This is a genomic window from Sphingobium sp. KKT206 (assembly GCF_055640555.1).
In genome coordinates, this window is record NZ_CM145764.1 from 1,191,995 (window position 1) to 1,247,873 (window position 55,879).

Annotated in this window: 50 protein-coding genes and 1 tRNA gene (2 of these 51 cut by a window edge); 29 read left to right on the top strand and 22 right to left on the bottom strand. The window is 64.2% G+C overall.

The genetic code is table 11. From position 1 onward, the window contains the following. Window positions 1–453 carry the 3' portion of a methylenetetrahydrofolate--tRNA-(uracil(54)-C(5))-methyltransferase (FADH(2)-oxidizing) TrmFO gene (gene trmFO / locus ACZ2HM_RS05525; RefSeq protein ID WP_470426446.1) on the top strand. Its footprint begins 891 nt before the window's first position, so 453 of the gene's 1,344 nt are visible here — the last part of the coding sequence; the start codon falls outside the window, past its left edge; it ends in the stop codon at window positions 451–453. Window positions 454–457: 4 nt separating this feature from the next. On the opposite strand, the gene ACZ2HM_RS05530 is transcribed toward trmFO, so the two are convergent. Then, a complete protein-coding gene (locus tag ACZ2HM_RS05530) occupies window positions 458–928 on the bottom strand; it encodes an Lrp/AsnC family transcriptional regulator (protein ID WP_037479272.1) in 471 nt (156 codons plus the stop codon). Window positions 929–1,022: 94 nt separating this feature from the next. On the opposite strand from ACZ2HM_RS05530, the gene phhA reads away from it, so the two are divergent. Both phhA and hppD read left to right on the top strand, forming a co-directional pair. Then, the gene (phhA, locus tag ACZ2HM_RS05535; RefSeq protein WP_037477603.1) at window positions 1,023–1,895 is read left to right on the top strand and encodes a phenylalanine 4-monooxygenase; all 873 of its coding nucleotides are present in this window, start codon (window positions 1,023–1,025) and stop codon (window positions 1,893–1,895) included. Beyond that, on the top strand, window positions 1,892–2,935 hold the full coding sequence (gene hppD, locus ACZ2HM_RS05540) for a 4-hydroxyphenylpyruvate dioxygenase (RefSeq protein WP_037477604.1): 1,044 nt from the start codon (window positions 1,892–1,894) through the stop codon (window positions 2,933–2,935). The genes phhA and hppD overlap by 4 nt, the downstream gene beginning before the upstream one ends. Window positions 2,936–3,106: 171 nt before the next feature. Here the strand turns inward: hppD and ACZ2HM_RS05545 are convergent, their stop codons facing one another. The 4 genes from ACZ2HM_RS05545 to ACZ2HM_RS05560 all read right to left on the bottom strand — a co-directional run bounded on the left by ACZ2HM_RS05545 (window position 3,107) and on the right by ACZ2HM_RS05560 (window position 9,146). Continuing rightward, window positions 3,107–6,319 carry an efflux RND transporter permease subunit gene (locus ACZ2HM_RS05545; protein ID WP_470426447.1) on the bottom strand — a complete coding sequence of 1,071 codons (3,213 nt, stop codon included), beginning with the start codon at window positions 6,317–6,319 and terminating at the stop codon, window positions 3,107–3,109. A gap of 3 nt (window positions 6,320–6,322) precedes the next feature. Further along, entirely contained in the window at window positions 6,323–7,492 is a 1,170-nt protein-coding gene (locus tag ACZ2HM_RS05550) for an efflux RND transporter periplasmic adaptor subunit (protein ID WP_470426448.1), read from the bottom strand. Window positions 7,493–7,496: 4 nt separating this feature from the next. After that, on the bottom strand, window positions 7,497–8,741 hold the full coding sequence (locus tag ACZ2HM_RS05555; RefSeq protein ID WP_470426449.1) for a TolC family protein: 1,245 nt from the start codon (window positions 8,739–8,741) through the stop codon (window positions 7,497–7,499). Window positions 8,742–8,810: 69 nt separating this feature from the next. After that, entirely contained in the window at window positions 8,811–9,146 is a 336-nt protein-coding gene (locus ACZ2HM_RS05560; protein ID WP_037472335.1) for a hypothetical protein, read from the bottom strand. Between the two features lie 121 nt (window positions 9,147–9,267). On the opposite strand from ACZ2HM_RS05560, the gene ACZ2HM_RS05565 reads away from it, so the two are divergent. Together ACZ2HM_RS05565 and ACZ2HM_RS05570 are read left to right on the top strand one after the other, a co-directional pair. Next, window positions 9,268–10,536 (top strand): ammonium transporter, encoded by a 1,269-nt coding sequence (locus ACZ2HM_RS05565; protein ID WP_470426450.1) that lies wholly within the window; start codon window positions 9,268–9,270, stop codon window positions 10,534–10,536. Window positions 10,537–10,541: 5 nt separating this feature from the next. Then, entirely contained in the window at window positions 10,542–11,384 is an 843-nt protein-coding gene (locus tag ACZ2HM_RS05570; RefSeq protein WP_470426451.1) for a glycosyltransferase, read from the top strand. 25 nt (window positions 11,385–11,409) lie between these two features. Here ACZ2HM_RS05570 and ACZ2HM_RS05575 read toward each other — a convergent pair whose 3' ends face one another. Continuing rightward, window positions 11,410–12,762: an MFS transporter gene (locus tag ACZ2HM_RS05575; RefSeq protein WP_096062927.1), complete on the bottom strand. Its 1,353-nt coding sequence runs from the start codon at window positions 12,760–12,762 to the stop codon at window positions 11,410–11,412. Between the two features lie 165 nt (window positions 12,763–12,927). Here ACZ2HM_RS05575 and cyoA point away from each other — a divergent pair, with 165 nt between their 5' ends. The 10 genes from cyoA to ACZ2HM_RS05625 all read left to right on the top strand — a co-directional run bounded on the left by cyoA (window position 12,928) and on the right by ACZ2HM_RS05625 (window position 21,546). Beyond that, the gene (cyoA, locus tag ACZ2HM_RS05580; protein WP_470426452.1) at window positions 12,928–14,067 is read left to right on the top strand and encodes a ubiquinol oxidase subunit II; all 1,140 of its coding nucleotides are present in this window, start codon (window positions 12,928–12,930) and stop codon (window positions 14,065–14,067) included. A 186-nt stretch (window positions 14,068–14,253) separates the two neighbouring features. After that, window positions 14,254–16,272, top strand: coding sequence for a cytochrome o ubiquinol oxidase subunit I (gene cyoB, locus ACZ2HM_RS05585; protein WP_037472343.1), 2,019 nt, complete (start codon window positions 14,254–14,256; stop codon window positions 16,270–16,272). Between the two features lie 4 nt (window positions 16,273–16,276). Continuing rightward, window positions 16,277–16,921 (top strand): cytochrome o ubiquinol oxidase subunit III, encoded by a 645-nt coding sequence (gene cyoC / locus ACZ2HM_RS05590; RefSeq protein ID WP_096062897.1) that lies wholly within the window; start codon window positions 16,277–16,279, stop codon window positions 16,919–16,921. Beyond that, window positions 16,918–17,289 (top strand): cytochrome o ubiquinol oxidase subunit IV, encoded by a 372-nt coding sequence (gene cyoD / locus ACZ2HM_RS05595; protein WP_069066604.1) that lies wholly within the window; start codon window positions 16,918–16,920, stop codon window positions 17,287–17,289. The genes cyoC and cyoD overlap by 4 nt, the downstream gene beginning before the upstream one ends. Window positions 17,290–17,491: 202 nt before the next feature. Beyond that, a complete protein-coding gene (locus ACZ2HM_RS05600) occupies window positions 17,492–18,193 on the top strand; it encodes an SURF1 family protein (protein ID WP_470426453.1) in 702 nt (233 codons plus the stop codon). After that, window positions 18,190–19,515 carry an ATP-binding protein gene (locus ACZ2HM_RS05605; RefSeq protein WP_470426454.1) on the top strand — a complete coding sequence of 442 codons (1,326 nt, stop codon included), beginning with the start codon at window positions 18,190–18,192 and terminating at the stop codon, window positions 19,513–19,515. Before ACZ2HM_RS05600 ends, ACZ2HM_RS05605 begins: the two co-directional genes overlap by 4 nt. Next, the gene (locus ACZ2HM_RS05610) at window positions 19,505–20,038 is read left to right on the top strand and encodes a response regulator transcription factor (protein WP_310223721.1); all 534 of its coding nucleotides are present in this window, start codon (window positions 19,505–19,507) and stop codon (window positions 20,036–20,038) included. Before ACZ2HM_RS05605 ends, ACZ2HM_RS05610 begins: the two co-directional genes overlap by 11 nt. 35 nt (window positions 20,039–20,073) lie before the next feature. After that, window positions 20,074–20,147, top strand: a tRNA-Gly gene (locus ACZ2HM_RS05615). A gap of 221 nt (window positions 20,148–20,368) precedes the next feature. Further along, window positions 20,369–20,554 carry a DUF6538 domain-containing protein gene (locus ACZ2HM_RS05620; protein WP_470426802.1) on the top strand — a complete coding sequence of 62 codons (186 nt, stop codon included), beginning with the start codon at window positions 20,369–20,371 and terminating at the stop codon, window positions 20,552–20,554. A gap of 44 nt (window positions 20,555–20,598) precedes the next feature. Further along, window positions 20,599–21,546, top strand: a complete 948-nt coding sequence (locus ACZ2HM_RS05625; protein WP_470426455.1) for a type IIL restriction-modification enzyme MmeI — start codon at window positions 20,599–20,601, stop codon at window positions 21,544–21,546. 208 nt (window positions 21,547–21,754) lie between these two features. Here ACZ2HM_RS05625 and ACZ2HM_RS05630 read toward each other — a convergent pair whose 3' ends face one another. Then, window positions 21,755–22,663 (bottom strand): sugar kinase, encoded by a 909-nt coding sequence (locus ACZ2HM_RS05630; protein WP_470426456.1) that lies wholly within the window; start codon window positions 22,661–22,663, stop codon window positions 21,755–21,757. Window positions 22,664–22,849: 186 nt separating this feature from the next. On the opposite strand from ACZ2HM_RS05630, the gene ACZ2HM_RS05635 reads away from it, so the two are divergent. Both ACZ2HM_RS05635 and ACZ2HM_RS05640 read left to right on the top strand, forming a co-directional pair. Further along, window positions 22,850–24,814, top strand: a complete 1,965-nt coding sequence (locus ACZ2HM_RS05635) for a hybrid sensor histidine kinase/response regulator (RefSeq protein WP_470426457.1) — start codon at window positions 22,850–22,852, stop codon at window positions 24,812–24,814. 147 nt (window positions 24,815–24,961) lie between these two features. Beyond that, entirely contained in the window at window positions 24,962–25,840 is an 879-nt protein-coding gene (locus ACZ2HM_RS05640; protein WP_037479776.1) for an alpha/beta fold hydrolase, read from the top strand. Here the strand turns inward: ACZ2HM_RS05640 and ACZ2HM_RS05645 are convergent. Next, entirely contained in the window at window positions 25,835–26,767 is a 933-nt protein-coding gene (locus ACZ2HM_RS05645; RefSeq protein ID WP_470426458.1) for an NAD(P)H-dependent flavin oxidoreductase, read from the bottom strand. The genes ACZ2HM_RS05640 and ACZ2HM_RS05645 overlap by 6 nt on opposite strands. Window positions 26,768–26,905: 138 nt before the next feature. Here ACZ2HM_RS05645 and ACZ2HM_RS05650 point away from each other — a divergent pair, with 138 nt between their 5' ends. Further along, complete coding sequence (locus tag ACZ2HM_RS05650) at window positions 26,906–27,949, top strand: hypothetical protein (RefSeq protein WP_470426459.1); 1,044 nt, start codon at window positions 26,906–26,908, stop codon at window positions 27,947–27,949. A gap of 84 nt (window positions 27,950–28,033) precedes the next feature. On the opposite strand, the gene ACZ2HM_RS05655 is transcribed toward ACZ2HM_RS05650, so the two are convergent. Together ACZ2HM_RS05655 and epsC are read right to left on the bottom strand one after the other, a co-directional pair. Continuing rightward, window positions 28,034–28,384 carry a DUF2794 domain-containing protein gene (locus ACZ2HM_RS05655; RefSeq protein WP_470426460.1) on the bottom strand — a complete coding sequence of 117 codons (351 nt, stop codon included), beginning with the start codon at window positions 28,382–28,384 and terminating at the stop codon, window positions 28,034–28,036. Continuing rightward, window positions 28,384–29,097 carry a serine O-acetyltransferase EpsC gene (gene epsC / locus ACZ2HM_RS05660; RefSeq protein ID WP_069066594.1) on the bottom strand — a complete coding sequence of 238 codons (714 nt, stop codon included), beginning with the start codon at window positions 29,095–29,097 and terminating at the stop codon, window positions 28,384–28,386. The genes ACZ2HM_RS05655 and epsC overlap by 1 nt, the downstream gene beginning before the upstream one ends. 170 nt (window positions 29,098–29,267) lie before the next feature. Here epsC and ACZ2HM_RS05665 point away from each other — a divergent pair, with 170 nt between their 5' ends. After that, on the top strand, window positions 29,268–30,041 hold the full coding sequence (locus tag ACZ2HM_RS05665; protein WP_037476605.1) for a sulfite exporter TauE/SafE family protein: 774 nt from the start codon (window positions 29,268–29,270) through the stop codon (window positions 30,039–30,041). Between the two features lie 39 nt (window positions 30,042–30,080). Further along, window positions 30,081–31,010, top strand: coding sequence for a hydrogen peroxide-inducible genes activator (locus tag ACZ2HM_RS05670; protein WP_037476606.1), 930 nt, complete (start codon window positions 30,081–30,083; stop codon window positions 31,008–31,010). 2 nt (window positions 31,011–31,012) lie between these two features. On the opposite strand, the gene ACZ2HM_RS05675 is transcribed toward ACZ2HM_RS05670, so the two are convergent. Genes ACZ2HM_RS05675 through pgsA form a run of 3 tightly spaced genes read right to left on the bottom strand, consistent with a single transcriptional unit; the run spans window position 31,013 to window position 32,281 of the window. Further along, window positions 31,013–31,456 (bottom strand): molybdenum cofactor biosynthesis protein MoaE, encoded by a 444-nt coding sequence (locus ACZ2HM_RS05675; protein WP_069066592.1) that lies wholly within the window; start codon window positions 31,454–31,456, stop codon window positions 31,013–31,015. Further along, the gene (moaD, locus tag ACZ2HM_RS05680) at window positions 31,453–31,707 is read right to left on the bottom strand and encodes a molybdopterin converting factor subunit 1 (RefSeq protein ID WP_037478769.1); all 255 of its coding nucleotides are present in this window, start codon (window positions 31,705–31,707) and stop codon (window positions 31,453–31,455) included. Before moaD ends, ACZ2HM_RS05675 begins: the two co-directional genes overlap by 4 nt. A gap of 10 nt (window positions 31,708–31,717) precedes the next feature. Further along, window positions 31,718–32,281: a CDP-diacylglycerol--glycerol-3-phosphate 3-phosphatidyltransferase gene (gene pgsA, locus ACZ2HM_RS05685; protein WP_037476608.1), complete on the bottom strand. Its 564-nt coding sequence runs from the start codon at window positions 32,279–32,281 to the stop codon at window positions 31,718–31,720. A 138-nt stretch (window positions 32,282–32,419) separates the two neighbouring features. On the opposite strand from pgsA, the gene ACZ2HM_RS05690 reads away from it, so the two are divergent. Next, window positions 32,420–33,730, top strand: a complete 1,311-nt coding sequence (locus tag ACZ2HM_RS05690) for an MFS transporter (protein ID WP_037476609.1) — start codon at window positions 32,420–32,422, stop codon at window positions 33,728–33,730. A gap of 56 nt (window positions 33,731–33,786) precedes the next feature. On the opposite strand, the gene ACZ2HM_RS05695 is transcribed toward ACZ2HM_RS05690, so the two are convergent. Then, window positions 33,787–33,984 carry a hypothetical protein gene (locus ACZ2HM_RS05695; RefSeq protein ID WP_037476610.1) on the bottom strand — a complete coding sequence of 66 codons (198 nt, stop codon included), beginning with the start codon at window positions 33,982–33,984 and terminating at the stop codon, window positions 33,787–33,789. 108 nt (window positions 33,985–34,092) lie between these two features. On the opposite strand from ACZ2HM_RS05695, the gene ACZ2HM_RS05700 reads away from it, so the two are divergent. Continuing rightward, entirely contained in the window at window positions 34,093–36,144 is a 2,052-nt protein-coding gene (locus ACZ2HM_RS05700; protein ID WP_470426461.1) for a transglycosylase domain-containing protein, read from the top strand. A gap of 9 nt (window positions 36,145–36,153) precedes the next feature. Here ACZ2HM_RS05700 and ACZ2HM_RS05705 read toward each other — a convergent pair whose 3' ends face one another. Beyond that, window positions 36,154–37,491 (bottom strand): aromatic ring-hydroxylating oxygenase subunit alpha, encoded by a 1,338-nt coding sequence (locus ACZ2HM_RS05705; protein WP_470426462.1) that lies wholly within the window; start codon window positions 37,489–37,491, stop codon window positions 36,154–36,156. 164 nt (window positions 37,492–37,655) lie between these two features. On the opposite strand from ACZ2HM_RS05705, the gene ACZ2HM_RS05710 reads away from it, so the two are divergent. Continuing rightward, complete coding sequence (locus tag ACZ2HM_RS05710) at window positions 37,656–38,126, top strand: nuclear transport factor 2 family protein (protein ID WP_470426463.1); 471 nt, start codon at window positions 37,656–37,658, stop codon at window positions 38,124–38,126. A gap of 4 nt (window positions 38,127–38,130) precedes the next feature. Here ACZ2HM_RS05710 and putA read toward each other — a convergent pair whose 3' ends face one another. Beyond that, complete coding sequence (putA, locus tag ACZ2HM_RS05715) at window positions 38,131–41,730, bottom strand: trifunctional transcriptional regulator/proline dehydrogenase/L-glutamate gamma-semialdehyde dehydrogenase (protein ID WP_470426464.1); 3,600 nt, start codon at window positions 41,728–41,730, stop codon at window positions 38,131–38,133. Between the two features lie 99 nt (window positions 41,731–41,829). Here putA and ACZ2HM_RS05720 point away from each other — a divergent pair, with 99 nt between their 5' ends. After that, window positions 41,830–42,309: an Lrp/AsnC family transcriptional regulator gene (locus ACZ2HM_RS05720; protein ID WP_037478016.1), complete on the top strand. Its 480-nt coding sequence runs from the start codon at window positions 41,830–41,832 to the stop codon at window positions 42,307–42,309. 10 nt (window positions 42,310–42,319) lie between these two features. Here ACZ2HM_RS05720 and ACZ2HM_RS05725 read toward each other — a convergent pair whose 3' ends face one another. The 4 genes from ACZ2HM_RS05725 to ACZ2HM_RS05740 form a co-directional block, all read right to left on the bottom strand. Continuing rightward, window positions 42,320–43,588, bottom strand: a complete 1,269-nt coding sequence (locus tag ACZ2HM_RS05725) for an SGNH/GDSL hydrolase family protein (protein ID WP_470426465.1) — start codon at window positions 43,586–43,588, stop codon at window positions 42,320–42,322. Continuing rightward, entirely contained in the window at window positions 43,585–44,865 is a 1,281-nt protein-coding gene (locus tag ACZ2HM_RS05730; RefSeq protein WP_470426466.1) for an MFS transporter, read from the bottom strand. Before ACZ2HM_RS05730 ends, ACZ2HM_RS05725 begins: the two co-directional genes overlap by 4 nt. Window positions 44,866–44,983: 118 nt before the next feature. Beyond that, window positions 44,984–46,195 carry a D-mannonate dehydratase ManD gene (gene manD, locus ACZ2HM_RS05735; protein ID WP_470426467.1) on the bottom strand — a complete coding sequence of 404 codons (1,212 nt, stop codon included), beginning with the start codon at window positions 46,193–46,195 and terminating at the stop codon, window positions 44,984–44,986. A gap of 14 nt (window positions 46,196–46,209) precedes the next feature. Further along, window positions 46,210–48,585 carry a glycoside hydrolase family 3 N-terminal domain-containing protein gene (locus tag ACZ2HM_RS05740; RefSeq protein ID WP_470426468.1) on the bottom strand — a complete coding sequence of 792 codons (2,376 nt, stop codon included), beginning with the start codon at window positions 48,583–48,585 and terminating at the stop codon, window positions 46,210–46,212. 199 nt (window positions 48,586–48,784) lie between these two features. On the opposite strand from ACZ2HM_RS05740, the gene ACZ2HM_RS05745 reads away from it, so the two are divergent. Beyond that, window positions 48,785–50,929, top strand: a complete 2,145-nt coding sequence (locus ACZ2HM_RS05745) for an alpha-glucuronidase family glycosyl hydrolase (RefSeq protein WP_470426469.1) — start codon at window positions 48,785–48,787, stop codon at window positions 50,927–50,929. A gap of 75 nt (window positions 50,930–51,004) precedes the next feature. Next, window positions 51,005–52,075, top strand: a complete 1,071-nt coding sequence (locus tag ACZ2HM_RS05750; protein ID WP_069066580.1) for a LacI family DNA-binding transcriptional regulator — start codon at window positions 51,005–51,007, stop codon at window positions 52,073–52,075. Window positions 52,076–52,127: 52 nt separating this feature from the next. Here the strand turns inward: ACZ2HM_RS05750 and purB are convergent, their stop codons facing one another. Then, complete coding sequence (purB, locus tag ACZ2HM_RS05755; protein ID WP_096061395.1) at window positions 52,128–53,444, bottom strand: adenylosuccinate lyase; 1,317 nt, start codon at window positions 53,442–53,444, stop codon at window positions 52,128–52,130. Window positions 53,445–53,720: 276 nt separating this feature from the next. Between purB and ACZ2HM_RS05760 the strand changes: the two genes are divergently transcribed. Next, the gene (locus ACZ2HM_RS05760) at window positions 53,721–54,167 is read left to right on the top strand and encodes an EF-hand domain-containing protein (RefSeq protein WP_470426470.1); all 447 of its coding nucleotides are present in this window, start codon (window positions 53,721–53,723) and stop codon (window positions 54,165–54,167) included. A 106-nt stretch (window positions 54,168–54,273) separates the two neighbouring features. On the opposite strand, the gene ACZ2HM_RS05765 is transcribed toward ACZ2HM_RS05760, so the two are convergent. Beyond that, entirely contained in the window at window positions 54,274–54,477 is a 204-nt protein-coding gene (locus ACZ2HM_RS05765; RefSeq protein WP_470426471.1) for a hypothetical protein, read from the bottom strand. Window positions 54,478–54,685: 208 nt separating this feature from the next. On the opposite strand from ACZ2HM_RS05765, the gene ACZ2HM_RS05770 reads away from it, so the two are divergent. Then, on the top strand, window positions 54,686–55,831 hold the full coding sequence (locus ACZ2HM_RS05770) for a fumarylacetoacetate hydrolase family protein (protein WP_470426472.1): 1,146 nt from the start codon (window positions 54,686–54,688) through the stop codon (window positions 55,829–55,831). Beyond that, window positions 55,828–55,879, top strand: the beginning of a protein-coding gene (locus tag ACZ2HM_RS05775; protein ID WP_096061392.1) for an SDR family NAD(P)-dependent oxidoreductase. Its footprint extends 707 nt past the window's final position; 52 of the gene's 759 nt are visible here — the first part of the coding sequence; its start codon is at window positions 55,828–55,830; its stop codon lies beyond the right edge, outside the window. The genes ACZ2HM_RS05770 and ACZ2HM_RS05775 overlap by 4 nt, the downstream gene beginning before the upstream one ends.

Below are 55,879 nucleotides of genomic sequence, written 5' to 3' on the forward strand. Positions count from 1 at the left end.
GCGCAGGTCGAACTGTTCCGCACCATCCCCGGCCTGCGGAACGCCGAGTTCGCGCGGCTGGGCGGACTGCATCGCAACACCTTCATCCAGTCGCCAAAGCTGCTCGACGCGACGCTGCGTCTCAAAAGCGCCCCGCATATCCGCTTCGCCGGGCAGATGACGGGGTGCGAAGGCTATGTCGAAAGCGCAGCGATCGGCCTCATCGCCGGGCGCTTCGCCGCGGCCGAACTACTGGGCCATACGCTGACGCCCCCGCCCGCCGACACGGCGCTCGGCGCGCTGCTCGGCCATGTAACGGGCAATGTCGCGACGGCCGACTATCAGCCGATGAACGTCAATTTCGGCCTGTTTCCGACGCTCGACGATGTGAAGAAAAAGCAGCGCAAGGAAGCCTACACCTCCCGCGCCCGCGCCTCCTTCGGCGCGTGGATGGGCGAGATGGCGATCGCCTGATGTGTCACACCGGCAAGGCGGTGGTATATTTGGTGGTCGACAGCGCAAAATGCGACGCGGCCCCCGCCACCGTCGGCTGGGCCAACAAAGTGTGCATCAAAAACTGGTTATAATCGGCGACGTCCGCCACCACGACCCGCAACAGATAGTCCCACTCGCCGGACATGGAGAAGCATTCGACGATTTCCGGGCAGGCATCGACAAAGGCTTCGAAAGCGCTGCGCGGTTCGCGGGCGTGGCTGCGCATGCGGATATTGCACAGCACATTGACCCCGCGATCGACCTTGGCGGGATCGACCAGCCGCACCGCACGGGTCAACACCCCCGCCGCCTCCAGCGCCTTGATCCGGCGCCAGCAGGACGCGGTCGATGCGCCGACCTGTTCGGCCAGTTGCGCATGGGGAATGGCGGCGTCGGCCTGCAATATGGCGATGATCCGCCGGTCGATCGCATCGATCTGATATTCCTGTTTCATATCTGGCCCATATATGATGAGATCATGTCCGATATTGCGCGGCAAAGCAGGATATTGAAACCCTTTTTCACTTGACCCATGCAATATTGTCGTCATGGCCCAAAACGACATAGAGCGCCCGCAAGGCACCGCCGAGGATTGGACGATCCCGCAGGATTGGGCCGCCTACACGCCGCAGGAACATGCGCTGTGGGACCGACTGTTCGCCCGTCAGGCGCAGATGCTCCCCGACCGCGCCGTGGCGGAGTTCATGGACGGTCTGGACGTGCTGCGGATGACTCGGCCGGGCATCCCCGATTTCGATGAGCTATCCGAACGGCTGATGAAGCTGACCGGCTGGCAGGTCGTCGCCGTCCCCGGCCTCGTCCCCGACCGGCTGTTCTTCGACCATCTCGCCAATCGCCGCTTCGTCGCCGGGCGCTTCCTGCGCACGCCCGACCAGATCGATTATCTGTCCGAACCCGACATTTTCCACGACGTCTTCGGCCACGTCCCCCTGCTCGCCAACCCCGCCTTCGCCGACTATATGCAGGCCTATGGCCAGGGCGGCCTGCGCGCTGATGGTCTGGGGGCGATCGACCGGCTGGCCCGGCTCTATTGGTACACCGTGGAGTTCGGCCTGCTCCGCCAGGGCGACGACCTCAAACTTTATGGCGCGGGCATCGTGTCGTCCCACGGCGAGTCCATCTACGCCCTGGACGATCCCTCCCCCAACCGGCTGGGCTTCGATCTCAAGCGGCTGATGCGCACCCGCTACCGCATCGACGATTATCAGCAGAGCTATTTCGTCATCGACAGTTTCGAGGATCTGCTGCGCCAGACGGTCGAGACCGACTTCGCCCCGCTCTACGCCCAATTGGACGGCCTGCCCGATCTCGACACCGACACCATCCTGCCGACCGACCGGGTCTTCACCCGCGGCACGCAGGCCTATGCCAAGATAAAAAAGGAAGAGGAGCCGCAATGACCGCGACGATCGACAATCCCCTGGGCCTCAACGGCTTTGAATTCGCCGAATTCACCTCGCCCGATCCGGCGGCGATGGCGGCGCAATTCGAGCAACTGGGCTTCGTGCCGACGCACCGTCATCCGACCAAGAATATCACCCGCTACAAGCAGGGCCGCATCAACCTGATGCTCAACCGCGACGATGCCGGACGCGTCGCTGCCTTTCGCGGGGTCCATGGTCCCTCCGCCAGCGCCATGGCCTTCCGCGTTGCCGATCCGCAGGCCGCGATGCGCTGGGCGCTCGACCATGGCGCGCAGGCGACCGAAGAGGATGACACGGTGATCCAGGGCATCGGCGGCTCCTATCTCTATTTCATGCCCGATGGCCAAGACCCCTATGCCGACTGGGCCGAATTCGCCGGCTGGCGGGAAGCGGAGGCGCAGAATAATGTCGGGCTCGACCTGCTCGACCATCTGACCCACAATGTCCGGCGCGGTCAGATGCAGGTGTGGAGCGAATTCTACCGCACCCTCTTTGGTTTCGAGGAGCAGAAATTCTTCGACATCAAGGGCAAGGCAACCGGCCTCACCAGCCAGGCGATGATCGCGCCCGACCGGGCGATCCGCATCCCGCTGAACGAGAGCCAGGACGATAACAGCCAGATCGAGGAGTTCATCCGCGACTATCATGGCGAGGGCATCCAGCATCTCGCCCTCACCACCGACAATATCTACGACACGGTCGAGAAATTGCGGGCGCGCGGCGTGCGGTTGCAGGATACGATCGAGACCTATTATGACCTGGTCGACAGCCGCGTCCCCGGCCATGGCGAGGATCTCGACCGGCTGCGCGCCAACCGCATCCTGATCGACGGCAGCGTAGAGACGGGAGAGGGCATCTTGCTACAGATCTTCACCGAAAATATGTTCGGCCCGATCTTCTTCGAAATCATCCAGCGCAAGGGCAATGACGGTTTCGGCAACGGTAATTTCCAGGCCTTGTTCGAAAGCATCGAACTCGACCAGATACGGCGCGGCGTCGTGTCGGTCGATGCCTGAACGCGACAGGGGGCGGCACCACCGCCCCCTGTTTTGGCATTAGCCGTTATGACTTGTAGATTACGCAAAGTCCGTTCGTGCTGAGTAGAGACTGAGCTTGTCGAAGGCTCGTATCGAAGCATCTGCGTCTGGCCCAATCCTTCGATACGTCATCTCGACTTCGCTCAATGACTACTCAGGACGAACGGGTTTGAACAATGTCGTCACACTCGAAGCCCGCCGCCCGCCAAAGCGCGCATAAAGCGTCGGCAGCACGAACAGGGTCAGCAGCGTCGCCGACACCAGCCCGCCGATCACCACCGTCGCCAGCGGCTTCTGCACCTCCGCCCCCGACCCGGTCGCCAGCGCCATCGGCACGAAGCCGAGCGATGCGACCAGCGCGGTCATCACCACCGGCCGCAGGCGACGCATCGCCCCCTGCTCGGCCGCCCGCGCCCGCTCCATGCCCTGCCCGATCAGCTCCTGGATAGCCGTGACCATCACCAGCCCGTTGAGCACCGCAATGCCCGACAGCGCGATGAAGCCCACCGCCGCCGATACGGAAAAGGGCATGCCCCGCAGGAACAGCGCCAGCACGCCCCCCACCAGCGCCAACGGCACGCCGGTAAAGACGATCATCGCGTCCCGCACATTGCCCAATGCTCCGTAGAGCAGCAGCAAAATCAGCACGAAACAGGCAGGCACCACCAGCAACAGCCGATCCCGCGCAGACGCCAGATTTTCGAACTGCCCACCCCATTCGAGATAGGCCCCCGCCGGCAAGCGCATATCGGATGCGATCTCCGCCTGTGCATCCGCCACCACGCTCGCGACGTCGCGCCCGCGCACATTGGCCTGCACGACGATGCGGCGCTTGCCATTTTCGCGGCTGATCTGGTTGGGACCAGTCGTCACCGCGATCTCCGCCACGCTTGCCAGCGGCACGAAGGCGCCATCAGGCGTCGGCACGGGAATCTGCCCCACCGCCTCGATATCGGCCCGCTGCGTATCGTCGAGCCGGATCGTCACCGCAAAGCGCCGATCCCCCTCGAAGATCATGCCCGCATCGCGCCCGCCGATCGCAGCAGCCACCACATCCTGCACCGCCTTGGCCGACAGGCCCATCGCCGCCAGCGCCTCACGCCGAGGCCGGATGTCCAGCATCGGCAGCCCCTCGGTCTGCTCGACCCGCACATCCACCGCGCCTTCCGTCCGCCGCAGGATCGTCGCGACCTGATTGGCGGTGCGGGCCATCGCGTCGGCATCGTCGCCAAACACTTTGACCGCCACGTCACCGCGCACGCCCGCAATCAGTTCGTTGAACCGCATCTGGATCGGCTGGCTGATTTCAAAGGCATTGCCGGGCAGCACCGCCAGCTTCTTCTCGACCGCTTCGACCAGTTCCGCCTTGGGCAATTTCGGGTCGGGCCATTCCGCACGCGGCTTCATGATGATGAACGTGTCCGAGATATTGGGCGGCATCGGGTCTGATGCCAGTTCCGCCGTCCCCGTCTTAGAAAAGACGAAGAGGACCTGCGGCAATGTGGCGATCGCCTTTTCGACATCGAACTGCATCGCCTGGCTTTGTTCGACCGACGTGCCCGGTATCCGCAGCAATTGCGCGGTCATGTCGCCCTCGTCCAGTTGCGGCAGAAACTCCTGCCCCAGCGTCAGGAACGCGCCGATCGCCAGGACGAATGCCGCCACCGCGACGCCCATGGTCCGCGTCGGCCGCTGCATCGCCTTGTCGAGGCCGGGTTCATAGCGGGTCTTGAGCCAGCCCATGATCCGCCCCTCCTTCTCCTCCACCGGCTTCGACAACAGCACCGCGAGCAGGGCCGGCACGAAAGTCAGCGACAGAATGAAGGCGCAGACCAGCGCCAGGATGACCGTCAGCGCCATCGGCGTGAAGGTCTTGCCCTCGATCCCCGTCAGCGTCAGCAGCGGCACATAAACGAGGATGATGATCGCCTGGCCATAGACCGACGGCCGGATCATCTCCCGCGCTGCGCCCACGACCACGGCCAGCCGCTCGTCCAGCGTCAGCACCCGGCCTTCGCGATGTTGCCCTTCGGCGATCCGCCGCAACGCATGTTCGACAATGATGACCGCGCCATCGACGATCAGGCCGAAGTCGAGCGCGCCCAGGCTCATGAGGTTGGCCGACACGCCCCCCTGCAACATACCGAAACTGGTCATCAACATGGTGATCGGGATGACCAACGCCGCGATCAGCGCCGCACGGAAATTACCCAGCAGCACGAACAGGACGACGACGACCAGCAACGCGCCTTCGGCCAAATTCTTGGCTACCGTATTGATGGTCGAATGGACGAGCGCGGTGCGGTCCAGTACCGGCTGGACGATGACGTCGGTAGGCAGGGAGGCGTTGATTTCCTCCAGCCGCCGGGCGACCGCCGATGCCACGGTGCGGCTATTCTCGCCGACCCGCATGACCGCCGTGCCGACCACGACCTCGCGCCCGTCTTCGGAGGCCGACCCCATGCGGATCGCCTGTCCCGTCCTGACCGTGGCGACCTGGCTCAGCAGGATCGGCACGCCTTCGCGCGTCGCGATCACGGTGCGGGACAGATCCTCCGCCCCGGTCAGCCGCGCATCGGATCGCACCGCCAGCCCCTCGCCATTGCGATCGACCACGCCCGCACCGACCGCATTGTTGTTTTCCTCCAGCGCCCGCGCCAGATCGTCGATGCCGATCCGCAACGCCGCCAGCCGCGCCAGATCGGGCACGACCTGAAATTGCTTCACATAGCCGCCGATCGAATCGACCCCGGCCAGGCCCGGCGTGTTCTTGAGCAGCGGCGCGACGATCCAGTCCTGCGCGGTGCGCAGATAGGTCGCCTGATCCGCCTGGCTCACCAGCCGCTCGCCCTCCGGCGTGATATAGCTGCCATCGGGTTGCAGCCCCGGCTCGCCCGGATCATGCTGGTCATCCTTGCGATGGGCGAGGTGGACGGTCCACATATAGACCTCGCCCAGTCCCGTGGCGATCGGCCCCATTTCCGGCGTCACACCCGCAGGCAGGCTTTCGGCCAGCCCTGCCAGCCGCTCATTCACCTGCTGCCGGGCGAAATAGATGTCGGTGGAATCGGTGAAGACGGCGGTGATCTGGGCAAAGCCGTTGCGGCTCAGCGAGCGACTATATTCCAGCCCCTCAATCCCAGACAGCGCGGTTTCGATGGGAAAGGCGACCTGTTTCTCGACCAGTTCGGGCGAGAGCGACGGCGCGCGGACATTGACCTGCACCTGGTTGTTGGTGATGTCGGGCACTGCATCGATGGGCAGGCGCTGGAGCGCCCAGCCGCCGATAAGGCAGGCGATGAGGGTCAGCAACAGCACCAGCCAGCGCCGCGCGACCGCGAATGTGACGATCCGGTCAATCATCGATCAATGCCCATGTTCCGCTTCGCCCTTGCCGAGTTCGGCCTTGAGCGTGAAACTGCCGGTGGCGGCGATCCGCTCGCCGCCTTTCAGTCCCTTGGTGACGATGACACGATCGCCGCTGACTGGTCCGAGGTCGACCGGAACCGCCTGAAACCCGGTGCGGGTTCGCACGAACACGCTGCTCTTGCCTTCGACCGTCTGCACCGCGATCTGCGGCACGGCGATGGCGCGCCCGCCATCCCTGGACGGCAGGTCGACGGCGGCGGTGACATTCTCGCCCACGCGCCATTGCCCGTCGCGATTGTCGATCGTGGCGATGACCGGGACCAGCCGGGTCTGCGCGTCGAGAATGGGCGAGACGAAGCTGATGCGTGCCTGCGCCGTGCGCCCTGGCGCGGTCACCGTGACCATGCCGCCCGGTCGCAAGGTTGCGGCATCGGCCGCCGACAGCGACAAGGTGACTGAGAGCTTGCCAAGATTGGCGACGCGATACAGTTCGGTATCGGCCGCTACCACCTGCCCCAGTGTCGCGCTGCGGCTGACGACTTGCCCGCCGATTGGCGATGGCAGGCTGATGCGGTTGAGGCCACCGCCGGCGCGGCCCGTCGCGGCCAGTTGCTGCTGCGCCAGCCGCAGCGCGATCCCCGCCTCGGTCGCGGTCGTGCGCGCCGCGATCAGATCCTGTTCGGGCGATACTTTTTCGGCAAACAGCCTTTGCTCCCGCCCCAAATTGCTGCGCGACAGCGCCAGCCGGGCGCGGGCCGCCTCGATCTCGCCCTGCATCTGTGCCGCCTCGCGGCTTTCGATCACCGCCAGCGGATCGCCCCGCCGTACCGCCTCGCCCAGATTGCGATGCAGCGCGACGATCCGTCCGCCGACCGCCGCCGTCACCACCTGCATGCCTTGCGGATCGGCCTCGATCGTCGCGGGCAGGCTTGCCGCCCCGCCCGATCCCGCCATGCCGACGGGCACCAGCAATATGCCCGCGCTACGGATCTGCGCTTCGGACAGGGTGATTGCCCCCTCCTCTTCCGCATGATCCTCCTCGCCTTCCTCATCATGCTCTTCGGCGTGACCCGCCTCATCATGCGCTTCGTTCTGCGGTGCCGTCTCGCCACAGGCGGCCAGTAGCAGGAACAGCGGCAAGGCCGCCGATAATGTCCATTGTCTCATCGGATCAATCTTTCACGAACAAGGATGCCGGGGCGACCAGCCGGTCGCGGCGCGCCGAAGCATCATGATAGGTGGCCAGCGCATCGATCGCGGCCATGCGGGTGTCGAGCAAAGTGCGTTCGGCTTCGATCAGGTCGATCTGCCCGAACTTGCCCTCGCGATAGCCGATGCGCGCGATCCGCGCCGCTTCCTGCGCGGCGGCAAGCGCCGGGCCACTGGCGATGCGCGCCGCGGTTTCGGCATTGGCGACCTCCGCGTCTGCCGAAGCGATGGCCTGGTCGAGCTGGATTTCGGTCATCCGCCGGGTCGCATCGGCGCGTTGCCGCTCGGCCCGCGCCTGCGCCTGCGCCGCGCCGCCATTGTCGAAGATCTGCAACGGAATGTTGATGCCCATCAGCATCGCTGTGTCGTTGCTGCCCGACAGGCGGCGAGGGCCAGCGAACAGTTGCAGGTCAGGCACGCGTTGCGCGCCCGCCAGCCGCACTTGGGCATCGGCCGTCGCCACATCGAGCGCGGCAGCGCGTGCGGTCAGCATGTCGCGCATCGCCGCCCGGTCAACCGGCCCGGCAACCGCCAACGTCTCGAACCAGCGCAGGTCCAGCGCACCGGCCACCGGCGCACCGATCATCCGGCCCAGATTGGCGCGGGCGACATTGGCCAGCCGCTCGGCTTGTTCCTGCGTCGCCTGCGCATTGAGATGCGCCAGTTCGGCCCGCTGCGCCTCCAATGGCGACGCCCGTCCCGCACGAACGCGAACCTGCGCCGAGCGCAGCGCTTCCGCCGCGATCGCGACCTGCCGCTGCGCGACCGTCGCTCGCTCCGCTGCCGAAACGGCGGTGACATAGGCTTGCGTCACCGCCAGCCGCAGGTCGGCGGCGATCACCGCCTGCTCGATTTGCGCGCGGTCCTGCTGCGCATTGGCCAGCGCCACCCGCGCCGGGCGCTTGCCGCCCAGTTCCAGCGGCAGCGTCACCTGCGCCGTCGTCTCGGCGCTGCGAAAACCGCGATAGTCGCCACTGCCCGCGACATTTTCGGTCTGGATATTCAGTTCGCGATTGGGCCGCAGTCCGGCGACGCTACGCGCCGCCTGCGCGGCGAGCACACCCGCTGCCCCGCTTTCGATGGCGGGCGATGTCGCGCCCGCGCGTTCCAGCGCTTGCGCCAAGGTAAAAGATGGTTCGTCCGCCCGCGCCACGAAGGCGCTGGTGCAGCACGACACGGCCAGACAGGCCGCAAGGATGCGTTTCATGAAGATAATTCCTGAAATCAACGAGAAAGGAACCGCGACGCCGGGCGAGCGCGGTCTATTCGGTCGATGTCAGGCGATGGGTGGGCGCAATGTCCGGGCAGGTTCCACAGCGGACAGGCGCTGCACCGGGGGGATCGTCAGCCGATCGCGGGTGGCCGCTGTCCCGTCGAAAGCGACGCGCGATCCCGCCGTGCCGACATGATGGCCATGGCACCCGCCATGATGATGCGGCAGGCCATGATCCGCGTCGCCGGGCTGCAGGTCGCCATGCATGTCTGCCGCGCTGATTGACAGGCTGCTCTCTTCCTCGACGCAGCCCAAGGCCTCGGTCGCATGGGCGAGCGTTCCCATCCCCATGGAGAAGAGAATCATGACCGCCGCAAAGAAAGACAGCAAACCCCGCATGGCTTGCCCTTAACAGTCTTGCACGCGCCTGTCATCGTCCGCTGATAGAGGCGGCTGCTTATCGAAAACTTTACCCTGTCCGCGCTAGGACGGGTGCCTGTTTGGATTGCCGGGATTACCGATGCGCTTTGTTCTGACCCTGCCCCTGATCGCCGCGCTGGCCGCGCCGCAAGCCGCTTATGCCCAGATCGCCGTCGCCGACAGCGGCGACACCGGCTGGATGATGGTGTGTGCGCTGCTGATCCTGCTTGCGGCCTTGCCGGGATTGATGCTGCGCCATGCGGGCCAGGTCAATGTCCGCAACGCGCTCTCGATCATGGCGCAGGGCGCGGGCGTCATCGCGACCGTGTCGCTGGCCTGGGCGATCGTCGGCTACAGCCTCGCTTATGCACCGGGTAGCGCCTGGCTCGGCGGCGGCGCGAACCTGCTGCTCGCCAATCTCGCGCAATTGCGTGACGGCCTGACAGTCCCCGAATCCGCCTTCGTCCTGTTCCAGCTTGCCCTTGCCCTGCTTGCCGCCTGCCTGCTGGTCGGTGCCGTCGCCGAGCGCACGCGGATTGGCTGGTTCCTCGCCTTCGCGCCACTCTGGCTGCTGCTCGTCTATGCGCCGATCACCCATGCAGTGTGGGGCGGCTGGCTGGCGGATTTGGGCGTCATGGATTTTGCCGGCGGTCTGGTCGTCCATGGCGTTGCGGGCTTCTCCGCCCTTGCGCTAGCATTAATCGCCGGGCGCAGGCGCGATCCCGCCAGTGTCGGCCATGCGCCGGTGCTTAGCCTCGCGGGCGGAGCGCTGCTGTGGATCGGCCTGTCCGGCATGGTCGGCGGCTGGGCGCTCGGTGCGACCGACGATGCCGCGACCGCCTTGCTCAACCATCATTTCGCCGCCTGCGCCGCTGCGCTGACCTGGGCGTTGCTCGACCATGTGCTAGGCAAGCGCACAACCGCCACCGGCATCCTGTCGGGCGCCCTGGCCGGGATCGCCGCCATCGCCGCCTCGGCCGCGCTGGTCGGTACCGGAGGCGCGATGCTGATCGGCGTGATCGCCGCGTTCGTGTGCCGCCTCGCACAGCCCCTTGTCGCCCGCCATGTCGATGACAGCGCCAGCGTCTTCGTCATCCACGGCCTCGGCGGCGCGACAGGCATCCTGCTCCTGCCCATCTTCGCCCTGCCGCTGATGGGCGGGGTCGGCTTCGACATCGGCATCACGCTCACCGGCGCGCTGATCTCGCAAGCCATCGGCCTCGTCATCGTCGCGCTCTGGGCGATGGTCGGCAGCGCGATCGCCGCACTGATCGTCTCGATGCTGATCCCCATGCGCGCCACCGCGCAGGAGGAAGCGGACGGCCTAGACCTGGCCCAGCATGGCCAGCAGGGCTGGGACTTCCGCTAGACGCCATGGCCGTCGCCGTCGCCATTTTCGCCCATCAGGAGGAGCGCCGCATCGGTGCCTGCCTCGCCTCGCTCCCGCTCGACCGGCCCGACACCTACTTCCATGTGCTGGTCAACGGCACGACCGACGCCACCGTCGCCCGCGCCACGGCGGCGGGCGGACGCGCCAACGTCATCGTCCACGACATCAAGGCGGGCGGCAAATCGCGCACCTGGAACCATATGGTCCATGGCCTGCTCACCGGGACCGAAGACGCCGTCATCTTCATGGACGGCGACGCGCAGATCGTCGCGGGATCGATCGACGCGCTGGTCGCGGACCTTGCCGCGCACCCGCACGCCAATGCCAGCGCGGGCATGCCGATGAACGGCCGCATGGCCGATTTCTATCGCCGCAACCTCAAAATCGAAGGCGGCCTGTTCGGCGATCTCTATGCTTTGTCGGGACCGTTCATCGCGGCGATCCGCGCGCGCGGCCTCCGCTTGCCCGACGATCTGATCGGCGATGATGGCCTGGTCGCCGCCTGGGCGCATACCAATCTTGCCAGCGATGCCGACTGGCAGCATGGCCGCGTGCTGGCCTGCGACGCAGCGGGCTTCCTGTGCGAACAAGTCAGCCTCGCCCGCCCCTCGACCTGGGCGATGCAATATAAGCGGCTGATCAATTATTCGGTGCGCTTCTTTCAGAACCGCATCGTGTCGGACATCATGACGCGGGAGGGGCCGGACGGCCTGCCCCCGCGCCTCGCCAGCCTCTATCCCGACTGGCTTCCCCGCTTCCGCCCGCGCCCCGGCCTCACCGGCTGGTTCGACCGCAAGGCCCTGGCGCGGATGCGCCGATCTTCCTGAAAAAGCCGCGGATGCGCCGCGCGCTTTAGCGGTCGCGGCCCGCCAGTTCCTTGTTCACGAACAGGGCAAAGCCCGTCACGATCGCGCCGGACAGCAGATAAGCACCCGACGCCGCCAGCCCGAACTCGGTCGAGATCAGCAACGCCACCAGCGGCGCGAACCCTGCGCCCACCAGCCAGGCCAGATCCGACGTCAGCGCCGATCCGGTATAGCGCGTCGCGGAGCGGAAGTTGGATGCCACCACACCCGACGACTGCCCAAAGCTGAGGCCCAGCAGGATGAAACCGATCACCATGAACGCGACTTCGCCCAGATCGCCGCCATTGAGCAGCAGCGGCGCTGCTACAGCAAAAAAAGCCGTGCCCACCGCCGAATAGCCGAGCAGGCGACGCCGCCCGATCATGTCCGCCACGAAGCCCGACACGATGATGGCCAGCACACCTACGAACGCGCCGATGACTTCGATCATCAAAAAGCGTTCCAGCGGCTCATCGGTATAAAGCGCGATCCACGAAAGCGGAAACACCGTGACCATATGGAACAGCGCAAAGCTGGCCAGCGGCGCGAACGCCCCGATGACGATGTTGCGCCCTTCGCTGCGCACGGTTTCGATCACCGGCGAAGGTTGCAATTCGCGCGCTTCGTAGAGCCGCGCAAATTCCTCCGTCACCACGATCCGCAACCGCGCGAACAGCGCCACCACGTTGATCGCAAAGGCGACGAAGAAGGGATAGCGCCAGCCCCAACTGAGGAAATCGGCGGTGGACAGGGTAGACAGGAAGAAGGCGAACAGCCCCGCCGCCACGATCAGCGCCAGCGGCGCGCCCAGTTGCGGCATCATCGCATACCAGCCGCGCTTGGCCTGCGGCGCATTGAGCGACAGGAGCGAGGCCAGCCCGTCCCATGTCCCGCCAAGCGCCACGCCCTGCCCCGCGCGGAACAGCGCCAGCAGCACCGCCGACCAATGGCCGATCGTCTCATAGCCCGGCAGGAAGGCGATGGCCGCCGTCGATCCGCCCAGCAGGAACAGCGCGATCGTCAGCTTCACCCCGCGCCCGAACCGACGGTCCACTGCCATGAAGATCAGCGACCCGATCGGCCGCGTCACGAACGCCAGCGCGAAGATGGCGAAGGACCAGAGCGTCCCCTCCAGCGGCGACAGATAGGGAAAGACATGCGCCGGAAAGACGATGCACGAGGCGATCGCATAGACGAAGAAGTCGAAAAATTCCGACGTCCGGCCGATGATCACGCCGATGGCGATCTCGCCCGGCGCGATCTTCTTGCCGTCATGGGCGTGAAGGTTGCGCATGTCGCGTTCCGCCTGGGTGGAGTTGGTCTCCAGATCAGGGCCGGGCGTGGTCGTCGCGGAGGTCATGGCGTGAAACGGGCCTTCATGCTGCGGGAACGATTCGGGGCCGCACAAGGCTGCACGACGAATCATTCCGGTGGTCAAATATACCCATGCCTCATTTCGCCACTGCGCAGGGATAGGACAAAAGGTCCAATGTCACCCCGCAATTTTCCCGACTAGACGAGCCTCATGATCGCCCGCACGCCCGCCCCAAGCCGCGCATTTCTGCGCCGATTCGCTCCCCTCCTGCTGCTGCCGCTGGGCGCATGCGACTGGGTGGTCATGGCCCCGTCGGGCGATGTTGCAATGCAGCAACGCGACCTCATCCTGATATCGACCGCGCTGATGCTGCTGATCGTCCTGCCCGTCATGGGCACGATCGGCTGGTTCGCCTGGAAATACCGCGCCAAGGCGCAAGCCGAAGATTATGATCCTGACTGGGATCATTCCACCAGCCTGGAATTGCTGATCTGGTCGGCGCCGCTACTCATCATCATCGCGCTGGGCGCGGTGACCTGGACCAGCACCCATTTGCTCGACCCCTATCGTCCGATCGAACGCATTGATTCGGCGCGCAAGGTCGACCCTGCGGCCAAGCGCCTGCAGGTCGAAGTGGTGGCGATGGATTGGAAGTGGCTGTTCATCTACCCCGAACTCGGAATCGCGACGGTCAATGAGCTGGCTGCACCGGTCGATCGGCCGATCGAGTTCAAGATCACCTCCTCGACCATCATGAACAGCTTTTTCGTGCCCGCGCTGGCGGGTCAGATCTATGCCATGCCCGGCATGCAGACGACGCTTCATGCCGTCGCCAACAAGCCCGGCACGTTCGATGGCTTCTCCGCCAACTATTCCGGCGCAGGCTTCTCCAACATGCGCTTCAAGTTCCACGCCATGGATCAGGGCGGGTTCGACCAGTGGGTCGCCCGCGTGAAGGCCAGCGGGGCGACGCTCGACCGCGCGACCTATGTGAAGTTGGAACAGCCGAGCGAGAAGGTGAAGCCCCTATATTTCGCGCGCGTCGAGCCCCGCCTGTTCCACGCCGCGCTCAACATGTGCGCGCAACCAGGCAAGCGCTGCATGGACGAGATCATGATGACCGACATGCATGGCGGCGCTGGCAAGGAATCGGCCCACGATACCAAGGGCCTGCGCCATGACGGCACGATCGACGTCGGCGGCTACCACCCGGTCGAACCCGGCAAGAAGGGCGAGATCGCCCAACCCGCGGGCATGACCCCTGCTGCCAAGCGCACCCCTGCGGAGCAAGGCAACCAGGCACCGGGTCAGCAGGACCATGACGGGCACGGAGCGCATCATGGGAATTAAGGCTCTTCCTCCCCTCGCCCACGCCCTCCTCCCCTCGCAGGGGAGGTGGCAGCCCGAAGGGCTGACGGAGGGGTGTCACCCTCTCGATAGCGGGACACCCCTCCGTCTGGCTATGCCAGACACCTCCCCTTCCAGGGGAGGATCATTCCCTCTCCCCCTTCTCTCTACATCAAGGCCGTAACGCCCATGTCCCCGCATCCCGCCTCCGAAAATAGTGGCATCTGGAAGCTGATCTTCGGTCGTCTCGACTGGAGTTCGCTCCCCCTGCATGAGCCGATCGTCGTCGGCACCTTCCTGATGGTCGCGCTGGGGGGCGCGGTGGTGTTCGGGCTGGTTACCAAATATAAACTCTGGGGCACGCTCTGGAACGACTGGTTCACCACCGTCGATCACAAGCGCATCGGCATCATGTATATGATCCTGGGGCTCATCATGTTCCTGCGCGGCTTCGCTGACGCGATCATGATGCGGCTGCAGCAGGCGATGGCGTTCAACGGTTCCGAAGGTTATCTGAACGCCCATCATTACGACCAGATTTTCACGGCGCACGGCGTCATCATGATCTTCTTCGTCGCGATGCCGATGATCACCGGGATCATGAACTATATCGTCCCGCTCCAGATCGGCGCGCGCGACGTGTCCTTCCCCTTCCTCAACAATTTCAGCTTCTGGATGACCACGGCAGGCGCGATCATCGTCATGATGTCGCTGTTCGTGGGTGAGTTCGCGCGCACCGGCTGGCTGGCCTACCCACCGCTGTCGGGCATCGCCTATTCGCCGGGCGTGGGGGTCGATTATTATATCTGGGGCTTGCAGATAGCGGGCATCGGCACATTGCTATCGGGCGTCAACCTGATCGCGACCATCGTCAAGATGCGCGCGCCGGGCATGACGATGATGAAGATGCCCATCTTCACCTGGACGTCCCTGTGCGCCAACGTGCTGATCGTCGCCGCCTTCCCGGTGCTGACCGCAGTCTTGGCACTGCTCAGCCTCGACCGCTATATCGGCACAGCCTTCTTCACCAACGACATGGGCGGCAACCCCATGATGTATGTGAACCTGATCTGGATCTGGGGTCACCCGGAAGTCTATATCCTCATCCTGCCGCTGTTCGGCGTGTTCTCCGAAGTCACCTCGACCTTCTCGTCCAAGCGCCTCTTTGGCTATAGCTCGATGGTCTATGCGACGATCGTCATCGCGCTGCTCAGCTATCTCGTCTGGCTGCACCATTTCTTCACCATGGGGTCGGGCGCCAGCGTCAACAGCTTCTTTGGCATCACGACGATGGTCATCTCGATTCCCACGGGTGCCAAGCTCTTCAACTGGCTGTTCACCATGTATCGCGGCCGCATCCGCTATGAACTGCCGATGATGTGGACGGTCGCCTTCATGCTGACCTTCACCGTGGGCGGCATGACCGGCGTACTGCTCGCCGTGCCACCGGCCGACTTCGTGCTGCACAACTCGCTGTTCCTGATCGCGCATTTCCATAATGTGATCATCGGCGGCGTGCTGTTCGGTCTGTTCGCGGCGATCAATTACTGGTGGCCCAAGGCCTTCGGCTTCCGCCTGGAAACCACCTGGGGCAAGCGCAGCTTCTGGCTCTGGGTCGTCGGCTTCTGGACCGCCTTCATGCCGCTCTATGTGCTGGGCCTGATGGGCGTCACCCGCCGGATGCGCGTGTTCGACGATCCGAGCTTGCAAATCTGGTTCCAGATCGCGGCGCTGGGCGCAGTAATGATCGCGGCGGGCATCGCCTGCATGTTCATCCAGTTCGCGGTCAGCATCAAGAATCGCGATCAGTTGCGCGACACGACCGGCGATCCCTGGGACGGCCGCACGCTGGAATGGGCGACCAGTTCGCCCCCGCCAGACTATAATTTCGCCTTCACGCCCGTCATCCATGATGGCGACGCCTGGGCGGACATGAAGAAGCGCGGCTATCAGCGTCCATTGACCGGCTACAAGGCGATCCATATGCCGTCCAATACCGCAACCGGCCTGATCATCGCCGGCCTGTCCGTGGCCTTCTCGTTCGGCATGATCTGGTACATCTGGTGGCTGGCGGGCCTATCCTTCGTCGGCATCCTCGCCGTCGCGATCGGCCATACCTTCAACTATAAGCGCGACTTCTATATCCCGCAGGATGTGGTCGAGCGCACCGAGGGCGAGCGCAGCGCGCTGCTCGCAACACAGGGCTAACATCATGGCCACACGCTCCAAGATCGACCCCGCCTTCCTCGACCAGGACGGCAAGCCCCTCTTCCATTTGGGCGAGGAACCGCATCATCCCGAAGGTTCCAGCACGTCGTTGGGCTTCTGGATTTACCTGATGAGCGACTGCCTCATCTTCGCCTGCCTATTCGCCACCTATGCGGTGCTGAGCGGCAGCTATGCCGCGGGGCCAGGGCCGCGTGACCTGTTCGACCTGAACCTCGTCGCACTCAACACCGCGATGCTGCTCTTTTCGTCCATCACCTATGGCTTTGCCATGTTGTCGATGGAAAAGAACAAAGTCGCAGCGACCCAGGGCTGGCTGGCCATTACCGGCCTGTTCGGCCTCGCCTTCCTGGGCATCGAACTCTACGAATTTGCGCACCTCATCCATGAAGGCGCGACGCCGCAGCGGTCCGGCTTCCTGTCCGCCTTCTTCGCGTTGGTCGGCACCCACGGGCTGCACGTCACCTTCGGCATCATCTGGCTGGTGACGCTGATGGTACAGGTCGCCAAGAAGGGGCTGATCCCCGCCAACCAGCGCCGCCTGATGTGCCTAAGCATGTTCTGGCACTTCCTGGACGTCATCTGGATCGGCGTCTTCACCTTCGTCTATCTCATGGGGATGCTGCGATGAGCGCGCACGATCACGACACTCACGGCGAGGCGCATGGCGCGCACGGCACGATGGGCAGCTATATGATCGGCTTTGGCCTGTCGGTCCTGCTGACGGCCATCCCCTTCTGGCTGGTGATGACCGGCTATTTCGCCAATACACAGACCACCGCGCTCGTCATCATGGCCTTTGCGGTCGTGCAGATCGTTGTCCACATGATCTACTTCCTGCATATGAACACCCGTTCGGAAGGCGGCTGGTCGATGATGGCGCTGATGTTCACTTTGGTCCTGGTGGTCATCACCTTGTCCGGTTCGATGTGGGTCATGTATCATCTCAACACCAACATGATGCCCGCCATGACGCATGACATGAGCCAGATGCCGTGACATCTACATGCTTCTAGCAGACATCCAGAACCACAACGGTTTGGCATTGGCGATTGTGTAGTTCACAAACCTGGCAGCAAAATCCTCCCCTGGAAGGGGAGGGGGACCACGAAGTGGTGGAGGGGTGTCGCCCTATCGATGGTGCGACACCCCTCCGTCTGGCCTACGGCCCGACACCTCCCCTACTAGGGGAGGATGACCGATGACATCGGCACATAGAGCGATATTTCCGATCGGCCTGACACTGATCGCCGCCTTGCTGTTTACGACCCTATGTACGCTTGGCATTTGGCAGGTCGAACGGCTGGCGTGGAAACGCGATTTGATTGTCCGGGTCGCTGCCCGCATTCACGCCCCGCCGGTGCCAGCGCCCGCCATAGCGGCCAAATCCGACGAATATCGCCGCGTCGCCGCGACCGGCACTTTCCTCCACGACCGCGCCACTCTCGTACAGGCCTCGACCGTGCGCGGCCCCGGCTTCTGGGTGCTGACCCCGCTCCAGCGCGTGGACGGCTCGACGCTGCTGATCAATCGCGGCTTCGTGCCGCCCGACGCCCGCACCAGCTACACCCGCCCGGCAGGAGCAGTCCGCATTACCGGCCTGCTGCGCCTGACCGAACCGGGCGGCGGCTTCCTGCGCGATAATGACCCCGCCGCCGACCGCTGGTATTCGCGCGACGTCGCCGCCATCGCCGCCGCCCGCGCCCTGCCTGCGACGCTCCCTTATTTCATCGACGCCGATGCCGGGGCGCAGGCCGACGCCCTGCCCATCGGTGGCCTGACCGTCGTGCAATTCCCCAACAACCATCTTGTCTACGCCATCACCTGGTTCGCGCTGGCGGCGATGGTCGCGGGTGCCTATATCTTCGTCATGCGCCAGTCAGGAAAAGATCGCCGGGCATGAAGGGCAACACGCCCCTGCGCGCGCGCTGGCTCCCCAGCCAATGGTCCGCCGATGCGGCCGGGCGCAAGAATATGGCGCTGCTGGTGCAGTTGCGCTGGATCGCGATCGCAGGCCAGGTCGCGACCATCCTGATCGTCCATTATGCCATGGACATCCGCCTGCCCTTCCCGTCCATGCTGGTGGTCCCCTGCATCGCGGCGGCCATGAACCTTGGCAGCATGATGATCTTGCGGCGGCGCACCGACATCACCCATGCCGAACTCTTCCTGGCGCTGCTGTTCGACGTGCTGGCGCTGACCACGCAGCTGTATCTTAGCGGCGGCGCGACCAACCCGTTCATCTCGCTCTATCTGGTGCAGGTGGCGCTGGGCGCGGTGCTGCTTCACCGTTGGAGCGTCTGGGGCATCGTCGCCATATCCTCGCTCTGCGCGGCGATGCTCTCGCTCGTCTACCGCCCGCTCGATCTGAGCGAAGCGTTCGAAGGCCGCCTGTTCGACCTGCATATCATCGGCACCTGGATCTGCCTGACCATGATCGCGGTGCTGCTGGTCCTGTTCATGACTCGCATCACCCGCAACCTGCAACAGCGCGAAGCCTATCTCGCCCGGTTGCGCCAACAGGCGGCGGAGGAGGAACATATCGTTCGCATGGGCCTGCTCGCATCGGGCGCGGCGCATGAACTCGGCACGCCGCTCGCGCAACTCGCCGTCGTGCTGGGCGACTGGCGGCATATGCCCGAAATCACCGGCCATCCCGCTTTGGTCGAGGAAGTCGGCGAGATGGAAACCGCCATCAAACGCTGCAAGGCGATCCTGTCGGGCATCCTGATGTCGGCGGGCGAAGCGCGCGGCGAAGCGCCGCAAATCACCAATGTCCGCGACTTTGTCGATGCCATCGCCCGCGACTGGCGCAGCGCCAATCCCGGCATGCCGCTGCGCTGCGACTTTGGCCCGCACGACTATCCCCGCATCGTCGCCGATCCGGTGATCCGCCAGGCCGTCACCAACCTGCTCGACAATGCGCGCGAAGCGGGCGCGACCTATATCGACATGCTCATCAGCCGCGACAATCGCTGGCTCCATATCGCCGTGCGCGACAATGGCCCCGGCTTTAGCGAGGAGATGCTGGCCGATGTCGGCAAACCCTATCGGTCGAGCAAGGGCAAACAGGGCGGCGGCCTCGGCCTCTTCCTGGTGGTCAATGTCGTGCGCAAGCTGGGCGGAAGGGTCAATGCCAGCAACAGCGTGGAGGGCGGCGCGATGATCCTGCTGCGCCTGCCGCTCGCAACCCTGGCCTTGGAGGAGGGCAAGAATGACGTCTGAACGGCTGTTGCTGATCGTCGAGGATGACGAAGCTTTCGCCCGCACGCTCAAACGCTCGTTCGAGCGGCGCGGCTATAGCGTCCTGCTCGCCGACAGCCTGGAATCGGTCAACGCCCGCCTCGCCGACCACCGCCCCGGCTTTGCCGTCGTCGATCTCAAGCTCGGCCCCCAGTCCGGCCTCGCCTGCGTTCAGGCGCTGCACGCCCATGACCCCGCGATGCTCATCGTCGTGCTGACCGGTTTTGCGAGCATCGCGACCGCCGTGGACGCGATCAAGCTGGGCGCCACCCATTATCTCGCCAAACCGTCCAACACCGACGACATAGAGGCCGCCTTCGCCCGCTCCGGCGGCGATCCCGACACCCCGCTCGCCCCCCGCCCGACGTCGATCAAGACGCTGGAATGGGAGCATATCCACGAAGCGCTCAAAGACAGCGACTTCAACATCTCCGAAGCCGCCCGCCGTCTGGGCATGCATCGCCGCACCCTGGCGCGCAAACTGGCCAAGCGCCAGGTTGGTTGACGGCGCATTTCCGCCGTGGCAATGGGCAGTCGAACGCGGGTGTAGCTCAATGGTAGAGCAGCAGCTTCCCAAGCTGACGACGGGGGTTCGATTCCCCTCACCCGCTCCAGAAAATCCCAACGCCCTGAAAATCAACAAAAAACGGTCCAGAACCGGGTCACTTCGCGCGAATGTGACACAAAGGTGGGTCACAATGTTTCGTCAAATTCAGCGTCAACACCTTCAAAACAAACAGAATATTCGCCCCTACCGGGGGTCACAAAGGTGGGTCACAAACGATGGCCGCGCGGACTGTCGCTGCGAGGATCAATTTACCATTTTCGTGTCAGGGTGCCCGCTGATCTCAGAGGTGAATTTCCGTCCAGCCATGTGAAGCGATCGTTGCGGACGGACAGTCTTTCAATGGCGATGAGATTGGGACGGCAGGCGGCTGCGGAAATCGACGCAATGTTCGAGAAGAGACGTCGCGAAGCTGGGCTGCGATTTGACGAGCGCCTTATTGCCTCGAAGACATAAAAAGCGACCCGGTTGAGAGCCAGCATAGCGGAATTACCGCATATTTGTTCGATGCAAAAGGCGTCGCTAACCGTCATCTTGTTGTGCGTGAACGGTCAACGCCATTAGCTGACGTCCCTGCGATTGTGTATGGTAACAAGCCGGTTGACGGCGGCAATCTTATCTTTTCGTCGGCAGAAAAGGATGCCTTTTTAGCGATTGAACCGCTTGCGGCTCAGTACATTAAATTTTTGGTCAGTTCGCACGAATATCTGAACGGTGGGCAACGATGGTGCCTTTGGCTGATGGCGGCTAAACCCGATGAAATTAGGATGATGCCATCAGTGTTGGCCCGTATTGAGGCTGTTCGGCATTTTCGTGCGGCAAGTGTCAAAATCCCTACTCAAAAAGCAGCGAATTGGCCGAGCCTTTTTGCAGAAATTCGACAGCCTAATAGCAACTACATCTTGGTACCACGGCATTCTTCTGAAAATCGTCACTACATTCCTTTCGATTTTTTTCCACCCGAAAATATAGTTCATGACAGTTGCACCTGCATTCCGAACGGAAATATCTATAATTTTGGAATCATTTCATCACGAATGCATGTTTCTTGGCTTAGTCATGTTGGCGGACGAATTAAGAGCGATTTTCGTTATTCAAACACACTGGTGTACAACACCTTCCCATGGCCCGACGCCGCCCCCGCCCAGCGCGCGAAGATAGAGGGGCTGGCGCAGGCGGTGCTGGATGCCCGTGCCGCCTATCCGACGTCCAGCCTGGCCGATCTCTACGACCCGGACACCATGCCCGCCGATCTGCGCCGCGCCCATGCTGCGCTGGACCGCGCGGTCGACCGCCTCTACCGCCCCGCCGCGTTTGAAACCGACCGCGACCGGGTGGAACATCTGTTCGGCCGCTATGAGGCGCTGGTCAATCCGCTGGAACGGCTGGGTGCGGCAAAGAACCGCCGCGTGGCGCGCAAGGCCGGTCAGGATGGGGGCGAGGCTTAGGGCAAGAGCCCTTGACCGTGACCTGTATCACGCCTCCCCCTTGAGGGCCGATGATTTCAGGTCGTAATCCCGATCTCCGTTCGTTTCGAGCCCTTCGATTGCCCGGCTGTAGCAGGCGCTCAGGATAAACTACGTCGAGAAACCTGGGCGCGTAGGTTTCTCGACTTCGCTCGAAACGAACGGAGGTTGCTGTTTGACGCCGACATTCTCAATAAGGCGCATCCCCATCCCGCGCCGGGATCGCGCCACGGCGACCGATATTCCACCCGGCCAGCCGATGCCCGGCCAGCGCGGCGTCCACCGGGGTCGCGCCGCCCAGTCGCGCGTGGAGATAGCCGCCGTTGAAGGCATCGCCCGCGCCGCTCGAATCCACGACGTCCAGTGATCGGGGAATGGGCACGATCTGCCCTTCGACCAGGCAGCCATCGCCGCCCAGCTTGACGATGATCTCCCGCCCCTCGCCTGCGCCCCAGCGGGTCGCGGCATCCTGCGCATCATCCGCCTCGCCCATCTCGACCTCATCCGCCAGCGTCGGCAGGCCGATATCGGCGAGCGCGATCGCCCGGTCGCGCCAGTGCCGCGCAGTGGCCGCATCGTCCCACAGGCGCGCGCGGTAATTGCCGTCGAAGGCAACCTTGCCGCCCCGCGCCCGCACCGCCGCGCACAGGTCCAGCAACGCCTCCCGCCCTTCATCGGGCAGGATGGCAAGCGTGATCAGCGAGAAATAGAGCAGGTCCGATTGCGCCGCCGCCGCGACCATCGCCGCGCTGCCGGGCAGCACGAACATCCGCCGCGCCGCCGCTTCGCTGCGCCAATAATGGAAGCTGCGCTCGCCGCTCGCATCCGTCTCGATCGCATAGAGGCCCGGCAACCGATCGGCGGCGCGCAGCACGAGCGACGTATCCACGCCCTCGGCTTCCCATGCCGCACACAGCTCGGCGCTCATCGGGTCGTTGCCCATTGCGCTTGCCAGCCGGACCCTGTCGCCCGACCGGGCCAGATGCACGGCGGTATTGATGACATCGCCGCCATAGCGCAGGTTCCAGCTGTCGCCCGTCCCCCGGCTCAGTTCCAGCATGGCTTCGCCAATCACCGTGACCGTCACACCCTCGCCCATGCCCACATCCCGTCCAGCCAAACCCGTCTATGCCGGGGCGTGGTGGCGCAGAGCGGCCGTCAAAGTCAACCCATCCCACCGTTCGCATCTCCGCCTTCCTACCATGTGGAACGATCGGGCGGCTTTGGCGTTTGCCTGAAGGCAAGGGGATGACGTCATGATCATGGCGTCCTGATCGGGAATATAATGAACAAGGGTCTATCCGGTTATACGGGCAACCGCTTCGAACTGCTGGTTCAGAGCGTTACCGACTATGCCATCTACATGCTGGATGCCGACGGCGTGGTGGTCAGCTGGAATGCGGGTGCGGAGCGGTTCAAGGGCTATGCCGCCGACGAGATCATCGGCCAGCATTTCTCCCGCTTCTACACGCCGGAAGATCAAGCCACGGGCATTCCCGCGCTTGCTCTCTACACCGCCGACCATGACGGCCGGTTCGAAGCCGAAGGCTGGCGCGTCCGCAAGGACGGCACGCAATTTTGGGCCAATGTCGTCATCGACCCCATCCGCGATGCGCAGGACGGCCAATTGCTGGGCTTTGCCAAGGTCACGCGCGACCTGACCGAACGGCGCGCGGTGCAGGAAGCGCTCCGCTCCAGCGAAGAGCGGTTTCGCCTGCTCGTCGAAAGCGTCACCGACTATGCGATCTATATGCTCGATCCGGTGGGCACCATCACCAGCTGGAACATGGGGGCCGAACGCTTCAAAGGCTATAAGGCCGACGAAATCCTCGGTCAGAATTTCGCCCGTTTCTATTCGGAAGAGGATCGGATGGCGGGGCTGCCCTCGCGCGCGCTCCATACCGCCGAACGCGACGGCCGGTTCGAAGCCGAAGGCTGGCGCATCCGCAAGGATGGATCGCGTTTCTGGGCCAATGTCGTCATCGACTGCATTCGCGATTCCCAGGGCCAGTTGCTCGGCTTTGCCAAGGTCACCCGCGACCTGACCGAACGGCGCGAATCGCAACAGGCGCTCGACGCCGCGCGTGACGCCATCATCCAGACGCAGAAGATGGACGCGATCGGCAAGCTGACCGGCGGCGTCGCCCATGATTTCAACAATCTGCTCGCCGTCATCGTCGGCAGCCTCGACCTTGCCCGCCAACGCATGGCGAACGGCGCGGATATCAGCCGCTATCTCGACAATGCCATGGCCGCGGCCGAACGCGGCGCGACGCTGACGCAGCGGATGCTGGCCTTCGCCCGCAAACAGGAATTGAAACTGCAAAGCGTCGATCCCGTCGCGTTGGTGCTGGGCATGGCGGAACTGCTGCAGACAACGCTGGGCGGTGCGATCGCCATCGAAACCCGTTTCCCTATGTCGCTTGCCAATGTCCATGCCGACCCGGCGCAGTTGGAACTCGCCATCTTGAACCTGGCGGTCAATGCCCGCGATGCCATGCCCAATGGCGGCGATATCATCATCGCGGCGCAGGGCTGGACCATCGAACAGGGCGACCGGCCAGACCTGTCGCCCGGTGCCTATGTCGAACTGTCCGTGGCCGACAATGGCGAAGGCATGGACGCCGCCACGATCGAGCGCGCCCGCGAACCCTTTTTTACGACCAAGGGCGTCGGCAAAGGCACCGGCCTTGGCCTGTCGATGGTGCATGGCTTCGTCCAGCAATGCGGCGGATCGCTCACCATCACCAGCCAACCGGGCGAAGGCACGACCGTCTCGCTCTGGCTCCCCGTGTCGCAGGCCGGTCCCACCGCCGATATCATAGCGCCCGTCGATTACAGCAATAGCCCCAGCCTCCCCCTCGTCATCCTAGCGGTGGATGATGACGAACTGGTGCTGACCAACATGGCCGGCATGTTGGAGGATCTGGGCCATACCGTGTTCCGCGCGTCGAACGCCGCCGAAGCCCTGCGGATGCTGGAGCAAGGCGATGTCGATCTGGTGGTGACCGACCATGCCATGCCGGGTATGACCGGCGCGCAACTTGCCGACAGGATCGATCAGATGCGGCCGGGATTGCCGGTCGTCATCATCACCGGTTTCGCCGAATTGCCACCCCATGCCAGCCGCCGCCCGCGCCTCGACAAGCCGTTCCGGCAGGCCGAACTGGCACGGATCGTCGCCACCGCCGGACATGCCGCCGCCGCCGCGCGCACGGCCCATCTCCTGCCGCCGGTCGACGGCGAATAGCGGGGCAGCAAGGGATCGACCGACCGCTATCATCGCGCAAACATCGGAAAATTGCGCGATTTTGGTCGCTCCGCCCTTGCAAGCAGGGGCGAGTTCGCCAAAGGGAGTGACAAACACCCCACCTTCTCCTCCGGCCAGCAGGACTGCATGGACACGCCCACCGCCCTGACCCCGACCTCGCATTTCTTCACCTCGCTCCGCACCCGGCTCCACTATCTCGATTGGGGCAATAGCGCCGCACCGGTCTTGATCCTGGTCCATGGCGGCTTCGATCATGGGCGCAGCTGGGACTGGACGGCACGCGCGCTGGCGAAGGACTATCATGTCATCGCGCCGGACCTGCGCGGCCATGGCGACAGCGCCTGGTCGCCCGACGGCTCCTATATGATGGCCAATTATCTCTATGATCTGGCCCAGCTGGTCGACCTGCTCGACCGCCCGCCCGTCACCATCGTCGGCCACTCGCTCGGCGGATCGATCGCGCTGCGCTATGCGGGCCTGTTCCCGGACAAGGTCCAGCGCATCGTCGCCCTCGAAGGGCTTGGCCTGTCGCCTGATCGGTTGAAGGAAAAGGCCGAGGAAGCATCGCTCGACGTCTGGCGGCAATGGATCGACACGCGCCGCGCCAATGCCCGCCGCACGCCCAGACGCTATGCCACGATCGAGGCTGCGATCGGCCGCATGCGCGAACGCAACGAGCATCTTTCGGTCGAACAGGCCCTTCACCTCACCATCCACGGCGTCAACCGCAATGAGGATGGCAGCTTCAGCTGGAAGTTCGACCCTTATCTCAGCAGCGCCGCGCCGCAGGCTGGCTCAGACGCGGACCTGCCCGATTTCTGGTCGCGCATCACCTGCCCGACCCTGCTGTGCCTTGGGCAGGACAGTTGGGCGTCAAACCCGGCGAAAGACGGCCGCATGGCGCATTTCGCCGATGCGCGGCTGGTCGAATTTCCCGATGCTGGCCACTGGCTGCATCACGACCAGTTCGACCGCTTCATCGCCAAGTTGCGCGCCTTCCTATGAGGTGAAGCCGTCGATCGCCGACCGATATTGCGCCTTCAACTGCGCGATGAAGTCGGCGGCGGGCTGTACCTGATCGATCGCGCCGATCCCCTGGCCACATCCCCACACGTCGCGCCACGCCTTCTTGTCGCCCCCGGTCATGCTGGCAAAGTCCATTTCGGTCGCCTTGGGCAGATTGTCCGGATCCATGCCCGACGCGACGATGCTGGGGCGCAGATAATTGCCATGGACGCCGGTGAACACGTCGGAATAAACGATGTCGCCCGCGCTGCTGTCCACGATCATCTGCTTGTAGGCACCATCCGCATTGGCCTCGGTCGTGGCGATGAAGGGCGACCCCATATAGCCAAGGTCAGCCCCCATCATCCGTGCCGCAGCGATCGCGCGCCCCGTCGCGATCGACCCCGACAGCGCCAGCGGCCCATCGAACCAGGCACGGATTTCCTGCACCAGCGCGAAGGGCGACAACGTACCGGCGTGGCCCCCTGCCCCGGCCGCCACTGCGATCAGGCCATCGGCACCCTTTTCGATCGCTTTCTTGGCGAACCGGTCGTTGATCACGTCGTGCAACACGATGCCACCATAGCTATGCACCGCGTCATTCACCCGCTCCTGCGCGCCCAGCGACGTGATGATGATCGGCACCTGATATTTGACGCACAGATCCAGATCCTCGTCCAACCGGCTGTTGCTCTTGTGGACGATCAGATTGACCGCGAACGGCGCATCCGCGTCCGTCAATTCCGTGCCCAGTCGTTGCAGCCATTGTTCGAACATGCCCGACGGCCGGGCGTTGAGCGACGGAAAGGCACCGACAATCCCTGCACGACATTGGGCGATCACCAGTTCGGGCTGCGAAATGATGAACATCGGCGATCCGATCAGCGGCAGCGACAAGCGGCCTTCGAGCGCAGACGGCAGGGACATGGGCGGACTTTCCTCTCTCTTTTGCCCCACCGCGCTATCATCGCGCAGCGTCGCGAAAAAGAGCAAAAGGAACTGTGTTGATGACATAATACAGTTGTGGTAGCGTCGCTGGGTCGAAACCGACAGGAGAGCTGGACGATGTATAGCGAAGGCGACTTGCAGGATGCCGTTACGGCGGGCGTCCTGTCACCGCAGGCCGCACAGGCGCTGCGCGATCATGTCGCACAACTGCGCGCCAGCCCCGTGGTCGATGAAGAAAGTTTCCGCCTCCTGACCGGCTTCAACGACATATTCGTCGCCATCGCAGGCATCATCCTGCTCGTCGCGGTCGGCTGGCTCGGCAACAGCGTGCGACTCGGCGCGGCGGAACATCATCCCTCCTTCATGTCGGGCGCGCTGGTCGCGGCGGTCAGTTGGGGGTTGGCGGAATATTTCACCGGGCAACGGCGCATGGCGCTGCCCTCCATTCTGCTGCTCGCTGGCTTTGTCGGCGGTGTCGCCTTCGCGCTGGGCGCGTTGGCGGCACAGGTCTTTCCAGACGTTGGCGACCGGGCATCTTCGCTGATCATATCGGGCGTCGCGGCCGTCAGCGCGCTGGCCGCCTGGATGCACTGGCGGCGCTTCATGGTGCCGATCACGGTCGCGGCTGGCGCGGCCGCCGCCGCTGGCGTCGTCGGCGGCCTCGTCCTTGCCGCCTTCCCCGGCGATATAAGGCTGGCCTATCTGCTGCTGCTGGCCGGTGGCCTTGCCATTTTCGCGCTCGCCATGCGCTGGGACATGAGCGATCGAACCCGCACCACGCGCCGCGCCGATGTCGCCTTCTGGCTGCACCTGACCGCCGCGCCGATGATCGCCCATTCGCTGTTCAACCTGCTCGGTGTATTCAGGGGCGACGACATCAGCATCGGCAAGGCGGTCGTCGTGATCCTGCTCTACATCGCCTTCGGCCTGGTCGGCCTCGCGATCGACCGACGCGCGCTGCTGGTCTCCAGCCTCGCTTACGTGTTCTTCGCGCTCTACGCCTTATTCAAGCAGTCAGGTATCGTGGATCTCTCGGTTGCCTTCACGGCGCTGGTGATCGGTTCGTCGCTCCTGCTGCTGTCTGCACTCTGGCATAATGCCCGGAAACTTGTGGTGGGCACTTTACCGCCGTCTCTGACCAACCGCCTCCCCTACGCTTAATCCACCCCCCTCCCGCCAGCGGGAGGGGCAGCGAGACTTACGCGCGAAGCGCGTTAGTCGCAGCGGGGTGGGCCACCTTCGACGTCACCCCTCGACCACCCGCATCAATTTCCGCTCCACCGGGGCCAGCACATTCTGCAAATCCTGCCCGCGTTTGAGGATTTGACCACCCTCCCCCACCAGCACCCACATGCCCTGCCGGTGGCGCAGCGCAGGCCGCTTTTCGATACGATATTCGGGGCGCTCGGCGGTGCGGCGAAAAGCGCTGAAGATCGCGGCCTCGCGGCCCATATCCATCGCATAGTCGCGCCAATGCCCGGCGGCGACCATTCGCCCATAAAGGTCCATGATCCGCTGCAACTCCAGCCGTTCGAACCCCACCTGGCGCTCGCCCGGCCCCGTCCCTGGATAGGGAAACGGCGTCACATTGCTCATCAGGCCCGGTCACGCTCCTGAAACAGGCTGGCGTCATCGGGCAGCGACGGCCGCTGCTTTTCGACCATCAATTCGGCCAGCCGCTTCTGCAACTGCTCGACCTCGCACTGCAGCAGTTCCAGCTTCTGCTTTTCGGGATCGAAACAATCGGAGCAAGGCGTGCCATAGGGCATGAAATCGCGCTGATAGGCCGTGACATCGACCAGCATCGCCCGCGCCGGAATGCCGACCATGGTCGCGCCTTCGGCGACATCCTTGGTCACCACGGCATTGGCACCCACGCGCGCGCGCGCGCCGACCGTCACTGGCCCCAATACCTGCGCGCCCGACCCGATGATCACGCCGTCGCACAAGGTCGGGTGCCGCTTGCCCGCAATCCCGTTCGCCGGGTCGGTCCCGCCCAACGTCACATTCTGGTAGAGCGTCACATCGTCGCCAATCTCCGCCGTCTCGCCGATCACGGTAAAGCCATGGTCGATGAAGAAGCGCTTGCCGATCTTCGCGCCGGGATGAATGTCGTTCCCGGTCAGGAAACGCGACAGATGGTTGACCAGGCGCGCCAGGAAATAGAGCCGCGCCCGATAAAGCCGATGCGCAATGCGATGATAGCCGAGCGACCAAACGCCCGGATAGAGCAGGATTTCCGCGCGGGAGCGGGGCGCGGGATCGCGGCTTTTCACCGAATCCAGATAGGAAATGAGATTGCGCAACATGAACGCGCCCCTGCCTGACAAAAACTGAACCTGTCGGCCGATATAGAGAAGCGGGACCATTATTTCCAGTGACGCCGCAAAGAGCCGGTATCCGCCCGCAAACGCAACCTTGCTTTACAAGGAACGATATGCCTATCATCTAAGTAGACAAAAGCGCCAAAGGGAAACGGATGATCGACGCCTTCATCGCCAATTTCGGCGACATATTGCCCTTCATCCTGATCGGCTTCGGCGCGCAGATGATCGATGGCGCGCTCGGCATGGCCTATGGCGTGATCTCCAGCACGCTGCTGCTGGCGCTTGGCGTACCACCCAGCCGCGCTTCGGCCAGCGTCCATGCCGCCGAAACCTTCACCACCGGCGTCTCGGCGATCAGCCATATCCTGCACAAGAATGTCGACTGGCGATTGTTCGCTCGCCTCATCATCCCCGGCGTCATCGGCGGCGTCGCAGGTGCCTATCTCCTCTCCAATATCGACGGGGCGGTCATCAAGCCGTTCGTCCAGGTCTATCTGGCGTCCATCGGCGTCTACCTCATCTGGCGCGGCTTCCATCTGCCGCCCAAGGCGCGCGATCCCAAATGGGTGGCCCCGCTCGGTCTGGTCGGCGGCTTCATGGATGCGACGGGCGGCGGCGGCTGGGGGCCGGTTGTCACCTCCAATTTGCTGCTGCAGGGGGCCAGCCCGCGCCACACGATCGGCACGGTGAACAGCGTCGAATTCATCCTCACCCTCTCGATCAGCATCACCTTCCTGTTCCATCTCGGCTGGGAAACCTTCACCACCTATACGGTCGGATTGCTGATCGGCGGCGTGGTCGCGGCCCCCTTCGGCGCGATCCTTGCCCGCCGCGTGGCCCCCCGCGTCCTGTTCACGGCGGTCGGCATCATCCTGACGCTAACGTCGCTGTTCGGCGTCGCCAAATGGCTTGGATTTATCGGCTAAGGAACTTATATTCGACTTTCTGATCGAGGAAGCCGATAAATGTCCAGTTACCTGCCCACCCTCAAACAGCTGCAATATCTTGTCGCGCTCAAGGAACAGGGCCATTTCGGCAAGGCCGCCGAAAGCTGCTACGTCACCCAATCCACCCTGTCGGCCGGCATCCGCGAACTGGAATCGCTGGTCGGCGTGACGTTGGTCGAACGCACCCGCCGCGTCGTCCGCTTCACGGCACTTGGCGACCGCATCGTCGCCAAAGCCCATCGCGTGTTGCGCGAGGCCGAAGAACTCGCCGCCATCGCCGAAGCATCCGGCAAGCCGCTGACCGGCGAATTGCGCATGAGCGTGATCCCGACCATCGCCCCCTTCCTGCTGCCACGCATGCTCCCCCGCCTGCGCGCCGACCGGCCCGAACTCAAACTCTATCTGCGCGAAGAAACGACCCAGGCAGGCGTCGAATCGCTGCGCCATGGCAATGTCGATTGCGTGCTGATGGCCTTGCCCTTTCCGATCGGCGAACTGGACAGCGAAATCCTGTTTCAGGACCGGCTCTTCGTCGCCTTCCCCCATGACGAACCGGTCGACCTGCCCGAATGGATCGGCCCGAACATGATCGATGAAAGCAAATTATTGCTGCTGGAGGATGGCCATTGCCTCAAGGATCATGCGCTCGCCGCCTGCAACCGCCCCGAATTGCGCGCCAGCGCGACGATGATGGGCACGTCGCTGCACACCCTCATCCAGATGGTCGATAATGGCCTTGGCGTCACCATGATCCCCGAAATGGCCATCGCAGCGGGCATATTGGAACATACGCGCATCGCCGCTCGCCCGCTCAAATCCGAACGCGCCTGGCGCGACATCGCCCTCGTCTGGCGCAAGAACAGCCCGCGCGAGAAGGAATTTCACCTGCTCTCCGAAATCCTGCGCGATGCCGCCGCGCTTAACTGCCGCCTGCCCGAAGCCGCCTAGCTCTAGCTGTCCCAGCCCTGCGCTTTGACCGCATCCTCGTCGCGCGCCGCCACCCACTGAGTCGCGCCGCCCGCAAAATGCTCCTTCTTCCAGAAGGGCGCATCCGACTTCATCCAGTCGATCAGGAAGGCGCAGCTTTCCAGCGCCGCCGTGCGATGGCGCGCCGCCGTACCGACGAACACGATCCGCGCACCCGGCTCCAGCCGCCCGAAGCGATGGATGACGCTCACGCCCAGCAAGGGCCAGCGCCCCATAGCCTCATCGACGATCCGCCCGACCTGCGCCTGCGTCATCGCCGGATATTGTTCCAGTTCCAGCGCGACCAGCCCGTCGCCGCCGCGCACCACGCCGGTAAAGCTCGCTACCCCGCCGCCGCCCAAGGCTTCGAGCGCCGCCAGCTCACCGCCGACATCGAAATCCTCCGCCTGGATCGCGACCCGCTTCATCCGCCGGTCACGGGCGGAAACAGCGCCATTTCCTTCGCCTCGCCGATCAAACTGTCCATCGCCACGAACCGCTGATCGACCGCCGCGCGCAACCGTGCGGTATCGCCCAGCGCCTCGGCATAGCCGCCCCCCCGCGCCGCGAGCATCGCCACCAGATCGGCAACAGTCATGCCTGGATCAGGCCGCTCGACCTGCTCCTCATCACGACCGATGGCCTCGCGCACCCAGGCGAAATAGACGATCGACAGCATCGCCATCGCCTCAGTCCATATGCCGGATGCCGACGCGCAGATAATCCCAGCCCGTGATCAATGTCAGGATGGCGGCGACCCACAGGGTCACGATGCCCACGGTCTGCACGAACAGCAAATGCGGCACCGCCCCCGCCAGGATCAAAGCGCCCAATGCCACGATCTGGCACGTCGTCTTCCACTTGGCCAATCGCGACACCGGCATCGACACCTGCAACCCGGCCAGAAATTCGCGCAGGCCCGACACCGCAATCTCACGCAACAGGATGACCATGGCCGCGATGATGTGCGGCCCGGCAATATCGCGCGTCGCCGCCAGCATCAAAATGACCGCGCCGACCATGATCTTGTCGGCGATGGGATCAAGGAAGACGCCCAGTTTCGACACCGTCCCCTGCGCCCGCGCCAGATAGCCGTCGAAATAATCGGTCACGCCCATCAGGCAGTAAAGACCGAAGGCCAGCGCATAGCCGGTGGTCCAGCGCGCGCCCATCTCCGCAGGCCAAAGCAGCGCGACGAGCAACGGCACCGTGACGATACGCGAAAGCGTGAGCAGATTAGGCAGCGTCAGCATAGCCGCCGCCTGCCACAGTCGGGCGCGGCGCACAAGCCAGACAGCATATCGACCTCCATACAAGGGGCATTGGACAGGGACGCCGCCAACGGCTAGACCCCGCCCCGGTCGCTAACGGGAAAGAAGACGCCCCTATCCATGCAAGCCTCTCTCAGGCTCTTGAACAAGCGCCGATTCCTGCCGCTGTTCGTCACCCAGCTGCTCGGCGCGTTCAACGACAATCTGTTCAAGAACGCGATGGTGCTGTTCGTCGTGTACCAGGTCTATAATGACGAGCGTTCCGAAACCTGGTTCAGCGCGCTGGCGACCGGCCTGTTCATCCTGCCCTTCTTCCTGCTGTCCGCCCTGTCGGGGCAACTCGCCGATCAGCGCGACAAGGCGCTCATCATCCGCTGGGTAAAGGCGGCCGAAATCCTGATCATGCTGGTCGGCGCGGTCGGCCTCGGCCTCATCTGGAGCGGCATCGGCGTGCATACCATCGCCATCCCGCTGCTGCTCGCCGCGCTGTTCGCCATGGGCATCCACTCGACCTTCTTCGGCCCGATCAAATATGCGATCCTGCCCCAGCATCTCCATGATGAAGAAGTGCTGGGCGGCACCGGCCTGGTCGAGGCAGGCACCTATATCGCGATTCTGGCCGGCACGATCCTGGCGGGAATCATCCCGATCGAGGCGGCGGCGGTGTGCATCATCATCACCGCGCTGGTCGGCTATGTCGCCGGGCGTCAGGTGCCACCGGCCCCGTCGCTCCTTTCCGCACAGCCGATCGACTATCATATCATCCGCTCGTCGGTCGCGCTGGTGCGCGGGACGATGCATATCCGGCGGCTGTTTCTGGCGATCATGTCGATCAGCCTGTTCTGGGCGGTCGGGTCGATCCTGTTCATCCAGTTTCCCCCCTTGGTCAAAAATGTCCTGACCGCCGAAAAGGCCGTCGCCAGCCTGTTCCTCGCCATCTTCTCGATCGGCATCGCCATCGGCTCGGTGGCGATCAACCGGCTGCTGCGTGGTCATGTGTCGGCCAAATATGCCCCTGCCTCGGTGATCGGCATGGGCTTGTGCATCGTCGCCTTCCATTTCGTCTGCGCCGTCTGGCCGCCTGCGCCCGAAGGGCAGATGCTCTCGCTGCAGGGGTTCATCGCCCACCCGCTCGCCATACCGCTTTCGCTCTGCCTGCTGGGCGTCTCGACCTTCGGCGGCATGTTCGTCGTGCCGCTCTATGCCTTCCTGACCACCACGGTCGAAAAATGCGAAGCCGCCCGCACCGTGGCGGCGAACAATATCGTCAATTCAGGGGCAATGGTGGTGGGATCGCTCTGCGCGATCGGCCTCAGCATCGCTGGCATGTCGGTGGTGATGCAATTGCTGCTGGTCGCGTTCCTCACCCTGCCCTGTGCGGCGATGGCGTGGAAACTGCACAAGGCCTGCGACGGCCCGCTGTGCCATTGAACCAGGCAGCACCCCGGCACCGACCGGGGTCCAGCGCCGCCCCGGCTTTCAGCGCTTCAGGAAATGAAGCTGTAGAAAGCGGTGAAGAAGGCGCAGAAGCTCAGTCCAAACAGCTTCCAGTCGCTATCGTCGTCCACCGTGCGCGCTTTGCTCTTGGGCATCTTATCCATGACGCGCAGCACATGGGCGGGGAGGCTCTGGCGAAAGGGGTGCCGGGCCGATTCTGTGGTGAGGACGAGGGTTCGGTTTCTCATGATGTTGGGTTAACGCATTATTTACCATTTGTGCCATCGCTTATGACGGCCAATTTGCGCCTGTCCCGCTGCGGGACAGGCTTGACTGTATCATCTGAATAACACAGCATGGCCGCACCGATGACCGAGTCCGCCCCCGCCGAACCGCCAGCGCCGCCCCGCGAATTCGGTGCCGGGCCGCCCAGCGCCTTTGCTCCGCCCACGCCATGGCGGCGACGGTTGCAGATCGTGGGCTGGATCATGGCGGCGGGCCTCGCCTTGCTGATGATCGCCATCGCCTGGCTCGCGATCACCGCGCCGCTGTCGCAATCGCTCAAGCCCATCGCCCCGCCCAGCCTCAGCCTGATGTCGGCGGATGGCCATCTCATCGCCCGGCGCGGCGCGGTGATCGATACGCCGGTGACGATGGCGGACCTCCCCGCCCATGTGCCCCAGGCGTTCATGGCGATCGAGGATCGCCGCTTCGCCAGCCATTGGGGCATCGACCCGCGCGGCATCGCGCGCGCGGCCTGGCATAATCTCTGGTCGGACGGCTCGTCGCAGGGCGGCAGCACGATCACCCAGCAGCTCGCCAAGGGCGTGTTCCTGTCGAGCGACCGCACCATGGGGCGCAAGGCGCGCGAAGCGATGATCGCGCTCTGGCTGGAGGCCTGGTTGACCAAGGACCAGATCATGGAACGCTATCTGTCGAACGTCTATTTCGGCGATAATGTCTATGGCCTGCGCGCCGCCGCCCGCCATTATTTCAATCGCTCGCCCGACCGCCTCACCATCCCGCAGGCCGCGATGCTGGCAGGGTTGCTCAAAGCCCCCTCGCGCCTCGCGCCCACCAGCAACCTCAAGGGCGCGCGCACCCGCGCCGCGCTGGTGACGCAGGCGATGGTCGATGCGGGCTATCTGACCCAGGCAGAGCGCAACGCCCTGCCGCCTGCCCGCCTCAACGTCCATGATGTGCCCGACGCCACCACCGGCACCTATTTCGCCGACTGGGTGCTGCCCCAGGCGCGCGACCGGGCGGGCGCGGTCTATGGTGAGCAGAAGATCGAAACGACGCTCGACTGGCGCATCCAGCGCCTCGCCGAAGCTGCCGTCCGCCGTGCGCCTTTGGGCGGCGCACAGGCCGCGCTCGTCGCAATGAAGCCCGACGGCAGCGTCGTCGCCATGGTCGGCGGCAAGAATTACGGCAAGAGCAGCTTCAATCGCGCGGTGCAAGCGAAGCGCCAGCCCGGATCGACCTTCAAGCTGTTCGTCTATCTCGCCGCCTTCCGCGCGGGCATGACACCCGAAGACATGATCGACGACACGCCGATCACCACCGGCAGCTATCGTCCGGCCAATCATGGCGGCAAATATCGCGGCCGCATCAGCCTGCGTCAGGCCTTCGCCGCGTCAAGCAATGTCGCCGCCATCCGCCTCACGCAAAAGGTCGGCGTCGATGCCGTAATCAAGGTCGCGCGCGACCTGGGCATCACCGCGCCCTTGACCGAGGATTTGAGCCTCGCGCTCGGCACGTCGGAAATCCCGCTGATCGAACTGGCCGAAGCCTATGCGGCGGTCGCGGCCGGGGCCTATCCCGTCCTCGCCCATGGCCTGCCGCCCGAAGAACGGGGCTGGTTCGAACGGCTGATGGAGCGCCAGCGCTCCTTCGATGACGACGAACTGGCGATGATCCGCGACCTGCTTTCTTCCGCCGCCAATCGCGGCACGGGCAGCGCGGCCGCCCTGCGCACCAGCACCTTCGGCAAGACCGGCACGACGCAGGACAGCCGCGACGCCATTTTCGTGGGCTATGCGGGCGGCCTGGTCACCGCCGTCTGGGTCGGCAATGACGATAACAAGCCGCTACCCGGCGGCGCAGCAGGCGGCGGCATGCCCGCGCGCATCTGGCGCAACTTCATGAGCGGCGCGATCAACGAACCGGTCGCGGATGCGCCCGAAGAAACCCAGGACGCTGACCTCGTCAACGCCATCGCCAACATCACGGTGGAAACCGGCATCGGCAATGTCGGCGTGGGCGTCGATGAGGACGGGATGACTGTCAACATCGGCGGCAGTCAGATCCGCCTGCCTATCGACGAACCTGCCCCCGGCGTGCCCGACACCCTTCCGCCGCCGACCGTCCCCACAAGGCCGGACAGCGAAGCGGACAATGTCCCATGATGACCTGAACTAGCGCCGTCCCGCCAGATAGTCGTTCAACACCTCATGGAAATAGCGAACCCGCGTTTCCTGCGCGCTGAGGTAAGCGTCGCCATAGCCGCGCGAATGCATTCCCCGCTGCATCCCTTCGGCCAGCATCATGTCCTGATAGACGATCTGCCCCTCAATCTCCGGTACGCCCCGGCCATTGTCGAAATCACGCCAAAGCATGTCCGCTTCGCTGAACGGTTGTGGTCCCGCCATGATCGATTCCACCTGCGTCTGCCCCGCCACCGGAAAGGCCATGCACCATAGATCGAAGGTGCATTTGCCCGGATCATCGGCATGGGGTTCGGTGCGGAAGAACAGGATATTGTCGGGCAGGAAGGAAATGGTGACATTGGGGAAGATCACCGTATGCGGACTGTCCGTGATCTGCTCATCATCCATATGTTCATAATGGAGATAGCCCCGCTCCCGCCATAGCCGCCGCTTGGCCGCCTTGAGGTCCAGCCAGCCCTGCATCGCCTTGGTCTCATAGTCCGGGTAGCTGTCCGGGTCGATGTCCCACTGGCGCAGGATATGGTCGAACGGATGCGGCACGCCATCGGGCAGCCGGTCGCTGAGCGATGGCCGCATCGGCTGAACCGTGCGTCCATGGCCTGCTGGATACATTTCATGCCGGGCGGTATCGACATCCTGGTCGATCCATGGCGGCACCTGCGGATGAGCGGTCCGGGTGTGATAGCTTTCGGAAAAATTGTCGGTCGCAAACTTCCAGTTGGTGTTGAGGTTGATCTTCATCCAGAACACCCGGACGCCCGTGTCCATCGGGTAATTTTTGTAAAGCTCCGGCATCGGCGCAAGATAGTCGAGCAGGTCGGGCGCGGTATCGTCCATCGTGTACCAGACGAACCCGCCCCAGATAGCGCAGCGCAGTTCCCTCAGCTTCAACTTGCCGCAGGGATTGCCCTGGGGGAAATCATGCGGGTCCTGGGCATATTGGAGCACGCCGTCCTTGCCCCATTTCCAGCCATGATAGGGACAGGTGAACGCCTCGGCAAAAGCGCTGCCATCGGTCAGGCGCATGCCGCGATGCCCGCAGGCATTGTAGAAGGCCTTGATGCTACCGTCGTCCTGCCGGATGCAGATGACGCTTTCATGCCGGAAGTCGTGGACGACATAGTCGCCCGGCTCCTCCAGTTCCGCCGTGCGCCCCGCGACATGCCAGATCCGGGTCCACAGATGGTCCCATTCCTGCTGCATGAATTCGCGACTGGTATAGCGGTCGCCGCTGATCGGATCACCGCGCAGCGCGGCGGGATCGCGACCGTCCATGGTCAGCGGATGAATGGCGGGCTGGTCCATGCTGCTCTCTCCTGCTGGCATTCTTGAACTCAAGGGATAGGCGTCATGGCCTGCCTCGTCGCCTTGCACTTCTGTCAGGCGGCGCGGGCTGGCACTTGTCGCAGGTGGGGCGGGACGATGTTCGACCGCATAAGAGCGCGCTATAATCGATGGGAGATGGTCACATGGACGGCGTCGAGACATTGCTGGCGATCGAGGCGATCAAACAGCTCAAGGCCCGCTATTTCCGCTTGATGGACAATAAGGACTGGGCCGGATTGCGCGACGTCTTCTGTGACGACGCCCTGTTCGACGCACGCGCATCACTCAGTATCGACGGTAAAGGCGACGAAGGCCGGGCGGCGGAAAGCAATGATTGGGTCTATGAGGGCGGCGACACCATCATCGCCTTCATCCAGGCCGCGATCGGAACCCAACGCACGGTCCATCATGGCCATTGTCACGAGGTCGAGATCATCGGTCCCGATGATGCGCGCGGTGTGATCGCGATGGAGGACCAGATTTGGGACGAAAACGGCACCAGCATGACCCTACATGGCTGCGGCCATTATCATGAAGACTATAAGCGGGTGGACGGCCGCTGGCGCATCCACCGCTCGCGCATTTCACGACTGCAGGTGACGATCGGAGGCTGAGTCCTTAGCCGATCATCATCAGGCTGGCATTGCCCCCTGCCGCCGTCGTGTTGATCGAGGTGGAGACTTCCTCCAGCAGCCAGTCGAGGCAATAGCCATCTGCTGTCTCTGCATGGACCGGCACGATCCGGCCGGGCAGATCGGCGGCGGCCTGGACCGCAGCGGTGACGCGCTCGGCGTCTCCCTCGACCAATATCGCGGCAATGGGCGCATTGGCCTCTGCCGTGAAGCGCGCAGCCACCTCCGGCGGCAGGCTTGGCGGGACCGTCATGCCCTGCACCGTCGCGCTGTTGCCGGTGGCAAGGATCGCGGCCATCTGCCGGAACAGTCCGGCACGGGTAGCAGGGCGCAGCAGCATGGTCCCACGCGGATGGAGGGTGTAGAGATTGCGCTCGCCGACCGGCCCCGGAAGCGTCATTTCGGCAGCCAGCGCCGACGCATCGCCTGCCCGGCGCGCCTCGCTCGCGGCCTCGCCATAACCCTGCGCATCAAGCCAGTCGGCAAAGGCGTGGAGCGGCGTTTGCAGGCGGCTGACGCGCGCCGCCAGAACCGGCGGCGTGGTGACCAGCCGCCCCAGATAAAGCGGCCCGCCTGCCTTTGGCCCGGTGCCCGACAGGCCACAGCCACCAAAGGGCTGAACCCCGACGATCGCGCCGATGACGTTGCGATTGATATAGATATTGCCGACCTTCACCCGGCGCGTGACCCGCGCGACCGTTTCATCGAGCCGAGTGTGCAGCCCGAAGGTCAGGCCGTAGCCGGTGGCGTTGATCGCATCGACCAGCGCATCCAATCCGTCGCGACGAAAGCGCAAGACATGCAGGACCGGACCGAAGACTTCGCGGTCCAGGTCGGTCAGGCTGTCGATCTCGATGATGGTCGGCGCAACGAAGGTGCCGTGCGCGGTTTCGGGCGGCAGCGGGCGTTGATCCACCGTCCGTCCGATCGCCCGCATCGCGTCGATATGGGCGTTGATGCCCGCTTGGGCTTCGGCCGTGATGACCGGGCCGATATCGACCTTGAGCGCATCGGTGCGGCCAAGGCTGAGTTCGGCGAGCGCGCCCTTGAGCATCGTCAGCGTGCGATCGGCGACATCCTCCTGCAGGCACAGGACGCGCAGCGCCGAGCAGCGCTGGCCCGCGCTGTCGAAGGCCGAGGCGATGACGTCGGCCACAACCTGTTCGGCGAGCGCCGACGAGTCCACGATCATGGCATTTTGCCCACCGGTTTCGGCGATCAATGGGATCGGCCTGCCCTGCGGCGACAGGCGGGTGGCAAGCTGGCGCTGGATCAGGCGCGCGACCTCGGTCGATCCGGTGAACATAACGGCCCCGGTTTGCGGCGCGGCGACGAGCGCGGCACCGATCGCGCCATCCCCCGGCAAAAGCTGGAGTGCGTCGGTCGGCACGCCCGCAGCATGGAGCAGGCGAACGGCCTCGGCGGCGATGAGCGGGGTTTCCTCGGCGGGTTTTGCCAGGACGGCATTGCCCGCGACCAGCGCGGCGGCGACTTGGCCGGTGAAGATCGCCAGCGGGAAGTTCCACGGGCTGATGCAGGTGATCACGCCGAGCGGTTGCTGCTGCGGGCCGAAGGTCGTGCGGGCCTGCTGCGCATAATAGCGTAGAAAATCGATCGCCTCCCGCACTTCGGCGATGGCGTTGGGGATGGACTTGCCCGCTTCGCGGACGATGAGGCCGAGCAGGATCGGCATCCGCGCCTGCATCGCGTCGGCCGTGCGATCAAGCGTGGCGGCGCGATCAGCAACCGGCGTGTTGCGCCAGAGCGATGCGGCCGCCCGGATCGCTGCGGCGCGGGCATCGTCCACCGTTGCTTCGACCACGGTGCCGACGATATCGCGATGATCGGCCGGGTTGCGGACAGGCTGCCCCTCGCCCGCCCCGCCTTCCGGGGCGGCGGTCCAGTCCAGCGTCGCGCTATGCTGGAGCGCTTGCGTCAGGCTCGCCAAGGCTTTTTCATCGCTGAGGTCGATGCCATCTGAGTTGCGGCGGTCGGGGAAGATAGCGGCAGGCAGCGCAATTTGATCATGACGGGCGCCGGGGTTGGGCATGGCGCGGACGGTATCGACGGGGTCGGCGATCATCTCGTCCACCGACACGGCCGGATCCGCGATGCGGTTGACGAAGCTGCTGTTCGCGCCATTTTCGAGCAGGCGGCGGACGAGATAGGCGAGCAAGGTCTCATGCGTGCCGACCGGCGCGTAGATGCGACACGGGCGATCCAGCTTGCCTGCGCCGACCACCTGTTCGTAGAGCGGTTCGCCCATGCCGTGGAGGCACTGAAACTCATAGGTGCCGATGCTGAAATCCGGCCCGGCCATCGCATGGATGGTGGCGAGCGTCTGCGCATTATGGGTGGCGAATTGCGGGAAGACCGCGTCCTTGGCGGCGAGCAGTTTTTGCGCGCAGGCGATATAGGCGATGTCGGTATGGAGCTTGCGGGTATAGACCGGAAAGTCGGCGAGACCATCGACCTGCGCGCGCTTGATCTCCGCGTCCCAATAGGCGCCTTTGACCAGGCGGACCATGATGCGGCGATCGGCGCGGCGAGCAAGGTCTATGATCCAGTCCATGACGAAGGGGCAACGCTTGCCATAGGCCTGGACCACAAAGCCAAGCCCGTTCCAGTCGAAGAGAGCAGGATGCAGCGCCAGGCTTTCGAGCAGGTCGAGCGACAGGTCGAGCCGGTCGGCTTCCTCCGCGTCGATGTTGAAACCGATATTATAGCTTTTGGCGAGCACGGCGAGTTGCTGCACGCGGGGCAGAAGCTCGGCCATGACGCGGTCGGCCTGCGCGCGGGCATAGCGCGGGTGTAGCGCGGACAGCTTGATCGAAATGCCGGGACCGGCATAGACGCCGCGCTTGGCCGACGCCTTGCCGATGGCATGGATCGCCTGTTCATAATCGGCATAATAGCGGGCTGCGTCGTCCGCCGTCGTCGCCGCTTCGCCCAGCATGTCATAGCTATAGGCGAACCCCTTGGCCTCCATCACCTTGGCGCGCTTGAGCGCTTCCTTGATGGTTTCGCCGGTGACGAACTGTTCGCCCATCATCCGCATGGCGAGGTCGACGCCGCGCCGGATGACCGGCTCGCCCGCGCGTGCGACGAGGCGCGTCAGCGCTGCGCCAAGGCCGCGATCATCGACGCTGCCGACCAGCTTGCCGGTGACCACCAGCCCCCAGGTGGCGGCGTTGACGAACAGCGACTTATCGGTGCCCAGATGCGAGCCCCAGTCGCCGTCGGCGATCTTGTCGCGGATCAGCGCGTCGCGGGTCGCAGCATCGGGGATGCGGAGCAGCGCTTCGGCAAGGCACATCAGCGCGACGCCCTCCTGGCTGGACAGCGCATATTCCTGCACCAGGCCTTCGACGCCGGTGCCTTTTTGGTTAGCGCGCAGGGCCGTGACGAGCTTGTGAGCCGTTTCCCGCGCTGAGGCGCGGGTCGCATCGGGCAGTGTCGCCGCTGCGATCAACGGGGCGAGCGCCTCGGCTTCATCGCGGCGATAGGCGTCAGTGATCGCCTGCCGCAACGGAGATTGGGCGCGGATGGCAGGAGCGAAGGCGGCAAAGGGGGGCTGGACGGTCATACCGTGCATCATATCGCATATGATGGCGCCGATCTGCCTTATCAGGTCGTTTTGTATGGCGGATGTGACTTATTCATGCCTCTCTGTTAGGCAGCAATGATGGATAAAGCCGCCTCAACAGTCGATCTGGACGAATTCGACCGCAAGATCATCGCCGCTCTGGTGGAAGACGGCCGCATGACGGTGACCGATCTGGCGGCGCTGGTCGGCCTGTCCAAGACGCCGTGCCAGGTGCGGCTGAAACGGTTGATCGAAACCGGCGTGATTCATGGGTTCCGCGCGATTGTCGATCCGGCCAAGCTGGGGATGGACCATGTCGCCTTTGCCGAGGTCAAGCTGAGCGATACGCGCGAAGCGGCGCTGCATGAGTTCAACATGGCGGTGCGGCGGATCGCGGAAGTCGAAGAATGCCATATGATCGCGAGCAGCTTCGACTATCTGCTCAAGGTGCGGACGGCGGATATTCGGCGCTATCGCATGGTGATGGGCGAGAAGATTTCCGCCCTGCCCCATGTCGCCAGCACCTCCACCTTCGTTGCGATGGAGACGGTGCTGGATGCCGGGGGACGGCGGAAATAACCGCTGCCGGTCAGTCGAACATATCCAGCGCGATCGCGTCGCCCATCGCCCGATAGCCGCGCGGCGACGGGTGAAGCGCGTCGCCACTGTCATAGGCGGGCGCCAAGCGGTCGGGCCGTGCCGGGTCGCGGGTCGTGGCATCGAAATCGATTACCGCGTCGAAATTGCCGGGTTGCCTGATCCAGGCGTTGACGGCTTGGCGGTCGGCCTCATTCTGGGCGTCGGCGTGATAATAATCATTGCCGACGAAGGGCATGATGGTCGCGCCGATCACCTTGATCCCTTTGGCACGGGCGCGGGCGATGATCTGGCGATAGGCACCGATGATGCGGGCGACATGGGCCTGATGCGCGGCGGTGCCGACGGGGGCTTCGCGGGTGAGCGTGCCGAGATCGTTGATCCCTTCAAGCAGGATGAGATGGGTGACGCCGGGCTGCGCCAACACGTCGCGGTCGAGCCGGGCGAGCGCGTTGGGACCAAGGCCATCGTCGAGCAGCCGGTTGCCGCCGATCCCCTGATTGACGATCGCGATATGGCGGCGCTTTAGATCGGCCTGCAGTCGTTCGGCCAGCCGGTCGGTCCAGCGATCATTGCCGTTGGTGGTGCTGTTCTTGCCGTCGGTGATCGAGTCGCCCAGCGCGACGATGAGCTGGGCGGGGGCGCAGCGTTCGACTTCGAGTGCGGCTAGGTTGAACCAATGATCGAAACTCGCGGCCCCGGCAAATTGCGGGTCGGACAGATGATCGCCGGGCAGATGCCAGGAGGTGGCGCGCGAGCCGGGATGCGATGTCTGTTCGGGGTCGGCGGCGGCGTAGCGGATCGAGATGGCGAGCGTGTCGAGCGCCTTGGCTGACAGCGTGACCGGGTCGGACAGATAGTCGGCGCCGGGCGGGATGATAACGTCGGGTTTGCCATCGAAGCGGAGCGCGATTCGGGTGGCGGGATCGATGGTGGGGGCGGCGGAACTGATGGCGCGGGCGATGCTGGCACCCAGGATGGGGAGCGGCCGGGTGCCGGCGAGGTTGGACAGGCGGACACGGACGCGATCGCCACTGACCGAGGGGCGGACGACCTGACGCAGGGTCTGGTTCGCCAGCGTGCCGGGCGGGAGCGCGGCGTCGCCGGTGGGGCGGAATTGGGACGAGGCCCAGCCCGCGACCCAGGTCGGCGTGCAGCTTTTCGCATGGGCGGGCACGACGGCCAAGGCAGTGGCGATGCAGGCCAAGCGGACAGCGACCCGTACACTGGTTGAGGCTTTTTGCGGGAGGCGACGGGTCATGGTTCAGCCCTGATGGCGGCGCTATCGACGGTCTGATAGCGCGGGATGATGAGGTGGATGATGGCGAGCGCGACGAGATAGGTGCAGGAGGCGACGGCGAAGATGGGACCGTAGCTGCCGACGGTTTCGAGGATGACCCCGGCGAACTTGGCCATCATCATGCCGCCGATCGCACCGGCCAGGCCACCGAGGCCGACGACTGACCCGGCCATCCAGCGCGGGAAGACGTCGCCCGGCAAAGCGTACAGGTTGGCGGAGAAGCCTTGATGCCCGGCGCAAGCAAGCCCAATTAGCGCAACCGCTACCCACATATTGGGTGCTTGCGTGGCAAAGGCGATGGGGACGGCGCAGAGCGCGGCGAGCAGCATCGCGGTTTTGCGTCCGCGATTGATGCTCCAGCCGCTGCCGATGAAGCGCGACGACGCCCAGCCGCCCGCGACCGACCCGACATCGGCCAGCAGATAGACGGCGATCAGCGGCGGGCCGAAGTCGAGCATCTTGACGCCATATTGTTTGTTGAAGAAATCGGGCAGCCAGAAGAGGAAGGTCCACCAGACCGGATCGATCAGGAAGCGCCCGGCCATATAGGCCCAGGTCTGGCGCAGGCGGAACAGCGTCGCCCATTTGACCGGGCGTTGCGGTTCGACGGGATCGGTTTCGATCCAGGCCAGTTCTTCGGCGGTGAGGCTCTTCTTCTCGCGCGGGCTGCGGTAGAAGCTGAGCCAGGCGACGAGCCATATGACCGTCAGCAGCCCGGTGAGGATGAAGGCCCAGCGCCAGCCCAATGTGACGGCGATGATCGGGACGATCAGCGGGGTCAGGATCGCGCCGACATTGGACCCGGCGTTGAAGATGCCGATCGCGAAGGCGCGTTCCTTCTTGGGGAACCATTCATTGGTCGCGGCGATGGCGGCGGGGAACGTCCCCCCCTCGCCGATCGCGAGCGGGATGCGCGCGAGCAACATGCCCGCGGTCGAGGTGAAGAAGATGTGCGCGACATGGCCGATCGTCCATAGCGACACGGCCAGCGTATAGCCGGCCCGCGCGCCGATCTTGTCGATCAGGCGGCCGAAAAAGACGTAGGAAATGCCATAGCCCGCCTGAAACCAGATGGCGAGATCGGCATAGCCGCTCTCGCTCCAGTCATAGCGCGCCTGAAGATCGGGCTTGAGCGTCGGCAGGACGAGGCGATCGACATAGCTCAGCACCACGGCGAAGAAGAGCAGCGCGCAGACGATCCAGCGGACTTTGCCGGAGGGTTTGGGGATGTCGGTCATTGCGCGCTCCTAAGAGGGTTCGTCATTCCCGCGTAGGCGGGAACCCATCTCCCGACCTTGCGCCTGGGGATAGCGACGGAGATGGATCCCCGCCTTCGCGGGGATGACGATGATAAGGTCACCAGTTGAACATCGTGCCGTCTTCCAGCCGGTTCACTGGCAGGAAGGCGCGCTTGTATTCGTACTTGGCGGCCAGTTCTTCGTCGATGTCGACGCCAAGGCCCGGTGCTTCGCCGGGATGCATCGCCCCGTCGGCGAAGGTATAGGCGTGGGGGAAGACCGCGTCGGTTTCGGGCGTGTGGCGCATATATTCCTGTACGCCGAAATTGGGGACGCTCAGATCAAAGTGCAGCGCGGCGGCCATGCAGACCGGCGACAGATCGGTCGCGCCGTGGCAGCCAGTGCGGACCTGATAGAGATCGGCGAGGTTCGCGATCTTGCGCAGGTGGCTGATGCCGCCGGCATGGACCACGGTGGCGCGGATATAGTCGATCAGCTGGTTTTCGATCAGTTCGCGGCAGTCGTGGATGGAGTTGAAGATTTCGCCCACCGCCAGCGGCGTGGTGGTGTGCTGGCGGATCAGCTTGAACGCTTCCTGATTTTCCGCGGGCGTCGCATCCTCCAGCCAGAAGGGGCGATAGGGTTCGAGATCCTTGCCCAGACGGCCCGCTTCGACCGGCGTCAGGCGATGATGGATGTCATGCAGCAGGTGGACGTCCCAGCCGAGCGCTTCGCGCGCGGCTTTGAACAATTCGGGCACGACGCGCATATATTTGGAGGTGTTCCAGACATTTTCGGTCGGCAGGTCAGCGTCGGCGGGTTCGTAGAAATATTTGTCCTTGCTGACGCCATAGGTGGACGCCATGCCGGGCACGCCGCACTGGATGCGGATCGCTTTGTAACCCTGCCGCTGATAATCGAGCGCGACCGCCACCGTATCCTCGATCGTGGTGCCGTTGGCATGGCCATAGACCATCACATTTTCGCGGCTGGCTCCGCCGAGCAATTGATAGACCGGCAGGCCCGCCAGCTTGCCCTTGATATCCCAGAGCGCGGTATCGACGGCGGCGATGGCCGACATGGTGACCGGGCCGCGCCGCCAATAGGCGCCCTTGTAGAGATATTGCCAGATATCCTCGATCCGGTGCGCATCCCGGCCGATCAGGCAGGGGATGACATGGTCCTGCAAATAGCTGGCCACCGCCAGTTCGCGGCCGTTGAGCGTCGCATCGCCAAGGCCATAGACACCGTCTTCGGTGATGATCTTCAAGGTGACGAAATTGCGGCCGGGGCAGGTGACGATGACCCTGGCATCAAGGATTTTAGGCATGTGCGTGGTCCTGTTCAGAGGATTTCGAGCGTGACGGTCTGGAGATTTTCGCTGTCCGGCCCGACCATGATGTCGAACAGGCCGGGTTCGACCACTTCGTCCATGTCGAGATTCCACAGCGCGAAAGCATCCGGGCCGAGCGGCAGGCGCACGGTTCGGCTCTCGCCGGGCGCGAGGGTGATGCGTTCGAAGCCTTTGAGTTGCTTGATCGGGCGAGTGACGCTGGCGACCTGGTCGCGGACGTAGAGTTGGACGACTTCGTCCCCTGCCCTGTCGCCCACATTGCGGACATCGACCTCGACCGTCACCTGCCCGCCTATGCCGATGCGCGACGCGGACAGGCGGGGTTTGCCAAATTCAAAGCGGGTGTAGCTGAGGCCATATCCGAACGGAAAGAGCGGCGTGTTTTCTGCGAACAGATAGCCCCGGCTGGCCGATGGCTTGCGGTTATAGAAGATCGGGATCTGGCCCTCATCCCGTGCGACGCTAACGGGCAGTTTGGCGCCAGGATTGACGTCGCCGAAGAGAATGTCGGCGATCGCCGTGCCGCCCTCCTGCCCCGGATACCAGCATTCGAGCAGCGCGTTCGCGCCTTCGACAACGGTGGGATAGCTGGGCGGGCGGCCGTTGATGGCGCAGACGATGACGGGCTTGCCGGTGGCCTTCATCGCCAGGAACAACGCATTCTGTTCGCCGAGCAGGTCGAGGCTGGTGCGGTCGCCGAGATGGTTCTTGGCAAAGCCTTCGCGGCTGGTCTGTTCGGTGTCGCCGATCGCGAGGATGATGACATCGGCGCTGTTCGCCACCTCGACCGCCTGGGCGATCAAGGCGCGGTTCTTGGCGGGGTCGGCGAGCAGCACGTCGTCGGCCGAGCGATCCTCGCTCTGGGTGATGAACACGCCCTGGGCATGGACCACCTGCGTCTTGCCCTTGAGCTTGGCCTCTATGCCTTCAAGCAGCGACACTTCCTGGCGCGGGATCGAGGAATAGCCGCCAAGGCGCGCGACGGCGGCATTGGGGCCGATGACGGCGACGCGCTTGTGTGTGCCCGCCGTCAGGGGCAGCGTGCCGTCATTTTTGAGCAGCGCGATCGACTTGTGCGCGGCCTTCAAAGCGAGGGCGCGCGCTTCGGCATTGCCGGTCAGCGCTTCAAAGTCCTTACGCGGCCAGGGATTCTCGAACAGGCCGGCGCGGAATTTGAGCGTCAACATGCGGCGCACGGCCATATCGACCGCTTCGACCGGCACCTTGCCAGCGCGCACCTGGCTCACCAGCGTCCGATAGGTCAGGCCATCGGGCAATTCGCAATCCACCCCGGCGCGCAGCGCGGCGCGCGCCGATGCTTCGGGGTCGGATTGGACATGGTGGATGGTGTCGAGTTCGTGGACCGCGCCATAATCGCTGACCACCGCGCCGTCGAAATGCCATTCGCCGCGCAGGATGTCGCCGAGCAGCCATTGGCTTTGGTGGCTGGGGACGCCATCAATCTCATTATAGCTGGGCATGACGGCGGCGATGCCAGTGCGGCGGACGACTTCGCGGAAGGGCGGGAAGAAATTCTCGCGCAATTCGCGTTCGGAGATGGACGCGGGCGCGATATTCTGGCCGCTTTGGGGCTGGCCATGGCCGGTCATATGTTTGAGCGTCGCCATGACCTTGTCCGGGCCGAGCTGCTTGCTTTCGCCTTGCAGGCCCAGCACGGCGGCGACGCCCATTTCGCCGCACAGATAAGGGTCTTCGCCAAAAGTTTCCTCGATCCGGCCCCAGCGCGGATCACGGGCGATATCGACTACCGGGGACAGAGCGAGATGCACGCCGCGCGCGCGGACTTCGCGGGCGGTGACGGATTGGATGTCGTGCATGAGCTGGCGGTCGAAACTGCCCGCCAGGCCGATCGCCATCGGGAAGCTGGTCGCCTCGGTCGCCATATAGCCGTGCAGCGATTCTTCATGGAAGAGGACGGGGATGCCGAGTCGGGTTTCCTCGATCGCCCATTTCTGGATCGCGGTGATGAAGGCGACGGTGTCCGCCGGGGTGCGCCAGCGCGCGCCGACGCCGCCCGCCTGTTGCGAGCCATCGGGCGCGCCGCGCTTGTCGGACGGGCGGGTAATCTGGCCAAAGCTCGCGGGATAAGCCTGGCTCGCCTTGGCCGGGGAGAAGGTCAGGCCATCCATGATGTCGGCCTTGGTCGCCCATAGCGCGATGATCTGACCGACTTTCTCCTCCAGCGTCATGCGGGCGAGCAGGTCGCGGACGCGCAGGTCGATCGGCGCGGTCGCATCCTTGTAGAGCGGGCCGGTTTTCTTCGCGGCGATGGCCGGGGTAGCGGCGACGAACGAGCTGGACGCGAGCAGGCCGAGCGCCTGGCGACGGGCAAAGGCCATGGTCATCGCGCCGTCAGGACGATGGAAATCGTCGCCCGTTTCGCTATTGTGCGGGGATGGGTCATGATGCGCCTCTCCAATTTTACCGAGCTGTCACGTTTCTGCTTGCCGGATTATCGCTGATAGCGTTACCATTGGTAAGACAAGTCGCGATTGTCAATGCCCGATAACGGGCTGGCGACGCCGACGCGATGGAGAGGAAGACATGATCGCGCGCCTGATTTGCTGGATGATGGCTATGGCCATGACGGTCCTGACGCCCGTGGCGATGGCCGAGGATGGCTATGATCTCTGGCTGCGCTATGCGCGGGTGGACGGGGCGGCGGCAGCGCGGATTGCGGCCCATGCTAGCGTGATCACCGCGCCCGGCGACAGCGCGACGATGCAGATCATCAGGGACGAATTGCAGCGCGGCGTCACCGGTATGACCGGTACGGCCCCGATGATAGCGGATAGCATGCGTCCGGGTGCGCTGTGGCTGGCGACGCCGGAGACGGCCCCTGCCCTGCCGCTCCCATTGGAGGGGTTGGGCCAGGAGGGCTATGCGATCCGGTCGATCCGGGTCGAGGGCAAGCCGGTCACGCTGATCGCCGCGAACAGCGACAGCGGGTTGCTGCATGGCGCATTCCATTGGCTGCGGCTGGCGCAGTCGGACGCGGCGCTCGATGCGATCGATATACGCAGCGCGCCGCGCATCGGCCTGCGCCTGCTCAACCATTGGGACAATCTGGATGGCACGGTGGAGCGCGGCTATTCGGGATCGTCGATCTGGGACTGGTGGCGGCTGCCCGACTGGAAAGGGCCGCGCTATAGCGACTATGCCCGCGCCAATGCGTCGATCGGCATCAACGGCACCGTCCTCAACAATGTGAATGCCAAGTCGGACAGCCTGACCGCGCCCTATATCGCCAAGGCCGCCGCGCTGGCGGATGTGTTCCGGCCCTATGGGATCAAGGTCTATCTGTCGGTCAAATGGACCGCGCCGATGGAGTTGGATGGGCTCAAGACCGCCGATCCGCTCGATCCGACCGTTGCCGCCTGGTGGAAGGCCAAGGCCGACGAGATTTACGCGGCGATCCCCGATTTCGGCGGCTTCCTGGTCAAGGCCAATAGCGAGGGGCAACCGGGTCCGCAGGATTATAAGCGCACCCATGCCGATGGCGCAAACATGCTCGCCGCAGCGGTGAAGCCGCACGGCGGGATCGTGATGTGGCGCGCCTTCGTCTATGCCCATGATAATCCCGACGATCGCGCCAAGCAGGCCTATGCCGACTTCAAGCCGCTGGACGGGCAATTTGCCGACAATGTCATCGTGCAGGTCAAGAATGGCGCGATCGATTTTCAGCCGCGCGAGCCTTTCCATCCGCTGTTCGGGGCAATGCCCAAGACACCGTTGATGATGGAATTCCAGATCACCAAGGAATATCTGGGGCAATCGACGCATCTGACCTATTTGGGGCCGTTGTTCGAAGAGACGCTGAAAAGCGATACCTTCGCCAAGGGCAAGGGATCGACGGTTGCCAAGGTGATCGACGGGTCGCTGGACGGGCATAGGCTGACCGGGATTGCGGGCGTCGCCAATATCGGCACGGATCGCGACTGGAGCGGGTCGATCTTCAACCAGGCGGACTGGTATGCGTTCGGGCGGATGGCCTGGAACCCGGACCTGACCGCCGATGCGGTGGCGCGCGAATGGGCGGCGCTGACCTTCACGCCCGACAAGGCGGTAGTGGAACCCGTGGTCGCGATGATGATGGGATCGCGCGAGGCGGCGGTGGACTATATGACGCCGCTTGGCCTGGCCCATGTCATGGACACCGGCCACCATTATGGACCCGGTCCCTGGGTATCGGAACTGGCGCGGCCGGAATGGAACCCGGTCTATTATCACAAGGCGGATGCGACCGGCATCGGCTTTGACCGGACGAGGAGCGGGAGCAATGCCATCGCTCAATATGCGGCGCCGCTGGCCAAGCGGTTCGCTAATCCGCGCACCACGCCGGAGCGGGACTTGCTGTGGTTCCATCATCTGCCCTGGGACTATCGCTTGGCATCAGGCGAGACGCTGTGGGATGGGATGGTCCAGCGCTATGACCGGGGCGTTGCCTATGTTGCGGGGATGCGCGCGACGTGGGACGAACTGCGCCCGATGATCGATGCGGAGCGCTTTGCGCAGACGCAGACCTTCCTTTCGATTCAGCAAAAGGAGGCGCAATGGTGGCGCGACGCAAGCATCGCCTATTTCCAGTCGATCGCCAAGCGGCCCCTGCCCGACGGGGCTGCGCCGCCGCCAGAGACGCTGGAGGCCTATAAAATGCGGAAATTCCCCTATGCGCCCGGCAATCCGTGATTTTTCGCTTTAATCCGGCGGGGTGATGTCGCTACCACTCCGGCGACATCATTACCGACCCGAAAGCACCCCGCATTGACCGACACCCGATCCTCCCGCCGTCAGCGCAATGCCCCAACGATCAACGATGTGGCGCGCCACGCCGGGGTGTCGCCCATGACGGTGTCGCGCGTCATCAATGGCGAGCAGGTGGTGCGGCCGGCGACCAAGGCGAAGGTCGATGCCGCCATCATCGCGCTCAACTATGCGCCGAGCGCCGCCGCGCGCAGCCTGGCGGGAGGCGATGAACTGCGGATCGGCCTGCTCTACAGCAACCCGTCCTCCTCTTATCTGAGCGAATTTCTGGTCGGCAGCCTGGACCAGGCGAGCCGCAGCGGCGTCGACCTGGTCGTGGAGAAATGGGACGAGCAGACGTCGGTGAAGGCGGTGGTCGACCATCTGCTGCGCGGGCGGATCAACGGCGTCATCCTGCCGCCGCCACTCTGCGACCTGGAGGAAATGGTGGCGGCGTTGAAGGCCGCCGATATTCCCGCCGTGGCGGTTGCGACCGGCCGGGCACCCGGCGACCTGGCCGCGGTCAGCATCGACGATTTTCAGGCCGCCTATGAAATGACGCGCCACCTGATCACGCTCGGCCATTCGCGCATTGGCTTCGTCAAGGGCAACCCCAACCAGACCGCCAGCGGCAAGCGGTTCGAGGGCTATCTCGCGGCGCTGAGCGAAGCGAACCTGCCGGTGTTGGATGAACTGATCGCGCAGGGCTATTTCACCTATCGCTCCGGGCTGGACGCGGCCGAACAGATATTGTCGCTGCTCGATCCACCCACCGCCATCTTTGCCAGCAATGACGATATGGCGGCGGCCACCGTGGCGATCGCGCATCGCAGCGGGCTGGACGTGCCGGGCGACCTGACGGTGTGCGGGTTCGATGACACGTCGCTTGCCACCACCATCTGGCCCGAACTGACCACCATCCGCCAGCCGATCAGCGCCATGTCGCGCGCGGCGGTCGAGGTGTTGGTGCGGTTGCTGAAAGGACGGCGCGGAGCCGAGATGGCGTCCGAGCATCTGGTGCTGGCGCATAAGCTGGTGCGGCGGCAGTCGGATGCAGCACCCCGGATGCGGCCCAGGTTGGGCGTGCGATAACGGCCTGAATTTCCTGTTCCCCGGCGGAGGCCGGGGAACAGAGTTTATAGATTTACGCCTCGCCGAAGACGCGGTGGAAGATCGTGTCGACTTGCTTGAAGTGATAATCGAGGTTGAATTTTTCCTCGATCTGTTCGGGTGGCAGCGCGGCGGTGACGTCGGTGTCGGCTTTGAGCAATTCCAGCAGTGAGAGCTGGCCGTCCGATTCCCACACTTTCATCGCGTTGCGCTGGACATAGCGATAGCTGTCTTCGCGGCTGACACCGGCTTGCGTGAGCGCGAGCAGCACCCGCTGCGAGTGGACGAGGCCGCCCATCTTGTCGAGATTCTTCATCATCCGCTCAGGATAGACGAGTAGCTTGTCGATCACCCCGGTCAGGCGACCCAGCGCGAAGTCGAGCGTGATGGTCGCATCGGGGCCGAAGAAGCGCTCGACCGACGAATGGCTGATGTCGCGTTCGTGCCAGAGGGCGACATTTTCGAGCGCGGGCACGACGGCGGCGCGCACTACGCGGGCAAGGCCGGTGAGGTTTTCGGTCAGCACCGGGTTGCGTTTGTGCGGCATGGCCGACGAACCCTTTTGCCCCGGCGAGAAATATTCCTCCGCCTCCAACACTTCGGTCCGCTGCAGATGGCGGACTTCGACGGCGAGCCGTTCGATCGAGCTGGCAATGACGCCGAGCGTCGCGAAGAACATGGCGTGGCGGTCGCGCGGGATGACCTGGGTCGAGACGGGTTCGATCGCGAGGCCGAGCTTGTCCGCGACATGTTCTTCGACGGCGGGATCGATATTGGCGAAGGTGCCGACCGCGCCCGAAATGGCGCAGGTGGCGACTTCCGCGCGGGCGGCGATCAGGCGCGCTTTGCAGCGGGAAAATTCGGCATAAGCTTCGGCCATTTTGAGGCCGAAGGTGACCGGTTCGGCATGGATGCCGTGGCTGCGGCCGATGGTCGGGGTCAGCTTATGTTCGAAGGCGCGACGCTTGATGACGGCGAGCAGCTGGTCGATATCCTCGATCAGCAGGTCCGACGCGCGGGCGAGCTGGACCGCGAGGCAGGTGTCGAGCACGTCGCTCGACGTCATTCCCTGATGCATGAAGCGGGCTTCGTCGCCCACCTGTTCGGCGACCCAAGTGAGGAAGGCGATGACGTCATGCTTGGTGACAGCTTCGATCGCGTCGATCGCGGCGACGTCGATCACAGGGTTGGTGGCCCACCAGTCCCACAGGGCCTTGGCCGCCGAGGGCGGTACGACGCCCAGTTCGCCCAGCTTTTCCGTCGCATGCGCCTCGATCTCGAACCAGATCTTGAACCGGGCTTCCGGCTCCCAGAGGGCGGTCATTGCGGGGCGGGAATAGCGAGGGACCATGAGCGAATCCTGCAACTGGAGGAGATAGGATGCCGCGCCGCCTAGCAGCGTCGGCAGCGCGGGGCAAATCGGGCGGTGGTGTGTGGACGGCAGGGGCGCACGAGAAGGCCGCACAGACAAACAAGATGAATTGACGGCATTTGCAAGACGAATGGGTCAAGATGAACGCATGTTCAGGAACAATCGGGCGGTTTCAACTCTTCTTATGGCACTATTCATGCAGCATGGAAGTCAAACACAGGCTGCACATAATGGGTCGTAAAATAGGAGATTGTCATGATCCGCCCGCTTTTGTTTACCACGGCTCTGGCCGTTGTCGCGCCCGCCATGGCGCAACAGACGATGACGCCGGATACTGCCACGCCACAGGCGGCACCCGCAGCGCCGGTGCAACCGGACGCGGCGACACCGCAGGCCGCAACGCCGGATGCTGCGACACCGCAGGCCGCGACGCCCGCCAACCCCGGCAATGCGGTCGCGACCATCGTGGATACCGAGTTTCCGGCCTATGACGCCGATAGCGATGGCGAGTTGAGCCAGGCCGAGTTTTCGCGCTGGATGGTGGCGTTGAAGGCGCAGGAGACCAAGGCGACTGGGCAGACGCTGCCGGAAGCCGAAGTCACGGCCTGGGCCAATGGTGCCTTTGTGACTGCGGACACGGATAAGAATGCGACGATCAGCAAGCCCGAACTCGTCACCTACCTAAGTGGTGGAACGGCCTAACAGGCGCTATAATCCCCGAACTGTCACGAGGGACGGGACATCATCTAGTCGGGTCGCACCGACGGCGGCATGGCGCGAAGGCCATGCCGCCTTTTTCTTGGGCCGCTCAGGGCCGCTTTCGCGTGTAGAGCAATGCCGCGACGATCGCGGCCGAACCGATGCCGACCGCAGCGCCAGTCCAGGCCGACTTGCTCATCGAGCGACGGACGGCGGCCACCATGTCCAATGTCGTGGGTTCCTCGTCCGGCTGTGCCGCCGCCGGGAAAATGTCGGCGCCATCCTGGGGCGCGCTCTTGTCTGCGTTATCCATAGTCGGACAGATATGGCAAAGTCCGGCACGCAGGGGAAGATGGCAGATGCGTTTCCCGCCTCGCCTCGATGATTTTTCACCGCGCCCCGTAACGGCGCGCGCCAGCGCGACAGGGTTAGCCGAAGAATCGCGACGCCCCCTCTTGACTTCATCCCCGGATTTATGTTGGTAGCGCTATCAATCAAGAGTAGTTGTTTAGGAGTTGATGATGCCGGGGGACCATGTCTTGCTCGACGCCCTGCCCGCCGATTGGCGCGCGGGCCGCTTTCTCGGTCGCGTGCTGACGGCCGCTGGCCCCAGCCCCATCATGGTCGATCAAGGCATCGCCTATGACATGAGCCGGGTTGCGCCGACCGTGGCGCAATTGGTCGAGATGTTTCCGGTGGACGCCCAAAGCGGCGAAGCGCTGGGACCGCTCGATACGCTGACCCTGCCCCTGCTCAGCCCCGTCGACCTGCAATGCGTCAAGGCGGCGGGCGTGACCTTTGCCCTGTCGGCGATCGAGCGGGTGATCGAGGAACGGGCGCGCGGCGATGCCGGTGCCGCTGCGGCTATTCGCGGTCGCCTGGAAGAGCGGGTCGGCGGGTCGATCCGCGCCGTGGTGCCGGGATCGCCCGAAGCCGCCGCGCTCAAGACCGCGCTGATCGAGGACGAGCTATGGTCGCAATATCTGGAGGTCGCGATCGGCCCGGATGCGGAGGTCTTTACCAAGGCGCCGGTGCTGGCGACCGTGGGCGCGGGCGCGCAGATCGGCATCCGGTCCGATTCCACCTGGAACAATCCTGAACCCGAAATCGTGCTGATCGGCAATTCTAGCGGGAGCGCTATCGGCGCGACGCTGGGCAATGACGTTAATCTGCGCGATTTCGAAGGGCGATCGGCGCTGCTGCTGGGCAAGGCGAAGGATAATAATGCGTCCTGCGCGCTCGGCCCGCTCATTCGCCTGTTCGACGAAGACTTCACCATCGACGATGTGCGCAATGCCGAAGTCGCGCTGACCATCGACGGGCCGGAAGGCTATCGCCTGGAAGGCAGCAGCAGCATGAACCAGATCAGCCGCGATCCGCTGGACCTGATGCGCCAGACCATGTCCGAGCATCAATATCCCGACGGGTTCGCGCTGTTCCTGGGCACTTTGTTCGCGCCGGTGCAGGACCGGGACGAGCCGGGTCGCGGCTTTACCCATAAGGTCGGCGATATCGTCGCCATCTCCACCCCGCGCCTCGGCAAGCTGGTGAACGAAGTCGTGACCTCGAAGGACGCGGCGCCATGGACCTATGGCCTGACCGCGCTGATGATGAACCTGGCCGAACGCGGCCTGCTGAACGCCGCCAAAGAGAAAGCCGACGCATGAAACGCGCATCCTACCCCAGCCTGGCGGGCAAACGGGTGTTCATCAGCG

What these genes read in the sequence shown, in the direction of transcription:
- ACZ2HM_RS05720 (WP_037478016.1), top strand. Translation starts at nt 41,830, where the DNA reads ATGGATAAAGCCGCCTCAACAGTCGATCTGGACGAATTCGACCGCAAG.
- ACZ2HM_RS05675 (WP_069066592.1), bottom strand. Translation starts at nt 31,456, where the DNA reads ATGAAGCGGGTCGCGATCCAGGCGGAGGATTTCGATGTCGGCGGTGAG.
- ACZ2HM_RS05665 (WP_037476605.1), top strand. Translation starts at nt 29,268, where the DNA reads ATGATCGACGCCTTCATCGCCAATTTCGGCGACATATTGCCCTTCATC.
- ACZ2HM_RS05560 (WP_037472335.1), bottom strand. Translation starts at nt 9,146, where the DNA reads ATGCGGGGTTTGCTGTCTTTCTTTGCGGCGGTCATGATTCTCTTCTCC.
- ACZ2HM_RS05695 (WP_037476610.1), bottom strand. Translation starts at nt 33,984, where the DNA reads ATGAGAAACCGAACCCTCGTCCTCACCACAGAATCGGCCCGGCACCCC.
- ACZ2HM_RS05770 (WP_470426472.1), top strand. Translation starts at nt 54,686, where the DNA reads ATGCCGGGGGACCATGTCTTGCTCGACGCCCTGCCCGCCGATTGGCGC.
- ACZ2HM_RS05545 (WP_470426447.1), bottom strand. Translation starts at nt 6,319, where the DNA reads ATGATTGACCGGATCGTCACATTCGCGGTCGCGCGGCGCTGGCTGGTG.
- ACZ2HM_RS05705 (WP_470426462.1), bottom strand. Translation starts at nt 37,491, where the DNA reads ATGGACCAGCCCGCCATTCATCCGCTGACCATGGACGGTCGCGATCCC.
- ACZ2HM_RS05650 (WP_470426459.1), top strand. Translation starts at nt 26,906, where the DNA reads ATGTATAGCGAAGGCGACTTGCAGGATGCCGTTACGGCGGGCGTCCTG.
- ACZ2HM_RS05690 (WP_037476609.1), top strand. Translation starts at nt 32,420, where the DNA reads ATGCAAGCCTCTCTCAGGCTCTTGAACAAGCGCCGATTCCTGCCGCTG.
- ACZ2HM_RS05765 (WP_470426471.1), bottom strand. Translation starts at nt 54,477, where the DNA reads ATGGATAACGCAGACAAGAGCGCGCCCCAGGATGGCGCCGACATTTTC.
- cyoB (WP_037472343.1), top strand. Translation starts at nt 14,254, where the DNA reads ATGTCCCCGCATCCCGCCTCCGAAAATAGTGGCATCTGGAAGCTGATC.
- ACZ2HM_RS05600 (WP_470426453.1), top strand. Translation starts at nt 17,492, where the DNA reads ATGACATCGGCACATAGAGCGATATTTCCGATCGGCCTGACACTGATC.
- putA (WP_470426464.1), bottom strand. Translation starts at nt 41,730, where the DNA reads ATGACCGTCCAGCCCCCCTTTGCCGCCTTCGCTCCTGCCATCCGCGCC.
- purB (WP_096061395.1), bottom strand. Translation starts at nt 53,444, where the DNA reads ATGGTCCCTCGCTATTCCCGCCCCGCAATGACCGCCCTCTGGGAGCCG.
- ACZ2HM_RS05700 (WP_470426461.1), top strand. Translation starts at nt 34,093, where the DNA reads ATGGCCGCACCGATGACCGAGTCCGCCCCCGCCGAACCGCCAGCGCCG.
- ACZ2HM_RS05630 (WP_470426456.1), bottom strand. Translation starts at nt 22,663, where the DNA reads ATGGGCGAGGGTGTGACGGTCACGGTGATTGGCGAAGCCATGCTGGAA.
- ACZ2HM_RS05605 (WP_470426454.1), top strand. Translation starts at nt 18,190, where the DNA reads ATGAAGGGCAACACGCCCCTGCGCGCGCGCTGGCTCCCCAGCCAATGG.
- ACZ2HM_RS05550 (WP_470426448.1), bottom strand. Translation starts at nt 7,492, where the DNA reads ATGAGACAATGGACATTATCGGCGGCCTTGCCGCTGTTCCTGCTACTG.
- ACZ2HM_RS05655 (WP_470426460.1), bottom strand. Translation starts at nt 28,384, where the DNA reads ATGAGCAATGTGACGCCGTTTCCCTATCCAGGGACGGGGCCGGGCGAG.
- ACZ2HM_RS05610 (WP_310223721.1), top strand. Translation starts at nt 19,505, where the DNA reads ATGACGTCTGAACGGCTGTTGCTGATCGTCGAGGATGACGAAGCTTTC.
- ACZ2HM_RS05670 (WP_037476606.1), top strand. Translation starts at nt 30,081, where the DNA reads ATGTCCAGTTACCTGCCCACCCTCAAACAGCTGCAATATCTTGTCGCG.
- ACZ2HM_RS05565 (WP_470426450.1), top strand. Translation starts at nt 9,268, where the DNA reads ATGCGCTTTGTTCTGACCCTGCCCCTGATCGCCGCGCTGGCCGCGCCG.
- ACZ2HM_RS05740 (WP_470426468.1), bottom strand. Translation starts at nt 48,585, where the DNA reads ATGACCATGGCCTTTGCCCGTCGCCAGGCGCTCGGCCTGCTCGCGTCC.
- ACZ2HM_RS05575 (WP_096062927.1), bottom strand. Translation starts at nt 12,762, where the DNA reads ATGACCTCCGCGACGACCACGCCCGGCCCTGATCTGGAGACCAACTCC.
- ACZ2HM_RS05760 (WP_470426470.1), top strand. Translation starts at nt 53,721, where the DNA reads ATGATCCGCCCGCTTTTGTTTACCACGGCTCTGGCCGTTGTCGCGCCC.
- ACZ2HM_RS05645 (WP_470426458.1), bottom strand. Translation starts at nt 26,767, where the DNA reads ATGTCCCTGCCGTCTGCGCTCGAAGGCCGCTTGTCGCTGCCGCTGATC.
- cyoC (WP_096062897.1), top strand. Translation starts at nt 16,277, where the DNA reads ATGGCCACACGCTCCAAGATCGACCCCGCCTTCCTCGACCAGGACGGC.
- manD (WP_470426467.1), bottom strand. Translation starts at nt 46,195, where the DNA reads ATGCCTAAAATCCTTGATGCCAGGGTCATCGTCACCTGCCCCGGCCGC.
- ACZ2HM_RS05530 (WP_037479272.1), bottom strand. Translation starts at nt 928, where the DNA reads ATGAAACAGGAATATCAGATCGATGCGATCGACCGGCGGATCATCGCC.
- cyoA (WP_470426452.1), top strand. Translation starts at nt 12,928, where the DNA reads ATGATCGCCCGCACGCCCGCCCCAAGCCGCGCATTTCTGCGCCGATTC.
- ACZ2HM_RS05640 (WP_037479776.1), top strand. Translation starts at nt 24,962, where the DNA reads ATGGACACGCCCACCGCCCTGACCCCGACCTCGCATTTCTTCACCTCG.
- epsC (WP_069066594.1), bottom strand. Translation starts at nt 29,097, where the DNA reads ATGTTGCGCAATCTCATTTCCTATCTGGATTCGGTGAAAAGCCGCGAT.
- ACZ2HM_RS05725 (WP_470426465.1), bottom strand. Translation starts at nt 43,588, where the DNA reads ATGACCCGTCGCCTCCCGCAAAAAGCCTCAACCAGTGTACGGGTCGCT.
- pgsA (WP_037476608.1), bottom strand. Translation starts at nt 32,281, where the DNA reads ATGCTGACGCTGCCTAATCTGCTCACGCTTTCGCGTATCGTCACGGTG.
- cyoD (WP_069066604.1), top strand. Translation starts at nt 16,918, where the DNA reads ATGAGCGCGCACGATCACGACACTCACGGCGAGGCGCATGGCGCGCAC.
- phhA (WP_037477603.1), top strand. Translation starts at nt 1,023, where the DNA reads ATGGCCCAAAACGACATAGAGCGCCCGCAAGGCACCGCCGAGGATTGG.
- ACZ2HM_RS05635 (WP_470426457.1), top strand. Translation starts at nt 22,850, where the DNA reads ATGAACAAGGGTCTATCCGGTTATACGGGCAACCGCTTCGAACTGCTG.
- ACZ2HM_RS05555 (WP_470426449.1), bottom strand. Translation starts at nt 8,741, where the DNA reads ATGAAACGCATCCTTGCGGCCTGTCTGGCCGTGTCGTGCTGCACCAGC.
- ACZ2HM_RS05745 (WP_470426469.1), top strand. Translation starts at nt 48,785, where the DNA reads ATGATCGCGCGCCTGATTTGCTGGATGATGGCTATGGCCATGACGGTC.
- ACZ2HM_RS05570 (WP_470426451.1), top strand. Translation starts at nt 10,542, where the DNA reads ATGGCCGTCGCCGTCGCCATTTTCGCCCATCAGGAGGAGCGCCGCATC.
- ACZ2HM_RS05710 (WP_470426463.1), top strand. Translation starts at nt 37,656, where the DNA reads ATGGACGGCGTCGAGACATTGCTGGCGATCGAGGCGATCAAACAGCTC.
- hppD (WP_037477604.1), top strand. Translation starts at nt 1,892, where the DNA reads ATGACCGCGACGATCGACAATCCCCTGGGCCTCAACGGCTTTGAATTC.
- ACZ2HM_RS05730 (WP_470426466.1), bottom strand. Translation starts at nt 44,865, where the DNA reads ATGACCGACATCCCCAAACCCTCCGGCAAAGTCCGCTGGATCGTCTGC.
- moaD (WP_037478769.1), bottom strand. Translation starts at nt 31,707, where the DNA reads ATGCTGTCGATCGTCTATTTCGCCTGGGTGCGCGAGGCCATCGGTCGT.